The following is a 56,653-nucleotide window of genomic DNA, read 5'->3' on the forward strand; positions in this document are numbered from 1 at the left end:
AAGGCCATCATCATCAGCGAGGCGGTGGCGAGATTGCGGTCGCGCAACAGGTTGATCCTGAGGATCGCGTCATTGCGGCCGAGACTACGCAGGATAAACGCCGCGAGCCCGACGACCGCGACCACGAGCAGGGCGGTTATCAGGCCGGAATTGAACCAGTCGCGCTGGTTGCCCTGGTCGAGCATGGCCTGAAGCGCGCCGACTCCGACGGCCAGCAGCAGTGCGCCGAACCAGTCGGCGGGGACCTTGTTGCGTGTCGTCTCGCGCAGGAAGGCGCCGAGCAGGACGATATTCAACAGTCCTGTCGGCACATTGATGTAGAACACCCAACGCCAGGACAGATGTTGCGAAATATATCCGCCCAGCGTCGGACCGAGGATCGGGCCGAGCATGATGCCGATGCCCCAGATCGCCATGGCGCGGCCGCGCTTGTCGGGCGGGAACGTGTCCACCATGACGGATTGCGACACCGGCACGATGCTGGCGCCGAAGACGCCCTGCGCGAGGCGGAACAGCACCATCGCCGAAAGGGTGGTGGCCTGTCCGCAAAGCGCCGACGCGGCGACGAAACCGGTGACGCTTGCGAGCATCAGGCGTTTGCGGCCGAGACGCTGCGCAAGCACGCCGCCGAGCGGAATGACCACGGCCTCGGCGACGATATAGGAGGTCAGCACCCAGGTGATCTGGTCGCTGGTGGCGCCGAGCGCGCCCATCATCTCGTCCAGGTTCACATTGACCACCGTCATGTCGAGGATGACCATGATCGTGGCCAGCATGACGGCGATCGATACGAGCAGCGGATTGCCCGCATCGGGGCGGACGTCGGGAACGGCCGCGGTTCCCATGATCAGCCGCCGGCCGTGTCGACCGTCGCCGTGGCCGAACCGCCGACCCTGAGGGCGGCGAGGTCAGGCGAGGGATCGAGCCTGATGCGAACGGGGAAACGCTGCGTGACCTTCACCCAGTTGCCGGTGGCGTTTTCGGGCGGAAACAGCGAAAAGCTCGCGCCGCTTGCCGGGCTGACCGAGATGACAGTTCCGGAAAAGGTGACGCCGGGAACCATGTCGACCGAAACGCTTGCCTTCTGGCCGGGCTTTATTCTTGAGAGATTGCTTTCCTTGAAATTGGCATCGACCCACCAGTCGCCGGTTTCGATCAGCTGGAGCATTTCCACGCCCGACGCGGCCAGCGTGCCGGGGCGCGCCGATATCTTGCCGACAATACCGTCCGCAGGCGCGGCAATCTTCGTGTGGGCCAGATTCAATTCGGCAGCCTCGAGCTGCGCCTTCGCCGCGAGGATGAGAGGATTTTTCTCGCCGGAAACGCCGAGCTGGGCCCTGGCCGTTTCGAGTGCGCTGGCCGCAGCGTTCGCGCCGGCTTTCGCCTCGCGCAGCGCGGCCTTCTGGGTGTCGCCCTGGGCTTTCGGAACAGTTCCGTCGGCGACGAGCGGGCCGATCCTGTCCCAGGCGCTTTGCGCATCGGCGAGCACTGCCTTTTTTACCGCCAGTTGCGCCTTCGCTTCGTTGACCGCGCTTTGCAGCATTTGCACCTTCTGCCGTGCCTGCGCCAGGTTCGCCTGCGCGGCATCGACGGCGTTGCTGAAGGACGCGGGATCGATGCGGACCAGAAGGTCGCCCTTCTTCACCGGCGAGAAGGATCCGGCGCCCACCGTCTCGACCGTTCCCGTCACCTCGGGGGCGACGTGAACCACATGGGCGCCGACATAAGCGTCGTTCGTCGACGGATAGAGAGCCGCATAATGCGACCATGCCAGATAGGCCGCGATCGCGGCCGCCGCCAAAAGGACCGCGCCGGCGAGCTTGACGGCAGTTCCATGTTTCCGGCGGCCCGGACCGGCCGTTTCCGCCGGAGAGCGGGCGGGTTCGCCGCCCGCGTCATGCGCCTTCTCCGGCTGCCTGAACGCAGTCTGGGTGTCCATGGTGATAGTTCCGTTTGCGTTGTTGTCGCGTGATCGCGCGTGCCGCCTCAGTTCGCTCCGGCGACCAGCCGGTCGGCGCGGTCTGCGAAGTTCTTGATCCGGGTCCGGGCCCGGGCGCCGTCATAGCCCTCGGCCTTGAGTTCGGAGCAGTAGGCTGTGACGAGGAAATTGGTGATCTCCGCGTCGGTGACGCCGGGGTATTTTTTCCGCAGCTCCTGCGCGATGACGCCGACCGCATTGCCGGTGTCGTTCCCGGCCAGCGTGGCGCCATATTCGCGGATTTGCGGTTGCGTCTCGGTGATGATTCCGGGGCGCGGCAGCACGTGGGGAACCGGGCATTCGAGCGCCCGGGCGGGCAGCGCGGCGAAGAGGACGGGCAAGGCGATGGCCGTTGCCTTGATGAAGGAAGCGTTCATGGAAAAAGCTCCTTGTTCGCAATGGGGAAGGGGTGGCGGCCCGGCCAGCCCCAGGCCGGACCGCCTTTCGTGCCGGTCAGTTGCCGACCATGCCGCCGAGGTGAGGGAAGATGCCGATCAATCCGATGAGGATCAGATAGATCGCGACGACATAGTTCAGCACTTTCGGCACGAAGAGAATGATGAGGCCGGCAATCAGCGCCAGCAGCGGCGGGACGATGAGGATCGTGTCCATGATCTTGCCGTTCCGGCGCCGCTCAGGCGGCCTTCTTGCCCAGTTCGTGGCGCGAGCGCTCGAATGCATCGCGGACGCGCTGTTCCTGGGTGGTGTCGAGATTGGTGCGCATGATCCTGCCGCCGTTCGCGCCGAGCTTCTCGAGCACGCGGTCCGAGCTTGTCTGGCGGGCCATGATGAACAGGGCGGCCTGGCCCGGCTGCAGCGCCGCGGCGACCTCTTTCATGAAGGTGTCGTTGATGCCGTAGTCGCTCAGCGCGCCCATCACGGCGCCCGATGCCGCGCCGGCGGCCACTCCGAGCAGGGGATGCAGGAACAGGAGCCCCACCAGGATGCCCCAGAAAGCGCCGCCGCTGGCTCCGACGGTCCACAGATTGACCATCTGGTTGAGCTTGATGTGGCCGTTCTTGTCGGCCGTCGCGACAACGGCGTCGCCGACGTCGACGAGATATTCATGGGCCAGGTCGAGAAGCGTCGAGCGGGCCTTTTCTGCTTCTTCGGGTGTGTCGTACCCGATGACGATCAGTTCTGACATTGTCTTGTCTCCTTGGGTCGAGAACCATGGTCAACGATGTTGACCCCGGTCCGGGCGGCCGATTCACGGGCCGTTCGCTCTCCTCCCGATTGCCGCCCCGACCGGTTGCGCCGAGTCCGGAACGGTTTCTTCCGTGGTCGCATTCAGGGGAGCAAAGGGCATGCCATCGGATAAGGGTCTGAAAAATATGCGATAAAAGTCAGCGGCAGGGCGCGGGCGTCGCGAACTGGTTGATATCCACCGGATGCGTCGGCTTAAATCCACCACATATGGGCCACAAAGGATGGAATTGACGCCGAAACGCGCGTTTTACGGGCCTTTTGCTTGGCACAGGGCTTGCGTCGGCAACAGACAGAGACACAGGCAACGCAGAGGGGCCGCGGCAAGCGGCATCACATCGAACACCGGAATGTCGAAAAACAGAGCTCAATCGATGTCCAGCCGGATTCCGCCGTCGGACAGTATTCACCGCACGCTCCTGAAACCGTTCAGGCTGGCGTCGATCCTGGTCGCGGCGGCGCTTTTCGTGTCGCTTGGATTCTTGGCCTATACAGCGTGGTCATCGGCCAACCGCCTCGATCCGCTCGAGCGGCACCTGACGCATCTGCAGGGCCTGCAGAAGACGAGCCTCGGAATCCAGGAACTGCTGATCCGCCATCTCGAAGACAAGGCGCAGGCCGAACCCGGCGAATTCGCCGAACTGAGCGCCGGCCTCGAACAATTGTTGGAAGCCGGCGATAATCTTCATCCCGACACGCCGGACAGTTTGCGCCGGGCGCGCGACCTGCTGGATTCCGGCGGCGGGGATTCTCAGGCCAGCCTGCTTTCGGCACTGCAGGTGATCAGGCACGCGCTGAGCGAGGAAAACGACCTGCAGCGCCAGGCCGTCATGTCTACGCGCAGATCAGCCGAAACCGAATTCGCCGTCGCCGCGGTCGCGATGCTGCTGGTGCCGCTTTCCACCATGCTGCTGCTCGCCTATATCCGGCACCGGTCATTCCGCTCGATCGGCATGTTGTCGAACCTGCTCGACAATGTCGGCAATCTGGATTTCCGGACGATGGATGAGGTCGCGGCCGACGACCCGCTGGCCGGGGTGTTCGAGCGCTACAATCAGATGACGGCGAAGCTGCGCGAGGCGAATGACGCCGCCAGCCAACGGGCCGAGAACCTGGAAAACCAGGTTCGCACCGCCTCGGAGACCCTGCTGCGGCAGCAATCGGAGCTGGAAAACGGCGCCAGGCTTGCCGCCCTCGGCGAGTTCTCGGCGCGTGTCGCGCATGAATTGCGCAACCCTATTTCGGGCATCACGGTCGCGCTGCGCAATCTCGAAACGGAAATCGAGGAACCCGAACACGTCGAACGCGTGGCGCTGATCGCCGACGAGATGGATCGCGTGACCCGGCTGCTCAATTCCCTGCTGGAAAAGGCGCCGGGCAAGCCCGAAACCCCGGTCCGGGTCAATATGACGGCGCTGGTCGGCGACGTCGCACGGCTGTTCCGGTACCAGCTTCCGCCCGGGGTGGCGGTCGAAACGGATGTCGAGGACGCGTTCTGCATGCTGCCCCGCGATACCGTTCGCCAGGTCCTCATCAATCTCCTGAAGAATTCCGGCGAGGCGATCGGCGGCGATGCGGGTGTCATCGGCGTCGAGATGAAGCGGACGGGAAACACCTGCCGGCTCGTCGTGTCGGACAGCGGTCCGGGTTATCCCGACGATCTGCTGAAGCAGGGGGTACGGCCTTTCCAGACCGGCAAGACGAGCGGGACCGGGCTTGGCATGTCGGTGATCCAGCGGCTCGTGCAATCGGTTGGCGGGGGAATCGATCTCTCGCGCGGACCCAATGGCGGGGCGGTGACCACCGTGACCCTACCCTTCGAGGACTAGAACGATGCGCACCATGATGATCATCGAGGACGAGAGGCTGCTCGGCAGCGAACTGAAGCGCCGTTTCGAGCGGGAAGGCTGGCAGGTGACGCTGTCTTCGACGATCGGCGATGCGCGGCGGCTGGTCATCGAACTCGGCCACGAACCCTCGGTGGTGCTGTCGGACATGAGCCTGCCGGACGGCAACGGCCTGGATTTCCTGGAGGAGGTGCGCGACGCGGGTGCGGGCGGCGAATGGATCTTCCTGTCGGGCTACGGAACGCACAGCGACATTCAGCGGGCGCTCAAGCTCGGCGCGCTCGATTTCCTGGCCAAGCCGATCGACTATCACAAACTCGACCTGATCATCGCCGCGGCGACCCGCGGCGCCAAGGCGCGCCAGCAATTGAGTGACGCCGCGCGCTCGGCAGCGCAGCGCTTCACGCCCGGCAGCTTCCTGGGGAAGAGCCCGGCCGCTGCCCGGGTGCGCACCATGCTCGAACAATTGTCGGGGCTTCCCGCCTCCAGCATCCTGCTCGGTGGCGAAACCGGAACCGGCAAGGGGCTGGTCGCCAAGATCCTGCATTATGCGGGCATGCGCAGCGAGGGCCCGTTCATCGACGTCAATTGCGCGGCCTTTCCGCGCGAACTGCTGGAATCGGAATTGTTCGGTCACGAGCCGGGATCGTTCACCGGCGCCAAGGGCCGGCATCGCGGACTGTTCGAGCAGGCCGACGGCGGAACGCTTTTCCTCGACGAGATCGGCGAAATGGATTTCAACCTGCAATCGAAACTGCTGAAGGCGCTGGAGGACCAGAGTTTCCGCCGGGTCGGCGGCGAGCAGCAGATCAAGGTCGACGTCCAGCTGATCGCCGCGTCGAACCGCGACCTGAAAGAAGCGGCGGACAAGGGCAAGTTCCGCAGCGATCTCTATCACCGGATCTCGGTCTTCGAAATCATCCTCCCGAACCTGCGCGACCGTCCCGAGGACATTCCGGAACTGGTCGAGGCGATGATAGGCGAATTCGATCAGCGCGCCGGAAAGACCGTCACCAGCGTTCCCGACGCGGTGTGGTCCGCGCTTCGCGATTATCCCTGGCCGGGCAATGTGCGCGAATTGCGCAACGTGATCGAGAGATCGGTTCTTCTGTCGAAGGGAAGCGAGCTGTCGGGCGACTGGCTCGGCTTACCGGCCGCCGGCGGGGGTCCCAAACCGGCAGGGGGCGATAGCGGCCGGGATGGCGACTACTGGATCCGCCTGCCGCTCGACGGATCGATGGCGCTGGACGAGATGGACCGCTTCATCATCGCGACGGCGCTGGAACGGCACGACTACAATGTCATGGCCACGGCCCGGGCGCTCGGCACGACCCGCGAGACGCTGCGTTACAGAATGCAGAAATACGGCCTGTCGAAGACGCTGCTGGCGAGCGCCGGCGGCAGGCACGGTATTGGATGACCGGCTTGGTCGCGGCAATCGTGCAGTACGGCTATCCGGTGGTGGTGCTGGCCGTCGCGCTGGAATCGCTGGGACTGCCGCTGCCGGGCGAGGCGCTGATGATCGCGCTTGGCGCGTCGGCGGCCACGGAGCATCTGAATATCGCGGTGATCTTCCTTTCGGTGTGGGCCGGGTCGGTGATCGGGGACAATATCGGTTTCCTGATCGGGCGGCGATATGGCGGCAAGGCCGTGTCTGTCCTCGGCAGGCGCGCCGGCCTCACGGAGACGCGGTTTGCGGCCATCGAGGCATCGTTTCGCCGTTACGGTGTTTTCGTCGTCGTCTTTGCCCGTTTCTTCGTGCTGCTGCGGCAGTTGAACGGCGTCATGTCGGGCAGCCTCGGACTTCCGTGGTGGCGTTTCCTCCTGGCCAACGTGGTCGGCGCCGCCCTGTGGGCCGGCTTCTGGCTCTATGCGAGTTCGCGCCTGTCGGCCGGTTTCATCTCCGCGATCGAAGGGGCGCACCGGATCAAGGTGGTCCTATTCAGCATGCTGATTGTCGGCGGTCTCGTCATGATTGCCATCTGGCTGTTGCGCCGGCGGCGGACAAACCGATAGCGCTCGCTTACGGTTTAAGTGAACCATTTGCTGGCTGAAAACCACCCGAAGCAGCGGGTCTCGGATCGAAAATCAAGGTAAAACAGGTGCTTACAGTTCGGCATGGTTCTTGCGAGGTTGGCATGCAGTCAACCATGGGAGAGAGCCATGACAATGAAGGCACATACCGCAGTCACCGATGTATCGAATTCCGCGGACGGTTACGTCCTGCGCGAAGCTGTCGCCGTATTCGACAGCGAGGAGGCGTTCCTCGGGGCGGTCGACGATTTGCAGGAGCACGGCTTCGACCGTTCGGAACTCTCCGTTCTGGCGGATGGCCGGTATATCGGCAGCGGCGTCAGCCGGCTCTTTGCCGGCGCAAGGGCGCTTACCGATATCGACAGTCTCCCGCGCGCTGCGGTGGTCAGCCCCGACGCGCTCGCGGAAGCCGAGGCGGCGGCAGTCGGCCTTCCTGTCTATATCGGGACGCTGGGTGGATTCCTTGCCGCTGCCGCCACAGGCGGGGCCCTGGCAGCCACCATACCGCTGGCGCTTGCCGGCGGGCTTGCCGGCGGCGGCCTTGGCGCGCTCGGCGCGCGGATCATTTCGGATCGGCACCGTTCCGCCATCGAACGGCAACTGGATGTCGGAGGCATCGTCCTGTGGGTGCGGACCCGAACCCCGGATTTCGAGGAGCGCGCCCTGAGCATTCTCAAATCGGCCGGCGGAACCGACGCCCATGTTCATGAAGCGGTCGTGCGCTGGGGGGTCGACGATATCCCGCTTTCGCATGTCAATCCCGATCCGCTGCTCGAACGGAGCGCCGAATACGACTGACGGCGCGAGCCGGATTTCCGGCACCCCGGCCTGTCCCGCAAGAAAGGAAAACCGTGATGATCGTGAACAGCAAACGGCTGCTGCCGGCACTCGCCGCCGCCGCCATCGCCCTTTCCGCCATGCCGGCCCTTTCGGCAACCACGCAGGACGCGGCCGGGGCGCCGGACGCGCATCCCAAGGTCGACAGCCCCGTCCTGTTCGGCAGCATTGACACCATGCCGGCCAATCTTGTCAGCAACATCATCGGCCACGAAGTCTATACCGAGGACGAAAAGGATCTCGGCACGGTGTCGGACATCGTGCTGGACGACAGCAACCGGATGATCGCGCTGAAGGTCGGCGTCGGCGGCTTCCTCGGGGTCGACGAGACCTATCTGGCGGTGCCCATCGGGGATGTGCGGTTCAGCTATGTCGACGGGCACCTGCGGATCGGAACCGATCTCGTCGAACAGGACATTCGTGACGCGACCGGCCATTAGGCGCGGCGGTAACCGGACGCATCATATCCACCATTCGGGGCGGTTGAAATCCACCATCAGTCGTGCGGTTCGGAAAATAAACACAATGAAATCAATATATTATGCTTGGCACGATTGCTGCGTTTGTACTCGTAGAAAGCGAAAGGCAAACGGGCATGAACCAGATCGAGCAATTTCCTCCACACCACCTCTACCGCGAAACGGCATTCGTCCTGCAGGGCGGCGGCGCGCTCGGCGCCTACCAGGCGGGTGTCTACGAGGCGATGGCGGCGGCGAAGGTTCATCCACGCTGGTTTGCCGGTATCTCCATCGGCGCCATCAATGCGGCGATCATGGCCGGCAACAAGCCGGAAGAGCGCGTCGACAAGCTGAGGTCCTTCTGGACCAGGGTGACCACCGACCTGCCGCAATCGTTCTACGTGCTCGACGATACCTATTCGCGGCGCGCATTCGGTGCGCTGCACAGCATGAGCGCCGTGGCCGGGGGCATTTCCGGTTTCTTCAAACCGCGCGCGCATCCGGCGGTCCTGCAACTGCCCGGCGCCGCCGACGCGTTGAGCGTCTATGATACGGGACCGCTGCGCGAGACGCTCGAGGAGCATGTCGATTTCGAGCTGATCAACAGCGGGCACAACCGTCTCAGCCTTGGCGCGGTCAATGTGCGGACAGGCAATTTCACCTATTTCGATAACGAGCGGCTGAAGATCGGTCCCGAGCATGTGATGGCCAGCGGCGCGCTGCCGCCGGGATTTCCGCCGATCGAGATCGACGGGGAATATTACTGGGACGGCGGGCTCGTTTCCAATACGCCGCTCAGCTACGTGCTCGGCGATGCGCCGGCCGGAAGCATGCTGGTGTTCCAGGTCGATCTCTACAGCGCCTCCGGGCCTTTCCCGGAGACGATCGGGGACGTGGAAGAGCGCCGCAAGGACATCGTCTATTCCAGCCGCACCCGCATGAACACGGACATGTTCCGGGAAAAGCAGGCGTTGCGCCAGGCGGTCGCCGAACTGGCGGAGAGGCTGCCCGAGAACGTGCGTGAAGATCCCGAAGTCGCGTCGCTGACAGCGCTTGGATCGGAACACGCCATTTCCGTCATTCATCTCATCTACCGCCGCCGCGCCTATGACGGCCCGGCGAAGGATTTCGAGTTTTCCCGCCGCTCGATGAGGGAGCATTGGACGGCGGGACGTGCGGACGCAGTCCGCACGCTGCGTGCCGTCGACTGGCGGACCCCGCCCACGCCGGCCGACGGTATCGCGGTGTACGACATGAACCGCTCGGGCGTCGTCTGAGCAATGGAAAGCGGAACCGGACCCGCTGCAAATCCGGAAGACCAGAAGGAGTAGTTAGATGAATCTCATTGACAACATAGCCGTCGTGACCGGCGCCGGCTCGGGCATCGGCAGGCAGATCGCCCTGTCGTTAGCGAAAGAGGGTGCCACGGTCGCGGTGTGCGACATCAACATGGATGGCGCCAACGAGACCGTCGCGATGATCGAGAAAGGAAACGGCCCGAAGGCACAAGCGGTGCATATGGACGTGACCGACGAAGCCGAGGTCAATTCGGCCATGGACGAGGTCGCCGCCAAATACGGCCAGATCGACACGCTTGTCTCGAACGCCGGTATCCAGATCGTCCATCCGATCGAGGAATTTCCCTACGAGGCTTTCCGCAAGCTGGTCGCGATCCATCTCGACGGGGCGTTCCTGACGACGAAGGCCGCGGTCAGGCACATGTACAAGCAGGGTTCCGGTTCGCTGATCTACATGGGCTCAGTGCACAGCCACGAGGCATCGGCTTTGAAATCCGCCTATGTCGCGGCCAAGCACGGCATTCTCGGCCTGGCGCGGGTGATGGCGAAAGAGGGCGCCGGACACGGCGTGCGCTCCAACGTCATCTGTCCCGGATTCGTGAAGACACCGCTAGTCGAAAAGCAGATCCCGGAACAGGCCCACGACCTCGGGATCAGCGAACAGGAAGTCATCGACGACGTGATGCTCGGCGGCACCGTCGACAAGGAATTCACCACCATGCAGGACGTCGCGGATCTCGCGGTCTTCCTGGCGGGCTTCCCGACCAATGCGCTGACGGGGCAGTCGATTGTCGCCAGCCACGGCTGGTACATGAACTGACAGGAGAAGCTTGATGACAAGACATTTCATGGCCACCGTGAACAATGCCGCCTCGCTCGACGAAGCCATCGAGATCGTGTCCGACGCGCTCGGCACATTCGGTTTCGATGTCGTCTGGGACATCGACGCGGCGGCGCTCATCAAGGAGAAGACCGGCACCGAGATCGCGCCGCGCCGGATCCTCGGCGTCTTCCACTCCGCTGCGAACAAGAACGGCGGCGGAAACGAGCCGGCGCCGGACCAGCTCCTGCCGTTTACCTTCGTCATGCGCGACAATGGTCCGGCCGTGGAGGTCGTGCTTGCCGGTTCGTCCGGTCCCGCGCGGAACATGAAGGATGTCTTCCGGCAGATCGAGGTCGCGGCGCGGGCGCCGGTGCACAAGGCACATAACGGGCACGACGCAATCGGGCCGGTGCCAGTCGGCGAAAGCCAGCTCAGGCCGGATCAGGCGTTGAAACTGTTCGCCGACCGGCTTGACGCCATGACCGAACGCTTCCGGCAAACCGGCAGCCTTGTGGGTGCCGAATCCGCCACCGATCCGCAAAGCGCCGAACTGGGCGAACTGAAGCACGACATTCTGACGCTCAACAGCACGGTGCGCCACATCATGACCCTGCTCGATGACGCCGAACACAAATCCTACGCCACGCGCCATTTCGACTGAAATGCGAAGAGGATGCCGCCATGTATATGAACATCAACAAGCAACTCCTGATCCTTGCGGGTCTTGGCGCTCTCGCCGTCGGATATTTCGCCGGCCACGCGTCGGTCTTCAATCTGCAGCACTCGCCGGCGCATATCGAGGCGATCGCCGTCAAGGATTTCCAGGAAGGCTACGACACGCAGGCGTTCAGGCTGTTCACGAATCTTGCCGGGAAGGGCGACAAGACGGCGGCATTCTATCTCGGCCAGATGTACGAGTTTGGCGACGGTGTCGCGGTCGACAGGCAAAAGGCCGTGAAGTGGTTGTCGGTCGCCGCGAATGCGGGCAACTCCGGCGCGGCCCGGCAACTCGGCTTGCTTTATCTTGACGGAATCGCCGGCGTTCAGGATTTCGCGAAGGCCCGCAAATGGCTCCTTGCGGCAGCCGATACCGGCGACGGAACGGCGTTGCGCAGCCTTGGAGACATGAACAGGGAGGGGCTCGGCGCGCCCGCCGATCCCGTCACGGCCTATGCCTATTATTCGGTCGCCGCGATCAAGGGCAACGGCTACGGAACGACGATGCGCGACAAGCTCGCCTCGTCGCTGAGCGCGGACCAGCAGCGCAAGGGGCAGGACAAGGCCCGGTCGATCCAGGCCCGGATCGACGCGGCGCAGGCGACGGCAAAGCCGCCGGCCGCCACGACGAAAAACAAGACCGGAGCGGCCGCGCCGTCAGCAAAACCCGGCAACTGACCGGGACGGGATCCGGTTTACCCCGTCCCGGTCATCATGCGCATATCCAGATTGTGCATGATCCAGATCGTGCCGCCGACCATGATGCAGATCACGACGACGGCGAGGATCACGGCGAGATTGATATCGCGCTTTCCGGTCCTCCAACCCATGTGCAGGAAGTAGCGCAGATGCACCAGCATCTGGACCGCGGCGAGACCGGCAAGGACCGACAGTCCGGCGCCGCCAGTCACCGGCTTTACCCAGACGAACAGGAACGCGGCCAGCGTCAGGACAAGCGCGAGCGCGAGGCCGGTTACGAGGCGTCCGGCGCCGGAGGCATGCAATGATGTCCTGGGGTTCATGTCAAAGGCTCCCGGCGAGATAGACGAAGGTGAAGACCCCGATCCAGACGATATCGAGGAAATGCCAGAACAGGCCCAGCCGCTGCAACCGGGACAGAACCGGGCCGGTGAGCCCCTTCCAGGCAATCTGGCCGGTCATCACGGCGATCCATACGAGGCCGGCCGTCACGTGCAGGCCGTGGGTTCCGACGAGCGTGAAAAAGGCGGAAAGAAACCCGCTGCGCTGCGGGCCGGCGCCTTCGGCGATCATGCCGGAGAATTCCGTCAGTTCCATCGCGACGAAGCCAAGCCCCAGTACGAAGGTGATCACGAGCCAGGCGATCGCCGGTGTCGTCCTGCCGTCGTCGGCGGCAAGGCTCGCCAGCCCGAACGTGAAGCTGCTCGCCAGGAGCAGCATGGTTTCGGCGAAGACATGGGTGAGATCGAACAATCCGGCGGCGGAGGGACCGCCGGCGGTGCGTCCCGCCATCACGCCAAAGGTGGCGAACAGCAGCGAGAAGATCACGGCGTCGCTCAAGAGGTAGAGCCAGAACCCGGTCTGGCGCTCCTCGACGGCCTGCAGTTCCGCTGTCTGCACGGCGGTCCGCGCCTGCGCCGTATCCGCTGGGTCCGACATGTTCACCGGCTCTCTCCGGGCAGTCCGTCGGGCTGCACGAGGTGTTCGGTCCCGTCGCGGAACGAACGGTAAGTCAGCGTTGCGAAGATGCCCGCGAACGACAGGACCGCCAGCCACCAGATGAACCAGACCAGGGCGAAGCCGAACAGGAAGGAAAACGCGCCGATCAGGAGGCCGGCCGGGGTGTTGTCCGGCATCACGATGGGCGAGCGGCGGGACGGGGTTTTTGGCTTGTAGGCGTGGCGCTTGCGCCAGGCCAGTTCATCGAGATCATGGACCTCGGGGATGTCGTCGAAATTCCAGTGCGGCGGGGGCGACGCGGTCGCCCATTCGAGCGTGCGGCCGTCCCAGGGATCGCCGGTGCAGTCGCGCAAGGTTTCACGGTTGCGGATCGAGACGACAAGCTGGATGACGAGGAAGGCGATGCCGGCAAAGATGAGGACCGCACCGGCCTCCGCGACGATCAGCAGCGGCTGCCAGGCGGCGACGTCGTAGTGTTCCATGCGCCGCGGCATGCCCATGAAGCCGAGCACATAAAGCGGCATGAAGGCGAGATAGAAGCCGAGGATCCACGCCCAGAAGGCGCATTTGCCCCATGTCTCGTCGAGCCGGAATCCGAAGACCTTCGGGAACCAGTACATGTAGCCGGCGAGATATCCGAACAGCGCGCCGGGCACGAGCATGTTGTGGAAATGGGCGACCAGGAAGACAGAATTGTGCATCAGGAAATCGACCGGCGGGATAGCCAGCAAAACGCCGGTCGCGCCGCCGATCACGAAGGTGACGATGAAGCCGAGCGTCCAGTACATCGGGGATGTCAGGCGGATTTGGCCACGATACATGGTCAATAGCCAGTCGAAGATCTTCACGCCCGTCGGCACCGCGATGACCATCGTGGCGATCCCGAAGGCGGCGTTGACGTTCGGGCTCGCGCCCATGGTGAAGAAGTGATGCAGCCAGACGGTGAAGGACAGGATGCCGATGACGGCCGTCGCGTAGACCAGCGACCTGTAGCCGAACAGCGGCTTGCCGGAGAAGGTCGCGACGACTTCCGAGAACACGCCGAAGGCCGGCAGGATGAGGATATAGACCTCCGGATGGCCCCAGATCCAGAACAGGTTCAGGTAGTTCATCATGTTGCCACCGCCGCCATTGGTGAAGAAGTGCATGCCGAGGTAGCGGTCGAGCGCCAGCAGGGCGGTGCTCACGGTCAATGCCGGAAAGGCAAAGACCATCAGGATGCTGGTCACCAAGGTGGTCCAGACGAATAGCGACATGCGCATTAGCGTCATGCCGGGCGCGCGGCGTTTCAGGATCGTCACGACGAAATTGATCCCCGTCATCGTCGACCCGAAGCCGGCGATGAAGACCGACCATATCCAGTAGTCGACGCCGGTGCCCGGATTGTAGGCGACTTCCGAGAAGGGCGGGTAGGCGGTCCAGCCGGCGGTCGAAAAGGTTCCGAGGACGAGCGACGTCATCACGAGCGCGGCGCCCGCGGCGGTCAGCCAGAGGCTGACGGCATTCATGAACGGAAACGAGACATCGCGCGCGCCGATCTGCAGCGGCACCACGATGTTGAACAGGCCGGTCAGGAACGGCATCGCCATGAAGAAGATCATGATCGTGCCGTGGGCGGAAAAGATCTGGTTGAAATGCTCGGGCGGAAGATAGCCGCTGGAGCCGAAAGCCACCGCCTGCTGGGTGCGCATCATGAAGGCGTCGACGAAGCCACGCATCAGCATGACGAGCGCGAGGACGATATACATGACGCCGATCCGCTTGTGGTCGAGGCTCGTCAGCCATTCGCGCCACAGATAGCTCCACTTGCCGAGCCAAGTGACGACAAGGACGACGGCGACCAGGCCGCCAACCTCGACCAGCGCGCCGGTCAGCGCGACGGGGCTGTAGAACGGCAACGCATCGAAACCGAGTCTCCCAAGAAAGGTCATGGGCGGTTCACCGGGCCGAAGCGGCTGAGGCTTGCCGGCAGCCGCCGTCGCTGCAGTATTTGGCGATGATGCCGGCAAACAGGTTATCGTCGGCGAGCGCGAATTCCTTCACGCCGCTGGCCGACTTTCTTGAACTCAACGCGTCGTAGGCCGATTGGTTCAGCACCGAGCCCGATTTCGCGGCAGCCGCCGCCCAGCGGGCGAATTGCGGCTGTGTCTCGACATGGACGGCAAAGTGCTGGTCGGGGAACTGCCCGCCCGAATATTGCGTGTTTCGGCCACGATAGTCGCGGGGTTTTTCGGCGTCGAAATTGAGCCGCGTTTCCATGCCGGCCATCGCATAAATCTGGCCGGTCAGGCCGGGCACGAAAAGCGAGTTCATTACTGTGTCGGCGGTGATGTGCAACTGCACGGGACGGCCGGCGGGAACGACCAGCTCGTTGACGGTGGCGACCTTCTGGTCGGGATAGATGAACAGCCATTTCCAGTCGAGGGCGACGACCTGGACCTCGAGCGGAGGTCCGGTTCCCGTGGCCGGCCGGTAAGGATCGAGGCGGTGGGTGTAGATCCACACCATCGCTGCGATCACCATGACGAGGATCGCCGGCACGGCCCACACGATCGCGTCGATCAGCAGGGACTGCGACCAGTCAGGCCGGTAACCGGTTTCGTTGCCGCCGGCGCGGTATTTCCACGGAAACCACGCGGCCATCAACCAGACCGGGATCAGGACGATCAGCATCAGGCCGAAGACGACGATGACGAGATTGCGTTGGGAAAGCGCGACCGCGCTTCCCGGATGGATGATCGGCAGATCCGTCGCAGAGCAGCCGCCAAGCAGGACAATCGACGCCAGGGCCAGGAACCAGAGCGTCGAGCGGGTTTGAAGTCTGCCTTGCGGGTGAAGGTTCATGGCGTTGCGGGTTCGAACGGGTTTCACTTGCAGGGTCTGGCCAACAAGATGCGTGCCACAATTCAAGCGCCTGAATTGTCTGGCTAAATTTCCACAAGCCGGATGAACCGGCGCGGATATGGTTCAAATGCACCAGCGGCGGTTCAGTTCCACCGGGCACGGAGCGGCTTTCAACCATCGCCGTCCGGGCGGTGACGCAGGGGCACGGCGTGTTGCCCGCCGTTATTGTGCCGGCAAGCCTTTCGCATTGCACAAATCCGTGGCAAATGCTCCCGCGATCCGATGAAATTGGTATCTGGAGGAGTTGATATGAGCGCAACAGGCGCAGCGGATGCCACGACCGTCCCCGACATCATGGCACGCAAGGGCGGCACGCCGCTGGTGTGCCTGACGGCCTATACGACGCCGGTCGCGGCGCTGGCCGAAAAGCATTGCGACGTCGTTCTGGTCGGCGACAGCGTCGGCATGGTGCTGCACGGACTGCCGTCCACGCTCGGTGTCACGATGGAGATGATGATCCTGCACGGCCAGGCGGCGCGGCGCGGCGTCGAGAATGCGCTGCTGGTCGTCGACATGCCCTTCGGCTCCTACGAGGAAAGCCCAAGCCAAGCGTTTCGCAACGCGGCGCGGCTGATGGCGGAAACCGGATGCGCGGCCGTGAAACTGGAAGGCGGCGAGAGCATGCGCGAGACGATCGCCTTCCTGGCGGCGCGCGGCATTCCGGTGATGGGGCATGTCGGCCTGACGCCGCAGGCGGTCAACGCCTTCGGCGGCTACAAGGTGCAGGGCCGCGGCGAGGCGGCCGAACGGATCGGCCGCGACGCGTTGGCGGTCGCGGAGGCGGGCGCCTTTGCCGTGGTGCTCGAAAAGGTGCCGGACAGCCTGGCGCGCTCGATCACCGCCGAGATCCCCATTCCGACCATCGGCATCGGCGCGTCGCCGGCCTGTGACGGGCAGATCCTGGTTGTTGACGACATACTCGGCATGTTCACGGCGTTCCGGCCGAAATTCGTCAAGCGCTATGCCGAACTGGGCAGCGAGGCGGACGCGGCGATCGCGGTCTACGCCGAAGAGGTGCGCGCACGGCGGTTTCCCGATGAAAGCCATGTCTTCGCGGACGCGCCGAAAAGCGGCGGCAAGGAGACGGCATGAGCGTCCCGATCGTCAGAACCGTCGCGGAACTGCGCCGCATAGTCGGCACGTGGCGCGCAGAGGGGCACCGCGTGGCGGTGGTCCCCACCATGGGGGCACTGCATGAAGGCCATCTGAGCCTGGTGCGCGCGGCGCTCGCCGACGCGGAGCGGGTGATCGTGACGCTGTTCGTCAATCCGAAACAGTTCAACAGCGCCGCCGATCTGGCAGCTTATCCGCGCACCGAGAACGAGGACGCCGCCAAGCTGGCACCGCTCGGCGCGCATCTGCTTTTCTGCCCTGACGGTGACGAGATGTACCCGGCGGGATTTGCGACCACCGTCTCGGTGACCGGCGTCAGCGAAGGATTGTGCGGCGCGCATCGTCCCGGTCATTTCGACGGGGTGGCGACTGTCGTCAGCAAACTGTTCCTGCAGGCAGGCGCGGATGCCGCCTTTTTCGGAGAGAAGGATTTTCAGCAGTTGCAGGTCGTCCGCCGCATGGCCGCCGATTTGAACATCCCGATTGAGGTGACCGGCTGCCCGACGGTGCGCGAGGCTGACGGGCTTGCGCTGTCGTCGCGCAATGTGCGGCTCTCGGCGCAAGAACGCCGCATCGCGCCGGCTCTGGCGAAAGTCCTGTTCGAGACGGCGGAGCGGCTCGGCGCGGGTGAATCGGTCGAGCTGCTGCTGGCCGAGGCCCGGGCGCGTATCGAGGCGGCGGGCTTTCGCGAGGTCGAATATCTGGAGCTGCGGGCCGAGGACGATCTGGCCCCGCTGCCGGTGCTCGACCGGGCGGGGCGTCTGCTCGTCGCCGCGTGGCTCGGCGAGACGCGACTGATCGACAATGTGAGCGCGCCGGCGCGCCAGGCTATCCCGCAGTCCCCTCCGGGGCGGCTTGTTGATGGTCAGATATAGCCAAAACATGCAAAATAGTGCTTTACAGGCACCGCCTATCGTGTATTAAATTTCACTTATCCGGAAAGTGACCGTCGCGTGTGCATTAAAGTGCACTTTGATGGCCGGGTGACAGTTGCCTCAAGGGAGTGGGGCAATGCAACGGGAGGAGTTACCATGAAAAAATATGTGTGCGCGGCGCTTGGCGCTTGCGCGTCGATTGCGCTGATGGCTCATGCGGCGGCGGCCGAGACCAAGGTCGGTCTGCTGCTTCCCAAGAGTGGCAACTACGCCGCGCTCGGCCAGGAAATCGATGACGGTTTCGTCATGGCCCTCGAAGAGGCCGGCATGGCGGACGACTTCACGCTGGTGCGCGAAGACAGCGAAGCCAAGCCGCCGGTCGGCGTCGCAAAGGCGCGCAAGCTCGTTCTCCAGGACGAGGTGGACGCGATGGTCGGCATCGTGTCGTCGGCGGTTCTCGGCGCCGTGCGCGACTTCGTCGACGGCTCAAAAGTGCCGTTGATCGTGGCCAATGCGGGGAATGACGCCGCGACCGGCGCGAGCTGCAGCAAATATATCGTGCGCGTTTCCTTCTCTAACGGGCAGGTGAACCGTCCGATGGGATCGTGGATGGCCGAACAGGGCATCAAGAAGGTCTACACGCTGGCGCCGGACTACGCGGCAGGCCACCAGATGATCGACGCCTTCACCGAGAGCTTCACGGCTGCCGGCGGCGAGATCGTCGGATCGGAATATACGCCGTTCGGCAAGACGCAGGATTTCGGCCCTTATCTGACCACGGCCAAGGCAGCGTCGCCGGATGCGATTTTCGTGTTCTATGCCGGCGGTGAGGCGATCTCCTTCGTCAAGCAGTACGACTCGTTCGGCATCAAGAAGGACATCCCGCTTTACGGCTCGGGCTTCCTGACCTCGCCGCTCTACGTCAAGGCGGAAGGCCCGGCAGCGATCGGCGTGAAAACGTCGCTGCATTACGTGCCGACGCTCGACACCCCGGAAAACAAGGCGTTCGTCGCGGCGTTCAAGGCGAAATTCGACCGTCCGCCGTCTGAATATGCGGTTCAGGGCTATGACGCCGCCCGCGTTCTGGTCGAGGCCGTCAAGGCCGGTGCCAACGACCGCGAGTCGATCGCCGAGGGCCTGACGAAGGTTTCCTATACCGGGCCGCGCGGTCCACTGACGATCGACCCGGCGACCAACAATGTCGTCCAGAACATCTATATCTACGAGACGGTGGCCGACGGCGACGCGCTGACGCAGAAGATCATCGGCACGGTTCCCGAAGTTCGCGACCCGGCCAATGGCTGCTCGCTGAAATAAGACGTAGTATCAATACTCCCGGCGCGGGCAATCCCGCGCCGGGCAATTCGGGGCACCAGGGGAGGGCGTCATGGTCGCGGATGTCGATTTCTGGCTGACGCAGTTCCTCAACGGGCTGCAGCTTTCCATGTTGCTGTTCCTGCTTTCGATCGGCCTGACGATCATTTTCGGCCTCATGCATTTCGTCAATCTCGCCCACGGAGCGCTCTATATGGTCGGCGCCTATGCCGGGGTCAGCGCCGCCGCGGCGCTCGGCAATTTCTGGGCCGCGCTGCTCATCGCGCCCATCGCGGTGATGCTGGTCGGGATTTTCCTCTATGCGGCGATCATCAGGCATATGCGGCGTGCGGGGCCGATGAACCAGGTGCTGGTGACCTTCGGCCTGATCTTCGTGATCGTCGATCTGGTGCGCATTGTCTGGGGCGACATCGCGCTCGGCATGGCGCAGCCGGCGATCCTGTCCGGCCCGGCCGAGTTTCTCGGTGTCGTCTATCCGGCCTACAGGCTTTTCATTATCGCTGTCGGCCTCATCGTCATGGCGGCGTTGAGCCTGGTGCTGTCGCGCACGCAAATCGGCGCGATGGTGCGCGCCGGCGTCGAAAACGACGCGATGGCCGCGTGCCTCGGCATCAATGTCGAGCGGTTGTTCTTCGCGGTTTTCTGCGTCGGCTGCGCGCTGGCCGGCCTTGCGGGCGCAATCGCCGCGCCGGTCTTTTCGGCGACGCCGTCGATGGCGACCGACATCCTGATTCCGACCCTTATCGTCGTCGTGATCGGCGGGCTCGGCAGCCTGCGCGGCGCCATCGCCGGGTCTCTGATCGTCGGTTTCATCCAGACCTTCGGCGCGGTGGTGATGCCCGAATTCGCCTCGGTGCTGGTCTATGTGCTGCTCGCGGCAGTGCTGATCGTCAAACCGGCAGGCCTCCTGCCGGCGCGGAGCTGACGGATGTTCCACCAGACCCCTCTCAAGACGTTCACCGTGGCAGCGGTCATCGCCGCGCTGGCGCTTTATGCGATCCTCGGCGGTTATTTCCCGCGCGAGATCGTGATCGAGATCGCACTGTTGGCGATCCTCGCCGTCAGCCTCGATTTCGTCGCCGGATATGGCGGGATGGTGTCGCTGTGCCACGGCGCGATCTACGGGATCGGCGCCTATGCATTTGCCGGCATGACGGCGATCGGCGGCTACGACACGGTGACCGCGACGCTCGTCGCCTTGGCGGCGGCGGCGGCATTCGGCCTCTTCGTCGGCGCGGTCGCCGCCAATATCACCGGCATCTTCTTCATCATGGCGACGCTCGCCTTCGGGCAGATGGCCTATGTCGTGGTGTTCGAATCGCGGGCGCTCGGCGGCGACGACGGCCTGTCGGGCATCGCGCGCTACGATCTGTCCGCCATTGGCATCGACATGAACGACTCGCTGCAGTTCGCGCTGTTCTGCCTTGCAGTGGTGGTTATCGCCTACGCGGCGGCGGCCTACGTGCTGCGCAGTACATTCGGGCGGACTCTAAGCGGCATCCATTCCAACGAGGACCGGATGCGCGCGCTTGGCCTGACCGCTTGGCGGCACAAGGCGGTGGCGTTTTCCTTCTCGTCTATGCTGGCGGGCGCGGCCGGCATCCTCGCGGCGCAGCACACCCAGTTCGTCTCACCGGAACTGCTGGTCTGGACGGTCTCGGGCGAGGTGCTGATCGTGGTCATTCTCGGCGGGCTCGGCACACTTGCCGGGCCGATTGCCGGTGCGGCTCTGCTGGTCCTGCTGAAACACAAGATCGGCGCCTATACCGAGCATTGGCATCTGGTTATCGGCTTGTTCCTGGTCGCCGCCGTGATGGCCGGCGGACGAGGCGTCTATGGCCAGATCGAATACTGGCTGCGGCAGCGGGCCGGGAGGCGGGCCGATGCTTGACGTGCGTGATATTTGCAAGAATTTCGGCGGATTGCGCGTCTCGCGCGACATCTCCATGCATCTGGAAAGGGGCGAACGCCGGGTGGTGCTCGGTCCGAACGGGGCCGGGAAAACGACGCTGTTCAACCTGCTGGCCGGCACGCTGAAGCCGACATCCGGCGAAATCCTCCTCGACGGTGCGCGGATCACCAATCTCAATGTTGAACAGCGGGCGCGGCTCGGCCTGTCGCGCAGCTACCAGAAAAACAACCTGTTCGAGGGACTGACCGTGCGCGAGAACCTCGCGCTCGCGGCGGCGACGGGCGAGGGCAAGACATCGTCGTTCTTCTCGCGGGCGCACGAGAGCAGGTCCGTGCGCGAGACGGTCGAGGAAGTGGCGGAGATGGTGGGACTTGCCGACAGGCTCGACACCGGCGTCGCGCACGCCTCCTACGGCAACCGGCGGCAGCTGGAGGTCGGCCTGGCGCTTGCCACGAAACCGAAACTCCTCCTGATGGACGAACCGACATCCGGCGTCGGGCCGGGCATGATCGACGCGTTCCACAGGCTGATCGCCTCGCTGCCGCGCGAGATCACCATCGTGATCGTCGAACATGATCTCGATCTCGGCTTCGACGTCGCCGACCGGATCAGTGTGCTCAATTACGGCGAGGTCGTTTTCGAGGGCACGCCTGACGAGACCAAGGGCAGCGACGTGGTCAGGGAAATCTATCTCGGCGATTGGCAAGGCGATGCTTGAAGTCCGCGAACTGCTCGCCGGCTACGGCGAAACACAGGTGATCCACGGCGTCGACCTCGCCGTCCGGGAAGGCCAGTTCCATGCCATTCTCGGGCGCAACGGCGTCGGCAAGACGACGACGCTGAAAACTATCGTCGGGCTGTTGCCTGCCTTCGGCGGCGAGGTGGTCCTCCAGGGCAATTCGATCGCGCGCCGCCAGCCCTATGACATCGCGCGGCTGGGCATCGGTTACGTGCCGGAGACCCGCGACATCTTCGGGTCGCTTTCGGTGACGGAGAATCTGCAACTCGCCGCGCGTCTGGCGGCGCGGCGCGACCGAAAGTGGACGATCGAGCGGGTGTTCGAGTTCTTTCCCAATCTCGCCAACCGGCGCGAGAACGGCGGCAACCAATTGTCGGGCGGCGAGCAGCAAATGCTGGCGATCGGCCGGGCGCTGGTGATGAACCCGACACTGCTGATCCTCGACGAACCGACCGAGGGCCTGGCGCCGATCGTGGTCCGCCAGATCTTCGACAAGCTGACGGAGCTCAAGCGCGAGGGCATGACGATGCTGCTTGTCGAGCAGAATTTCCATTTCGCCACGCGGCTCGCCGACACTGTGAGCATTTTCGGGCGCGGGCAATGCGTCTGGACGGGGACATCGGAAGCGCTGCGCGCGGATGCTGAACTACATGAAAAGTGGCTCGGCGTCTGATGGCGGCGCGAAAAAACCGTATTTTTGCTTTATGTATTATATTGCGCATTTTTTGAGAAATATGTAGTATCTTGCATAAAGACGGAATCGAGGCCCCGCGCCTCATTCGAGCAAGACGGAGGAGCCCAGGATGTCGAAACAGCAGTTTCTCGAAACCGTCACCACGATCGCGGACCGTATCGGCGAAAGGCCGCTCGACGAGAAACTCGCCGCTTTCCTGAACACGGAATTTCCGGTCGACGGCGCCGTTTTCGGCGATCTCAAGACGCTATGCGCCGAGGGCGAGGCCGAAGGCTGGCTGATGGCGCGCGAGGCCGGCGGCATCAAGTTCGGCCGCGCGGTGAAACCGGGCGCGGAGGCGCGCAGTTTCAGCGTCGACGTGGTGCGCATGAAGGACGTCAAGGGCCCGCACCACGTCCACACCACCGGCGAGATCGGCGCGATCATGACGATTTCCGGCGAGCCCAAATTCGATGGCCTTGCCGAGGGCTGGTATGTTTACGGGCCGGGTTCGGATCATCATCCGACCGTCGAGGGCGGCGACGCTTACGTCCTTTACCTGCTTCCCGACGGCGCGATCGAGTTTACCGGCCGCTAGGCGGCATCGTGCGGCGCGGAAACGCGCCGCGGCTTCATCAGTCGAGTCTGCGTGCGGGAGGAGATCCGCGCGCAAGGGAGGATAAATGACAACTATCAACGAGAACGCCGCCGTCTATTTCGTGGACCGGCATGCCGGGGCCGATTACCGGCACAAGCCGGCTTTCATCGAGAGCGGGTCCGGCAAGGAAATCAGCTATGCGGAGCTCGCGCGCGAAACCGGGCGTCTCGCCGATCTCTACGAGCGCCACGGCATTCGCCGCGAGGAGCGCGCCGCGCTGCTTCTGCTCGATTGCATCGAGTTTCCGATCGTCTTCTGGGGCAGCCTGAAGGCCGGTGTCGTTCCCGTAGCGCTCAACACGCTGCTTGCCGGCGATGTCTACGCGACGATCCTGAAGGACAGCCGGGCACGCGCGCTGTTCGTTTCGGCCGAATTGCTGCCGGTTGTCGAGCCGATCCTGCCCGAATGCCCGTGTCTCGAGAAGGTTTTCGTCGTCGGCGATGCGGCGCCGGGCAATTATCTCTCCTTCCACGACGAAATCGCCGCCAGCAAGGTCCGCGATCCGCTCGACGTCAACGCCGACGAATGCGCCTTCTGGCTTTATTCGTCGGGCTCGACCGGCCAGCCGAAGGGTGTGCGCCATGTTCACGGCAATCTGAAATTTACCGCCGACACCTATGGCGAGCAGGTGCTCGGCATAGAGCATGACGACAAGGTTTTCTCGGCCGCGAAGCTGTTCTTCGCCTATGGTCTCGGCAACGGCATGACGTTTCCGATGTCGGTCGGGGCGACCACCGTGCTTCTCGCCGGGCGGCCGACGCCAGACTCGGTTTGCGACATTCTCGATCGCTTCGAGCCAACCGTCTTCTGCGGCGTGCCGACACTCTATGCGGCACTGGTCGCACATGTGGATCACGGGAATGCCCAAATTACCGCGCCGCTGCGCCGCTGCATTTCCGCTGGCGAGGCGTTGCCGGAGAAGATCGGCATGCGCTGGCACGAACTGACGGGGTGCGACATTCTCGATGGCGTCGGCTCGACGGAGATGCTGCACATCTTCCTGTCGAACCGCCCCGGCGACGTGGTCTACGGCACCTCGGGCGTCGCGGTTCCGGGTTACGAGATCCGGCTGGTCGACGAGCATGACCAGGACGTGGATACCGGCGGTGTCGGCGAATTGCTGGTCAAGGGCGCGTCGTCGGCCTCCGACTACTGGAACCAGCGCGCCAAGAGCCGCTCGACCTTCGAGGGCGAATGGACGCGCACCGGCGACAAATACGAAAAGACCGAAAGCGGCCGGCTGGTCTACTGCGGACGCACGGACGACATGTTCAAGGTCAGCGGCATCTGGGTCGCGCCGTTCGAGATCGAGCAGGCGCTGGTGGCTCATCCCTCCGTGCTCGAGGCGGCGGTCGTTGCCGCGCGCGACGAGGAAGGGCTGGAAAAGCCGAAGGCGTTCGTGGTCCTGAAGCAGGGCGCGGACGGCGGACATCTCGCCGAGGAGCTGAAGGAGATCGTCAAGGAGCGCATCGGCAAGTGGAAGTATCCGCGCTGGGTGGAGATCGTTCCGGACTTGCCGAAGACCGCGACCGGCAAGATCCAGCGCTTCAAACTGAGGGATAATCGCGATGGCTGACTTCGAATGGCGCGACGGCGCGGCAAGCGAAATCACGGTGAACGGGAAACGCCTCGAGGCGGTGAGCTACGGCCCGCCGCCCGGCGAGGCGCCGACCATCGTGATGCTGCATGAGGGACTTGGCTGTGTCGCGCTGTGGCGCGATTTCCCGAAGAAGCTCGCGGAAGCGACCGGCTTCGGCGTGTTCGCATGGTCGCGCGGCGGCTACGGTCAGTCCGACCCCGTCGACCTGCCGCGGCCGCTCGACTACATGACGCGCGAGGCGCTCGATGTTCTGCCGGGTGTGCTCGATGCTATCGGCTTCGAATACGGCATCCTGCTCGGACACAGCGACGGTGCGTCGATCGCAGCCATCTATGCCGGCAGCGTCGAGGATTTCCGGGTGCGCGGCCTGGTGCTGATGGCGCCGCATTTCTTCACCGAGGAAGGTGGGCTGAAGTCCATTGCCGAGGCGAAGGATGCCTATGACAATGGCGATCTTCGCGGCAAGCTGGCCAAATATCACAAGGACGTCGACAACGCATTTCGCGGCTGGAACGACGCGTGGCTCGATCCCGGCTTCAAGGCTTGGAATATCGGCGAGTCGATCGACTATCTGCGCGTCCCGGTCCTGGCGATTCAGGGCGCCGACGACCAATACGGCACGCTGGCGCAAATCCGCGAGATCGAGAACCGGATCTATTCGCCGGTGGATGTCGAGATCCTTTCCGATTGTCGGCATTCGCCGCATATCGAGCAGCCGGGAAAGACGCTCTCGGCCGTTGCCGAATTCTGCGCCCGGCTGGCGCGCATCGAAGCGGCCGAGGTCGAGGTGGCATGAAACCGGAAAGCGTCACGAGCCGGGGGCCGGCGCAGGCGCGGCGGGGTAGGGGTTGACGCGGGCCGCCGAGATGCCGTTGCCGCCCTACCGGCACATGCCGGGCGTCAATGCGCGGCCCGACGAGGCGTTCTTCGCGGCGGTCAAGGCATCCGTGCCCGCCGCGACGGCTGACGAGACCGGTGCGGAAAATGTCGCCTGGCGCTATGGGCTCCGGCTTGTGAATGCCGGTTTCTACTGGGAGGCGCACGAGGTGCTCGAGCCGGTCTGGCTCAATGCCGCGCCGAACAGCCGGGAACGGCATCTGGTCCAGGCCGTGATCCATCTGGCGAACGGCTTGCTGAAGCAGGCGATGGGTCGTCCGGGCGCAAGCCTGCGGCTGGCGGAACTGTGCCGCGGCGCGTTCGCCGGCGCCTTTCCGTCCGGGTCGGGAAGGCTGATGGGTATCGATTATGCCGATGCCGTTTCGGCTGTGGACGCATTGGCGCAGGGACGCACGGATATCCGGCTTTCAATGCGAGATGAAATATAATTCACGTTACCGAATTTAGCGGAAATCTCTCTAGACTACTGAAAATACGTGATAATATAAATCGATAAATGGTGGCTTTCGCATTTGCTTTTTAAGGGGTGCGCACTATAATGCATCAAACAGAAACATCACGACCGGGAGTGAGTGACGTGACCAAACGCATCGATTTCCAGACCGACCCTTCGCGCTATCGTCACTGGCGCGTCGACTATGACGGTCCGGTCGCGCATCTCTACATGGATGTGGACGAGAAAGGCGGTCTGTTCGAGGGATATGAGCTGAAGCTCAACTCCTACGATCTCGGCGTCGATATCGAGCTGGCCGACGTCGTCCAGCGCATGCGTTTCGAGCATCCGGAAGTCGGGGCCGTGATCTTGCGGTCCGGCAAGCCGAACGTGTTCTGCGCCGGCGCGAATATCCGCATGCTGGGTGGCGCGGCGCATGCCCACAAGGTGAATTTCTGCAAGTTCACCAACGAGACCCGCAATACTTTCGAGGCGGCAGGCGCGGAGTCGGGACAGCACTATATCGCAGCGGTGAAGGGTGCGTGCGCGGGCGGCGGCTACGAGCTGGCCCTTGCCTGCGACCATATCATCCTGACCGACGACGGCACGACGACGGTGGCGCTGCCGGAAGTGCCGCTGCTGGCGGTCCTGCCGGGTACCGGCGGCCTGACGCGCGTCACCGACAAGCGCAAGGTGCGGCGCGATCTCGCCGACGTGTTCTGCTCCATCGAGGAAGGCGTCAAGGGACGCCGCGCGGTGGATTGGCGGCTGGTCGACGAAATCGTTCCGAACTCGAAATTCGACGAGAAGGTCAAGGCGCGCGCGGACGAGTTCGCGGCGAAGGAATCCCGCAATGCCGGTGCCAAGGGCATCGCGCTCACCCCGCTGCAGCGCGACATCGGCGAGGACGGGTCGGTCACCTATTCGCTGGTCGAGGTGCAGGTCGAGCGCGAAAAGGGCATTGCGACGATATCCATCGCCGGACCGGAGGGCAACGCACCGGCCTCGGTCGAGGATCTGCACGCGCAGGGCGCCGATGCCTGGATCCTGCGGCTGGCGCGCGAACTGGACGACGCGATCCTGCATCTGCGCCTCAACGAGCTTGAACTCGGCGTCATCGTCTTCAAGTCGCATGGCGATCCGGAACTGGTCGCCGCCCATGAGAAGCTGCTTCTCGACAACAAGGACAGCGACTGGCTGTCGCGGGAAATCCTGCTCTACTGGAAGCGTGTCCTGAAACGGATCGACCTGACCTCGCGCTCGCTGGTGGCGCTGATCGAGAACGGCTCGTGCTTTGCCGGCTTCCTCGCCGAAATCCTGTTTGCCTGCGACCGCTCATACATGATGGAAGGCGACTTCGAGGGCGACAACCGTCCGGTCGCCACGATCATGCTGACGGACGCCAATTTCGGCCCGTTCCCGATGTCGAACGATCTCACCCGTCTGCAGACCAGGTTCCTCGGCGAGCCGGAGAAGGTCGACCAGGCGCATGAACGCATCGGCGAGGCGCTGGAAGCCTTCGACGCCAGCGATCTCGGGCTGGTGACATTTGCCTTCGACGATGTCGACTGGGAGGACGAGGTCCGCATCTTCCTGGAGGAGCGCGCAAGCTTCTCTCCCGATGCGATGACCGGCATGGAGGCCAATCTGCGGTTCCCCGGCCCGGAAACCATGGAAACGCGCATCTTCGGACGCCTGACGGCGTGGCAGAACTGGATCTTCCAGCGCCCGAATGCCGTCGGTGAATCCGGCGCCCTGCAACGCTACGGCACGGGCAAGCGCGGCGAATACGACATGCGCCGGGTCTGACCGACCGGCATTCACCCATTCCAGAGAGGAGACATCCCAAATGCTCGATCTTATCAATGTCAGCTACGACACGCTGATCCCGAACAATGTCGGCTTGTCCAACGACAAGCGCGTTCTCAAGGCGCTGGAGAAATGGCATCCGGGCTATATCAACTGGTGGAACGACCTGATCCCGGACAATTTCCAGAAAAGCCTCGTCTATCTGCGCACCGCCGTCAGTGTCGACCCGAAGGGCTGGGCGAAGTTCGACTACGTCAAGATGCCGGAATACCGCTGGGGCATCCTGCTGGCGCCGCAGGTCGAGGATCGCAAGATTCCCTGCGGCGAACATGCCGGCGAACCGGCATGGCAGGAAGTGCCGGGCGAGTACCGCGCCTTGATGCGCCGCCTGATCGTCATCCAGGGCGACACGGAACCGGCATCGGTCGAGCAGCAGCGCTTCCTCGGCAAGACGGCGCCGTCTCTCTACGACCTGCGAAACCTGTTCCAGGTCAATGTCGAGGAAGGCCGGCACCTCTGGGCGATGGTCTATCTGCTGCACAAGTATTTCGGCGCCGACGGCCGCGAAGAGGCCGACGACCTGCTGCGCCGTTCGTCCGGTTCGGAGGAAGCGCCGCGCATGCTGGGCGCCTTCAACGAGGAAACGCCGGACTGGCTGTCCTTCTTCATGTTCACCTATTTCACCGACCGCGACGGCAAGATGCAGCTCGAGGCGCTGGCGCAGTCGGGCTTCGATCCGCTGAGCCGGACCTGCCGCTTCATGCTGACCGAGGAAGCGCACCACATGTTCGTCGGCGAGACCGGCGTCGGCCGCGTCATCCAGCGCACCTGCGAGGCGATGAAGGAAGCCGGTATCGAAGACCCCTACGAGACCGACAAGATCCGCGCGCTCGGCGTAATCGACCTGCCGACGATCCAGAAGAAGCTTAACCTGCATTACACGCTGTCGCTGGACCTGTTCGGCCAGGAGGTCTCGACCAATGCGGCGAACGCCTTCAATTCCGGCATCAAGGGCCGTTACATGGAGCACCGATTGGAGGACGACCACAGGCTTACCGACGCCACCTATCCGGTCTGCCAGTTCGTCGACGGCGAGATTAAGATCGTCGACGTGCCGGCGCTCACCGCCATCAACATGCGGCTTCGCGACGACTATACGCGCGATGCGTCGGGCGGTGTCGTGCGCTGGAACAAGATCATCGAGAAGGCCGGCGTCGACTTCGAACTGAAGCTGCCGCATGAATCCTTCAACCGCAAGATCGGCGTGTTCGCGGACAAGCTGTTCGATCCGGAAGGCAAGCTGATCCACGGCCAGGAATATGACGACAACGTCAACAGCTGGCTGCCGACGCATGCGGACGGCGACTTCATCCAGTCGCTGATGGTGCCCTGCTACGAGCCCGGCAAATTCGCCGGCTGGATCGCTCCGCCGAAGGTCGGCATCGACAACAAGCCGGGCGACTTCGAATATGTGAAGCTCTACATGGCCTGAGGCCAACAATACCGGGAGGACGTGTCCGCATGTCCTCCCGGGCCAGTCAGTCGCCGACAGGGCGCGGCCGGGAGGAATGATGAACAAGCCGGTAAAACAACACCTGATCGACCCGGAAATCTGCATCCGCTGCTACACCTGCGAAATGACCTGCCCGATCGAGGCGATCACGCATGACGACAGCAATGTCGTGGTCGATTTCGAAAAATGCGAATTCTGCATGGCTTGCATCCCGGTCTGCCCGACGGGCTCCATCGACGAGTGGCGGGTGGTCGAAACTCCCTATTCGCTCGAAGACCAGTTCGGCTGGGAGGAATTGCCCGTACAGCAGGAATTCGAAAGCGCGGCATCCGAGGCCGACACCTCCATCGAGGCGCTCGACGATGCGATGGCTGCGCTGCTCGCCGAAGCGCATTCGGGGGCCGGCGGCAAGGCGAAGGCGCCGGCATCGGCCTCCAAGCCGTCGATCAACCTCTATACGCTCGGCAAACCGGCCGAGGCGACGGTGCAGGGCAATTACCGGTTGACAGCGGAGAACGCCGACACCGACGTCCGGCATATCATCCTGGATTTCGGAGGGCAGCCTTTCCCCGTCCTCGAAGGCCAGAGCATCGGCATCATCGCGCCGGGCGCCGACGCCGACGGCAAGCCGTATCTGCCGCGGCTCTATTCGATTTCCAGCCCGCGCGACGGCGAGCGGCCGAACTACAACAACCTGTCGCTGACGGTGAAGCGCGAGCCGAACGGGATCTGCTCGAATTATGTCTGCGATCTCAAGGTCGGCGACAAGGTGAAGGTGACCGGGCCGTTCGGCGCGACATTCCTGATGCCGAACGATGCGCAGGCGAACCTCCTGATGATCTGCACCGGCACCGGATCGGCGCCGTTCCGCGCCTTCACGATGCGGCGGCAGCGCAGCAACGCCGGTTCGTCCGGCGGCATGACGCTGGTGTTCGGCGCGCGCACGCCGGAATCGCTGCCCTATTTCGGGCCGCTGAAGAAGGTTCCCGAAACGATCCTCAGGAAGCATCTCGTCTTCAGCCGCATCGAGGGCGAACCGAAACACTATGTGCAGGACAAGCTGCGCGAGGAAGCCGGCGCGGTCGCGGAGATTCTCAAGGATCCGAACGCCCATATCTACATTTGCGGGCTTCGTTCGATGGAAGAAGGTGTGGAGAAGGCACTGTCCGACATATCGGACGGGATTGGCATCGAGTGGGCGGCCGTGCGAAACGCGATGCGGGACGAGGGCCGCTACCATGTCGAGACCTATTGATGAATGAGATTCCGAAAAATCCCGCGCAGTCGAACGTGTTCACACATGTCATCCAGGTGCGGTGGGCGGACTGCGATCCGGCGAGGATCGCCTATACGGGCCGCATTCCCTATTTCGCCCTGGAAGCGATCGACACCTGGTGGGACGTTCACATCGGATATGACTGGTTCCGGATCAATGTCGACCGCAATGTCGGCACGCCCTTCGTGCATTTGTCGGTCGATTTCCGCAGCCCCGTCACGCCGCGCCATCCGCTGATCTGCGAAGTGCGGCTGATCCGGCTCGGCGAGAGTTCCGTGCGGTTTGCGGTCCGCGGGCTGCAGGACGGCGTGCTGTGCTTCGAGGGAGAGTTCGTGGAAGTGTTCGTGGAGGCCGAAGCTCACAGCAAGATCCCGGTTCCCGCGGATATCAGGCTGAAACTGGAGGCGCTCGTCACCGACTGACCACGCCGAAATCGCTTGGGGGGAACGAGCGACGCTTCCGGAATTATATTGCACATCACGGCCACGCGGACTAGGTTGTGCCGGAGGAATCGCAATGGGCGCCGTGACGAACGAAATCACCAATTTTCGCGGAGAAGTGCTTCCGGATGGCCCGTTGACGCCGGATTCCGGAGATGTCGAGGCATTCGTCGCGGCCGTCGGCGAAAGGGTCCGCAAGGCGCGCCAGCGCAAGGGCATCGCCCGGCGGGTGCTATCCGAATTGTCGGGCGTTTCGCAGCGTTACCTGGCGCAGCTCGAAAACGGCGGCGGCAACATCTCTATCGCACTCCTGTTCAAGGTTGCCAATGCGCTCGACCATCGAGTCGAATGGCTGGTCGGCGAGGAGGATCCTTGGGGCTCCGAGACCGCGCAGGTCGCCGAACTCTATCGCTCCGCCACCACCGAACAGCGCCAGCGCGTGATGCAGATTCTCGATCCGGGCCGGCCGGCGCAATTGCGCCGCCAGCGCATTTGCCTGATCGGTCTGCGCGGCGCCGGGAAGTCGACACTCGGCCGGCTGCTCGGCAAGGAACTGTCGATCCCCTTCGTCGAATTGAACCGGGATATCGAGGAACAAAGCGGGATGCCGGTCGACGAGGTCATGGCGCTCTACGGGCTGGAAGGCTACCGGCGGCTGGAGCGACAGGCGCTCGAGCGGATCGTCGCGACTTCGGATTCGGTCGTCCTGGCGGTCGCGGGCGGGATCGTTTCAGAGCCCGAAACCTACGGCTTCCTGCTGCGGAATTTCCATACGATCTGGCTCAAGGCCAATCCGGAAGAGCACATGAACCGGGTGCGCGCGCAGGGCGACGAACGCCCGATGGCCGGCAATCCGAAAGCGATGGACGAATTGAAGTCCATCCTGACCAGCCGGGAAGTCCTCTACGCAAAGGCGGAGTGCATCGTGAACACGAGCGGAAAGACGCTCGAGGAGAGCCGTCACGATCTCGTCGAGGCGATCGAGAAACTCGGGATCCTCTAAATCACGACAGGTGCCGCAGCCGCAGACCCGCCATCGCGGATGCGCTGGATCGGTCTTTTCAGATTGCCGCCAGATGCGGCATGAGCTGCAATATAAATCATAAGTCGAGGAGGCATTTCGCATGGGGGAGACGATCGACGGAAAACCAGTAAACGCCCCGGTCCTGCCGGGCGCTGGCGACCGCATTCTTGCCCGTTACCGGGAAGCCGCCGACACCGTCCTGATGGACGGGTCGACGCCCTGGGACATCGACGAGGCAATGGTGGAGTTCGGTTTTGCAATGGGGCCGTATGAAGCCCAGGACCTGTCCGGCCTCGACGTCGATTATGCCAACCGCAAACGGCAAGCCGCGACGCGCGATCCCGACCGCCGATATATTCCGATCTCCGACCGGATGGTCGAGGAAGGCCGGCTCGGCCGCAAGGCGGGCGTCGGCTGGTACCGGTATCCCGGGGGCGGCGGCGCGGTGATCGATCCGCTTCTCGAGGATCTGGTGCGCGAGGAGGCGTATTTCGCCAAGGTCACCCGCTGCGAATACTCGCCCGAGGAAATCCGGACCAGGCTTGTCTTCGCGATGATCAACGAGGCGGCCGACCTCCTCGAAGAAGGTATCGTGGAGAGCGCCTGGGATATCGACATGGTCTCGATCCGTGACCTTGGCTTTCCGTCTTCGCGGGGCGGACTGTTGTCCTATGCCGACGCAGTCGGGCCGGAAAACGTCCTGCGGCAAATCGAGGAATTCGCAAGGGAAGATTCGGTCGTCTGGAAGGCGTCGCCGTTGCTTGAACGCCTCGCGGCAAGCGGCCAACTTTTCCACGACCTGTAATTTCCGGGATCGGGCGCGATCCGGCACAAATCCGGGGCGGTGTAACCCTGTTACTTTTGCTTTGCGCCCGCCAATGGATAAAGTCCGCTGCGAGGATAGAGGGAGGAGGAAGGATGGCGCACGCTTCACGGGTCGACGACGCTGTCGTTACGGAGCCCGAATTCGGGCCGTTGATGGCAAAGGCATCGATCCTCATCGTCGACGACGAACCGGGCATGCGCAATTTCCTGATGCGCACGCTCACGCCGCGATGCGGCCGTGTCGACGAGGCGAAGGATGTGCGCCAGGCGTCTGGTATGCTGGATGCGCATGTCTATGACATCGTGATCCTCGACAACATCATGCCGGGAAAGAACGGCGTCGACTGGCTGGCCGAACAACGTGGCGTCGGTTTCTATTCCGATGCGATCCTGATGACGGCCTTCGCCGATCTCGACACGGCGATTCAGGCGCTGCGCGCCGGCGCGATGGATTTCGTGCTGAAGCCGTTCCGGTCCAACCAGATCCTGAACGCCGTGTCGCGCTGTCTCGACCGGCGCCGCCTGCAGCGCGAGAACTACGTGCTGCGCCATGAGCTGCACGCGGCTTCCGACCATCTGCTGCTGCGCGACAAGCTGATTGGCCATTCCCCCGAAATCGCCACGATCCGCGAGATGATCACCCGGGTCGCGCCGCTGCCGACCTCGGTCCTGATCACCGGCGAATCCGGTACCGGCAAGGAGGTGACGGCGCGCTCCGTTCATGCGCTGTCCGACCGGGCCGACAAGCCGTTCGTGCCGGTCAATTGCGCGGCCATTCCGACCGACATGATCGAGGCGGAACTGTTCGGCCATGTGCGCGGCGCGTTCACCGGCGCGGATTCCAGCCGCGAAGGCTTGTTCATGCATGCCCAGGGCGGCACGCTGTTCCTCGACGAGATCGCCGAACTGCCGCTGCCGACCCAGAGCAAATTGCTGCGCGCCATCGAGGACCGACGCGTCCGCCCGGTCGGTTCGGAACGCGAAGTACCGGTCGACCTGCGTTTTATCTGCGCCACGAATGCCGATCTCGAAAAGGCGGTGGAGGAGGGGCGTTTCCGCTCCGATCTCTTCTACCGCATCAACGTGCTGCATATCGCGATGCCGCCGCTGCGTGACCGCGGCGACGATGTCATCGAACTGGCCGAACTGTTCCTGGAGAAACTCTCGGCGCAACTGGGCATGGCCCGCCTCGAACTCGATGACCGTGTCGCCGAAGCCTTCCGTGCCTATGACTGGCCGGGCAATGTGCGCGAATTGCGCAATCTGATGGAACGCTCGCTGATCCTTGGCCAGTTTCCGGCGGAACTCGCCGGTGGCCGCAGCGGCAAGCCGTCCGACGCCTCGACGCTGGAGGATGTCGAGCGCCGTCATATCCTGTCCGTGCTTGAAGAGGCGGGCGGCAATCGCTCGGAGGCGGCCCGCAGGCTCGGCATCTCGCGCAAAACCATCGACCGCAAGATCGCGGCCTGGGGCGACTGACCGGTCATGGCAGAGCACGCCGCCGGAAAAACGGCATCGGTGCGATACCGCCTGCTTGCGATCGCGCTTCTGCCGACACTGGTTATCCTGCCGCTTCTGCTCGGCGTGACGATGTTGCGCTGGAACGCCAAGTTCGATTCCGTGCTGATCTCCAAGGTCAACGGCGACCTGACGATCGCGCACCAATATTTCAGCCGAATCCTCGAAAACACCGGCGAGCATATCGGCGCGCTTGGCAGTTCGGCGAAGTTTCGCGACACGCTGGAGAGCGGTCAGGGGCGGCCGCTTTCGGCGTTGCTGGAGGAAAACCGGAGCCGGCTCGGGCTCGATTTCCTCGTGCTGGCCGATGCGTCCGGCACGATCCTTTCCGTGGCGCCGTCAGGCGCGCATCCGCATATCGACACCACGCGCCCGGTTGTCGCCGAGGCGCTCGCCGGCATGCCGCAGACGGCGATCGACATATTCGATGGCGACGAACTGAGCGCGATCTCGCCGGAGCTTGCCAGGCAAGCCTCGTTCGATCTGATCCCGACCCGCAACGCAGTGCCGACCGAGCGCGACCGCGAGACGCGCGGCATGGTTGTCCATTCGGCGACACCGGTCGATCTCGGCGGCCGTCCCGGGGTCCTGGTCGGCGGCATATTGCTCAATCGCAACCTGGAATTCATCGATACGATCAACGACCTCGTTTACCGCGAGGCGAGTCTGCCGGAAGGAAGCCAGGGCACCGCGACACTGTTTCTCGACGATGTGCGCGTGAGCACCAATGTCCGCCTGTTCGAAGGCCGCCGCGCGCTCGGCACGCGCGTCTCGGCGATCGTGCGCAAGACGGTGCTGGAGGAGGGCAAGGTCTGGCTGGCGCGCGCTTTCGTCGTCAATGACTGGTACATCTCGGCCTACGAACCGATCATCGATAGCGGCGGACAGCGTGTCGGCATGCTCTATGTCGGGTTCCTCGAGACGCCCTTCAAACGCACCAAGCAGATTACGCTTGGCACGGTGCTCGGCACCTTCATTCTGGCGGCGATGGCGAGCGTTCCGATCTTCCTGCGCTGGGCGCGCGGCATCTTCATGCCGCTGGAACGGATGAACAAGACCATCGCCCTTGTCGAGGACGGCGATCTGAGCGCCCGCTCGCATATCCGCGACGGCAAGGACGAGATTTCACGCGTCGCATTCCATCTCGACGATCTTCTCGACCGAATCCAGGAGCGCGACCGGCAGTTGCGCGAATGGAACGAGGAGCTGAATGCCCGCGTCGACCAGCGCACGCGCGAATTGCGGGACGCCAACCGGCAACTGGAGGCGACGACGAAACAGCTGGTCATGTCGGAAAAGCTCGCCGCAATCGGCGAAATCACCGCGGGCATCGCGCACGAGATCAACAATCCGATCGCGGTCATCCAGGGCAATCTCGAAGTCCTCCGCTCCATCGTCGGTGAAAAGGCAAAGGATGCCGCCACGGAATTCCGGCTGATCGACGAGCAGGCCAACCGCATGAACCAGATCGTCACCAAGTTGCTGCAATTCGCCAAGCCGGAGGAATATGCCGGCTTCATCGATCGCGACATGGCCCAAGCCGTCGTCTCGGACTGTCTTCCGCTGGTCGCCCATTTGCTCAGGAAGAACGAGATCGAGGTGGTGCGGGACGACCGGGCAACGCGTTTCGTCCTCGCCGACCGCACCGAATTGCAGCAGATCCTGATCAACCTGATCGTCAACGCAATTCACGCCATGCCGGAGGGCGGTACGCTGACGATTGCTTCGCAGGACCGGGACGACGACGGCAAGCCCGGTGTCGCCATCCGGATTTCCGATACGGGATCCGGGATTCCGCCCGACATCGTGGAGCGCATTTTCGATCCGTTCTTCACGACGAAGCGCAGCGAGGGAACCGGCCTCGGCCTGTCGATCACGCAGATGCTCGTGCAGCGAAACAATGGCAAAATCTCGGTGGAAACCGCAGAGAACAAGGGCACGACCTTCACCATCTGGCTGCCGCAGGCCGAGGAAGCCTAGACAGCTTCCGGTTGCGACATTCTGTCCTTCAGTGGACAGAATGTCGCAGTCCATCCGTCCATCCATCTTTCCTCCCCTTCCAGAAATCCCGGATTTCCGGCCATCGCCCGCAGTCTCGCGGTCTGGCACGGCCATTGCAGCGCATGCGTGCCGGCACGCGTGGAGGTGCGACCGGCCGGGGGCACGCCATCGGGCGTCACTCGCATATTGCAATCGCAACGCCGCGGCGTTGCCTGGGAGGGAAGCGAATGTTTGATAGCCTGAAAAAGGAACACATCGTCGCGCATGACGATTTCAACCGGTGGAAGGTGCCGCCGGCATCCATCGCCATCCATCTGTGTATCGGCTCCGTCTATGCGTGGAGCATCTTCAATCCGCGGCTGACCAAGGAGTTCGGCGTGGTGGCCGCCTCGTCGGGCGACTGGAGCCTTCAGTCGGTCGTCTGGATCTTCTCGGTTGCCATCGTGTTTCTCGGCCTTGCCGCGGCATTCGGCGGCAAGTGGCTGGAAGAAGTCGGCCCGCGCATGGTCGGCGTGGTCGCAGCTTTGTGCTGGGGCGGCGGCTTCATCATCGGCGGCGCTGGCATCGTCACCCATCAGCTCTGGCTTGTCTATCTCGGCTACGGCGTGATCGGCGGCTGTGGCCTCGGGCTTGGCTATGTCTCGCCCGTCTCGACCCTGATACGATGGTTCCCAGACCGGCGCGGCATGGCGACCGGCATGGCGATCATGGGCTTCGGCGGCGGTGCGATGATTGCCACGCCGATCAAGGAGACCTTGCTCGGCATCTTCTACAAGGCGCCGCAATACCTGGGCGCGGAAGGCGCGGTCAATCTCGTCACCGAGGGCGGCAAGCGCATGGCCGAGGTCAATGGCCACATGGTCGAAGTCGTCGTCGCGTCCGCCAAGCAGCTCGCGAGCGCTCCGGTCCCGCTGCAGGAAGGCGTCTATGTTGCCGGCACCGGCAATACCGGCGCGGCGATGACCTTCTTCACGCTCGGCATCGGCTATTTCATCGTGATGATGATCGCCTCGTTCTCCTACCGCGTTCCGCGCGAGGGCTGGGTGCCGGCCGGCTGGACACCGCCGACGGCGGAAGCCGCATCGCGCAAGATGATCACGCAAAACGACGTGCATATCGACCAGGCGCTCCGGACGCCGCAGTTCTATCTGCTGTGGATCGTGCTGTGCTTCAACGTCACCGCCGGCATCGGCGTGATCGGCGTCGCCAAGACGATGATGACGGAAATCTTCGGCACCACGCTGCCGCTGATCGTCAACTCCAGCTTCGCGGCGACCTATGTGTTCATGATCTCGGTCTTCAACATGGTCGGTCGTTTCTTCTGGGCGTCGACCTCGGACTTCATCGGGCGCAAGAACACCTATCACATCTTCTTCGTGCTCGGGATCGTCCTTTATTTGTCTATCCCGTATGCGGCGCAGCAGGTCAGCGTCAATCCGGTCGTCACCTGGCTGGTGATGTTCTACGCGGCGACGATGATCATCTTCACCATGTATGGCGGAGGCTTCGCCACGATTCCGGCATATCTCGCTGATATTTTCGGGACGAAATATGTCGGCGGCATCCATGGCCGCCTGCTGACGGCGTGGAGCACGGCCGGCGTCCTCGGACCGCTCGCCATCACCCGCCTGCGCGGAGTCTCGGTCGGCAACTCGATCCGCGACCTGGCGGCCAAGGTCGATCCGGCGGCGTTCCAGGCAAAGTTCGGCGCAGGCATGGATCAGCTCGACCAGCTGGTTGCGGCGAAGACCGTCACCATCGCCCGACTGATGGAGATCGCGCCGGCCGGCACGGTCGATCCGACGTCGAGCCTGTACAACACGACGATGTATGCGATGGCGGCGCTGCTGGCGATCGCTCTTGTCGCGAACTCGCTGGTCCGTCCGGTGCACGAAAAGCACCATATGGAAAAGGCCGTCAGTCCGGCGGCTGCCGAGTAGCGACAATCGCTCCGGGGCTTCGCGCCCCGGAGCGGGTTGCACGGGCTGGATCGCGATGACGATTGCAGACAGCGATCGCCGATGCCTGTTTTGCGCCGCTCGGGCGTCGTTTCGAAGCACGCCCGGAGCCCCGTACGCTCGATAGGCTTTCGCTATCAGCCAACGGAACACCGTTATTGACTGGCCCCGGCGAGCCTCTAGACAACAACGGCAATAGTGGAGGAAGAGCCATGACGCCCCCGCCGACCGAAAACGACATCCGGGAGCGCACGCAAGGCGTTCTCGACGATCATGCCGGCCTGGAAGGGCCGTTGCTTCCGATTCTGCACGGTTTGCAGGAGGAATTCGGATATCTTCCCGCCGACGCATTGCGGATCGTCGCCGACCGGCTGAACATCAGCCGCGCGGAAGTGCACGGCGTCGCCAGCTTCTATCACGATTTCCGCGAGCAACCGGCGGGCCGGCATGTCGTCAAGATCTGCCGGGCGGAAGCCTGCCAGTCGATGGGCGGCGACGCAATTGCGGAGCATGCGGAGGGACGCTTCAAGATCGGTTTCGGCGAGACCGCGCCGGACGGCTCGGTGACGCTGGAAGCGGTCTATTGTCTCGGCCTTTGCGCCTGCGCGCCGGCGGCGATGGTCGACGGCAAGGTTGTCGGCCGTCTTGACGAGGCGCGCATCGACGCGATTGCCGAGGAGGTGAGGGCATGACGGTCACGGTTTACGTTCCCGGTGATTCCGGCGCGCTGGCGCTCGGCGCCGACGATGTCGCAAGGGCCATCGCCGACGAGGCGGCCGACAACGGCGCCGAGATCACCATCGTGCGCAACGGCTCGCGCGGCCTGTACTGGCTGGAGCCGATGGTCGAGGTCGCAACCGGCAGCGGCCGTGTCGCCTATGGCCCGGTCACCGCAGGCGATGTCGCGTCGCTGTTCGATGCGGATTTCCTGTCCGGCGGCGAACATGCGCTTTCGCTCGGCAATCCGGAAGAGATTCCGTTCCTCAAGAACCAGACGCGGCTGACCTTTGCGCGCTGCGGTATCGTCGATCCGCTGTCGCTTGCGGATTACGAGGCGCATGACGGGCTGAAAGGCCTGCGCAAGGCCGTCGCGATGACGCCGCCGGATATCGTCCAGACGGTCACGGATTCCGGCCTGCGCGGTCGCGGCGGGGCGGGTTTCCCGACCGGCATCAAGTGGAAGACCGTGCTCGATGCGGCCGGGCCGCAGAAATACATCGTCTGCAATGCCGACGAGGGCGACAGCGGCACCTTCGCCGACCGGATGATCATGGAGGGCGATCCCTTCGTGCTGATCGAGGGCATGGCGATCGCCGGCCTCGCGACGGCGGCGACCAAGGGCTACATCTATCTGCGTTCGGAATATCCGGACGCGATCCGCATCATGAACTCAGCGATCGGCGTCGCCCGCGACAACGGCGTGCTCGGCGCATCGGTGCTGGGCTCCGGCAAGGCGTTCGATATCGAAGTGCGCGTCGGAGCGGGCGCCTATGTCTGCGGCGAGGAAACCTCGCTTCTCAACAGCCTGGAAGGCAAGCGCGGCGTGGTGCGCGCCAAGCCGCCATTGCCCGCCCACAAGGGCTTCCTCGGCAAGCCGACGGTGATCAACAACGTCATCTCGCTTGCTTCCGTCCCGGTCATCCTCGACAAGGGCGCGGAGAATTACCGCGATTTCGGCATGGGCCGGTCGCGCGGCACGATCCCGATCCAGATCGCCGGCAACGTCAAACATGGCGGGCTCTACGAGACCGCCTTCGGCCTGACCCTCGGGGAGATTGTCGACGAGATCGCCGGCGGCACGGCGACGGGCCGTCCCGTCAAGGCGGTGCAGGTCGGCGGTCCGCTTGGGGCTTATTTCCCGCGCGAATTGTTCGACACGCCGTTCGACTACGAGGCCTTCGCGGCCAGGGACGGGCTGATCGGCCATGCCGGCGTCGTTGTTTTCGACGAGACGGCGGACATGCTGAAACAGGCGCGCTTCGCCTTCGAATTCTGCGCCATCGAGAGTTGCGGCAAGTGCACGCCGTGCCGGATCGGCGCGGTGCGCGGCGCGGAGACGGCCGACAAGATCGCCAGGGGCATCGAGCCGGAGAAGAACCTCGAGGTCATTGCCGACCTCTGCAATACGATGAAATTCGGTTCGCTGTGCGCGCTCGGAGGCTTCACACCCTACCCGGTGATGAGCGCGCTGACCCATTTCCCGGACGACTTCCGGAAAAACCCCTTCCTGCAAGCTGCGGAGTGAAATCATGCGCCTGATTCAAGAGACGGATTTCGGAACCCCTGCTTCCCGGTCGGAAAAGACCGTCACGCTGACCATCGACGGCTTCGAGGTGACCGTGCCCGAAGGCACGTCGGTGATGCGCGCCTCGGCGGAGGCCGGCATCAAGGTGCCGAAACTGTGCGCCACCGACATGGTCGACGCATTCGGCTCGTGCCGGCTTTGCCTGGTCGAGATCGAGGGCCGCAACGGCACGCCGTCGTCCTGCACGACGCCGGTCGCCGACGGCATGGTCGTCCACACCCAGACGGGCAAGCTGAAGGACATCCGCCGCGGTGTGATGGAACTCTATATTTCCGACCATCCGCTCGACTGCCTGACCTGTGCCGCCAATGGCGACTGCGAGTTGCAGGACATGGCCGGTGCGGTCGGCCTGCGCGACGTACGCTATGGCTACGAGGGCGACAATCATGTCACGGCGCGCCAGAGCGACCAGCCGAACATGCGCTGGATGCCGAAGGACGAGTCCAATCCCTATTTCACCTACGATCCGTCCAAATGCATAGTCTGCTCGCGCTGCGTGCGCGCCTGCGAGGAAGTGCAGGGCACCTTCGCGCTGACGATCGAGGGCAGGGGATTCGACAGCCGCGTTTCGCCCGGCATGCATGAGGATTTCCTCGCTTCGGAATGCGTTTCCTGCGGCGCCTGCGTGCAGGCCTGCCCGACGGCGACGCTGACGGAAAAATCGATCATCGAGATCGGCCAGCCGGAACATTCCGTGGTGACGACCTGCGCCTATTGCGGCGTCGGCTGCTCTTTCAAGGCGGAAATGCGCGGCGAGGAACTGGTGCGGATGATGCCGTACAAGGACGGCAAGGCGAACCGCGGCCATAGTTGCGTCAAGGGCCGTTTCGCCTATGGCTATGCCAATCACAAGGACCGCATTCTCAATCCGATGATCCGCGAGACCATCGACCAGCCGTGGCGCGAGGTGTCGTGGGAAGAAGCGATGAGCTTCACGGCGACCAGGATGCGCGGGCTGCAGGAGACATACGGCAAGGACTCCATCGGCGTGATCACCTCGTCGCGCTGTACCAATGAGGAAACCTTCCTGGTGCAGAAGCTGGCGCGGGCGGTTTTCCGCAACAACAACACCGACACCTGCGCGCGAGTCTGTCACTCGCCGACCGGTTACGGTCTCGGCCAGGCCTTCGGCACTTCGGCCGGCACGCAGGATTTCGATTCTGTCGAACATACCGATGTGGTGATCGTGATCGGCGCCAACCCGACCGACGGGCATCCTGTGTTCGGATCGCGGCTGAAGAAACGGCTTCGCGAAGGCGCCAAGCTGATCGTCATCGACCCGCGCCGCATCGACCTGGTGCGCTCGCCGCATATCGCCGCCGCGCATCACCTGCCGCTGAAGCCCGGCACCAATGTCGCCGTTTTGACCTCGCTGGCACATGTGATCGTCACCGAAGGACTGATGGACGAGGCCTTCATCCGAGAGCGCTGCGACTGGGACGAGTTCCAGGACTACGCCGAATTCGTCGCAGATCCGCGCCATTCGCCGGAGGAGACCGAGGCGATCACCGGCGTGCCGGCGAAAGAACTGCGCGCCGCGGCGCGGCTGTTTGCGACCGGCGGCAATGGCGCGGTCTATTACGGCCTGGGGATCACCGAGCACAGCCAGGGCTCGACCGCGGTGATGGCGCTGGCCAACCTCGCGATGATGACGGGCAATATCGGACGCAATGGCGTCGGCGTGAACCCGCTGCGCGGCCAGAACAATGTGCAGGGCTCCTGCGACATGGGCTCCTTCCCGCATGAACTGCCGGGCTACCGGCACGTCAAGCTGCCGGAGGTGCGCGCGATCTTCGAGAGCCTGTGGGGCGTCGAGATCGATTCCGAGCCCGGCCTGCGCATCCCGAACATGCTGGACGCGGCCGTCGACGGCACGTTCAAGGGCATCTACATCCAGGGCGAGGACATCCTCCAGTCCGACCCGGACACGCATCATGTGTCGGCCGGGCTCGCGGCGATGGAATGCGTCATCGTGCACGATCTCTTCCTGAACGAGACTGCGAATTACGCGCATGTGTTCCTGCCGGGCTCGACCTTCCTCGAAAAGGACGGGACCTTCACCAATGCCGAGCGCCGCATCAACCGCGTGCGCAAGGTGATGAGCCCGAAGAACGGCTATGCCGACTGGGAGGTGACGCAGCTTCTCGCCAACGCAATGGGCGCGAACTGGAATTACACCCATCCGAGCCAAGTGATGGACGAGATCGCGGCGACGACGCCGAGCTTCGCCGGCGTGACCTACGATCTGCTGGAGGAAAAGGGTTCGGTGCAGTGGCCTTGCAACGAGGCGCATCCCGAGGGTTCGCCGATCATGCATGTCGACGGCTTCGTGCGGGGCAAGGGCAAGTTCATCGTCACCGAATATGTCGCGACGGACGAGCGGACCGGACCGCGCTTCCCGCTGCTGCTGACAACGGGGCGCATCCTCAGCCAGTACAATGTCGGCGCACAGACGCGACGGACCGCCAATGTCGCGTGGCATGACGAGGACCGCCTCGAGATCCACCCGCATGACGCCGAGCAGCGCGGCATCCGCGACGGCGACTATGTCCGGCTGGCGAGCCGTGCGGGCGAGACCTCGCTCAGAGCGCTGATCACCGACCGCGTCGCGCCGGGCGTCGTCTACACGACCTTCCACCATCCGGGCACGCAGGCGAACGTGATCACCACCGACTATTCCGACTGGGCAACCAATTGTCCGGAATACAAGGTGACCGCCGTACAGGTGACGCCGTCGAACGGGCCGACGGAGTGGCAGGTCGAATACGAGGAACAGGCGCGCCAAGCGCGCCGCATCCTCCAAGCGGAACCCGCCGAGTAGTCCGATGTCGCCGGAATCGCTGCGGCCCTTCGAGAGACGGTTCAGGCGCGCGGGACGTGCCGGAACCGGCACGCGCATGCTTGCCGAGGAAACACCGGTGGCGTTGAGCTACAACGGAGCGACCCTTGCGGTGATGATGGCGACGCCGTCGGATCTCGAGGATTTCGCGCTCGGTTTCTCGCTCAACGAGGGCATCGTGGCGTCGGCGGACGAGATCGAGCAAATCGATGCCGTCGCGGTCGATGACGGGATCGATCTGCAAATCCGCGTGCCGGAGGGCGTCTCCGAACGCTTGTCGAAGCGCCGCCGTGCGATGGCCGGACCGGTCGGCTGCGGGCTGTGCGGCGTCGAGAGCATCGAACAGGCGCTGAAATCGCACGCGCCGGTGACCAGCGACTTCGCCATCAAGGAAGGCGTCATCGGCGCGGCAATCGCCTCGCTGACCAAGGTGCAGCCGATGAACGCCGAAACCGGTGCGGTGCATGCCGCCGGTTTCTGGATGCCGGACGAGGGGCTCGTCATGGCGCGCGAGGATGTCGGCCGTCACAATGCGCTCGACAAGCTTGCCGGCGCGCTGGCGCGGGCAGGGGCTGACACGGCAAATGGCGCGACCTTGCTGACGAGCCGGGTGTCGGTCGAAATGATCCAGAAGATTGCGGCCATCGGCGCACCGATCACGCTTGCCATTTCCGCGCCAACGGCGCTCGCCGTGCGCACCGCGGAGCAGGCCAATATCACGCTCGTCGCCGTGGTGCGCGGCGAAGACCACGAAATCTTCACGCATCCGCGACGGATCACAAATGGGGAAATTGCCGATGTCGCCTGAAAAGCTCGCCCGAATGGCCAACCAGATCGCGACGTTCTTCCACTCCAAGCCGCATGACGAGGCGGTGACCGGCGTCGCCGAGCACATCAACAATTTCTGGGAGCCGCGCATGCGCGCGCAGCTGTTCGACATGCTTGCGAACGACAACGAGAAATTCGATCCGCTCGTACGCGAGGCCGAAAGCCGGATCCGTGCGGTGAACTGACTTCCGGGCCGTTGGGTTTTGCCGCATTCAGCGCGGCAGGGCGGATTCAGACTGCCAGAATTGTTCCAGGGCCTGCCGGTTCCGGCGCTAAACTGTTTCCGGGCCCTCGCTCGCGATCAGCAGGCAGTGCGTGTCCGGTCCGGGTTGCATGCGTTCAAGCGCGGCAAGCGGTGCGGCGCCGCTGGGCGTCGTCGAGATGCCATGGCGTCGAAATCTGCGCGCCGCCGCCCCGGCTTCCGCGTCCGAAACGGTCACGAAAGTGTCGGCATCCTGGCGGAGCGCCTCGAATGCGATCAGGGACGCGTCCTTGCAGTCGAGGCGGCCCATGTTCGATTCAGGACCGTCCGCGCGCGTCGGTTTTCCGGCCTCGACGCTTTTCAGGAGGCAGGGCGCGGCGTTCGGCTCCACCACGATGATACGCGGCTGGGAGGCCCAATGATCGCGGATATGCGCGGAGATCGCCGCAGCGAGCCCGCCGACTCCCGCCTGCAGAAAGACATGGGTCGGCCAGTTTCCGCTTTTCTCGAAGTCCGCGCGGCATTCCTCGGCGAGAACGGTATAGCCTTCCATGACCAGCGCCGGGCGTTCCGTGTAGCCTTCCCATGAGCCGTCGGCGAGAAGTAGCCAGCCGTTCTCGGCGGCCGCGTCGATCGCATGCCGAACGCTGTCCTCGTAGGCGCCGTCGATGCGCACGACCGCGGCTCCTGTCCTGCGAATGCGCTCGGCGAAGCCTTCCGGGACCGCGCTGCACAGGACGATGATTGCGCATGCGCCGAATATGCGCGCGCCAGCGGCGACCGAAAGGCCGTGATTGCCCGCGCTGGCGGTGATGAAGGTCATGCCCGCCGCGGTCCGGCGTGCGCGCTCGCTCGCCAGGTCCGCCGTTCCCGACGCGTCCTCGATCATCTGGGCCACCGCAAACACGCCGCCCAACGCCTTGAAGCTGCCGAGGCGCATCCGCCGGGTCTCGTCCTTGACCGCGAGAGCGCCGATGCCGAGCTCACCGGCGAGCGCGGGCAACGACTGCAGCGGCGTCGGCTGATAGACCGGGCACTGCCGCAACATCGCCATCGGGCGATCCGGTTCGGCCCTGAACCGGCGATGTCCGCGCGGCTGCGCCGATCGTAGGGTCTCGATTTTCATGGTGGCACGATATGCCGGTTAATCGACCATGATATATCAAAATTTCATCTGATCTGAGAAAATCAGGCAGAATTTTCGAATTCCATGATTTGTCCAGATCACACGAAAACAGCAGACTGCCAGTGCCTATTGTCGGTATTTCCGGCGTGTTTGGCACGGGGCGCATGCGCCCGGCCGGCGGGTCTGGCGGAGCGGCAGGTTAGGGCCTGCCTATGGGGAGCGGGCATGTCATGGCGCAGTCAGCAGCAGCGATATTCGGGGCGAAAAGCATCGACGCGAACAGCGCGCCGCTGCCGGCTTGCGACGATTTCGTGCAGCACAGGCCCGGCGCCTATTTCTTCCTCGGCAACGGAACGGACGGAGCGCACGGACGGGCGCTGCACAACCCCGCCTACGACTTCAATGATTGCATCCTCGCGAAAGGTGCAGAATTCTGGGCGCGTTTGGTGGAAACGCAATTGGCAGTTTGAATGCATACACCCATCGGAAATGATCTTCACACAATGCCTTCCGGCGAAAACGGTCCCCGGCGCGGGTTCGACGTTTCGGAATTCGAAGCCCGCGTCGCCAAGGCGCAAGTGCTGATGTCCGACGTCGGGCTGGACGGGCTTCTCCTGACAACCGAGCCTGAGATCCGCTACTTCACCGGATTCCTGACGCGGTTCTGGCTCAGCCCGACGCGGCCATGGTTTCTGCTGCTCCCGTCCACCGGCAAGCCGGTTGCCGTCGTGCCGTCGATCGGCCGCGATTGCCTCGTGGCCACTTGGCTAGACGACGTGCGCAGCTGGGATTCTCCGCAACCCGATGACGAGGGCGTATCCCTGCTTGCGGGCACCATTCGTGAAGTGATCGGGCACAAGATCCGTATCGGCATGCTCGAAGGGCCGGAGACGCATCTGCGGATGCCGCTCGGTGATTTTCGCCGGCTGCGCGCTCTTCTTCCGGACGCCGAATTCGTCGATGCCACGGGCATCGTCAGGAGCCTGCGCATGATCAAGTCGCCGGTGGAGGTGGAGAAGATCGCCCATGTCTGCGCGATCGTTTCCGATGTCTTCGGCGCCTTTCCCGGCCAATTGGCCGCAGGAATGAGCGAGGTCGAGATATTCCGGCGCTTCAAGATTGCCTGCCTCCAGGAAGGGATCGATGACGTCGACTATCTGGTGGGTGGGGCAGGTCCCGGCGGCTATAGGGATATCATCTCGCCGCCGTCGTCGCGCCGTGCCGTCGCGGGCGACATTTTGATGCTCGATACGGGCGCCGTCTTCGACGGATATTTCTGCGATTTCGACCGCAATTTCGCTTTCGGCCATGTGCCGAAGGACGCCGAGAAGGCCTATGCCGCGCTGCTCGAAGCCACCGATTCCGGCCTCGACGCCGTCCGGCCCGGTGCGACCTGTGCCGACATCTATCGCGCGATGCAGCATGTCCTCGAAAAGGATTTCGCCGGCAGCAGCGGCGTCGGGCGGATGGGACACGGTTTCGGCATGCAACTGACCGAATGGCCGTCCATCACGGCGACGGACGAAACGGTTCTGCAACCCGGCATGGTGCTGACGCTCGAGCCGTCAGTGAACCTTGCCGGCGGCAGAATGATGGTCCACGAGGAAAATCTGGTACTGACGCACGACGGGCCTGTGCTCCTGACCAGCGCGGCCCCGGAAACGCTGCCAGTCATCACGATGTAAAGTTCAGGTCGGTCAACCCAACGGGACATTCATGCCGACCTTGGTGCGGTCCATGACCACCGATGTGCGGAAGCGCTTGACGTTGGAATCCTGGAAAAACAGGCGGTGCGTCAGCTGCTCGTAATCCTCCATGTCCCTGGCAAGCGCAATCAGCGCGAAGTCGGCCTCTCCGGTGATGTAATAGCACTGCTGCACCTGCGCCTCGGCCTTCGCCTTCCTTCGGAACGCGTCGATCTGGTCGATGCGTTCATGCTCCAGTTCGACGAAGACAAGGAACGTCATCGCATAGCCGACAGCCTTCGGCGAGATGAGCGCGTTCTCCGACATGATCGCACCGTCGGCTTTCAGGTTGCGGATGCGCCGCTGCACCGTGGCGACCGACAATCCGGTTTCCGTCGCGATCGTTTCGAGCCGTTCACGCGCGTTTTCCTGCAGCATTCGCAGGATAATCAGGTCAGAGGGGGAAATATCCATGATGACAGGATCCGATCATCTTTTCGGTATTTCTTAGGCGCGTTTTTCAACTATTGGAAGATGAACGCATTTCCGGTTCAGGATCGCTTGCCAAAATTGACTTCAGCATCACGGCGGGCGTGGCTTTCAAAGCGTTCGTCTACCGCTCGGGCGCCGCTTTTTACGGGGTTGCGCCGGCCGCAATGTCCGAAAAGGGAGACGCGTACGAGCCTGTACCGGGGGCCTATCGGCGGCTCCGATCATCAGTGCCCCGCGGTTGAACGGCGGCCAATTCCCGCCCTTCCCGTGTCCGTTCGGCGCGTGATGTCTCTTCGTTCGTAAAAGGGGCAGCAGTGTATACACCGTTTGCCATGCCGAGTTGAACTGGTACGCAATTCGAGTTATAAGGCGATATCATGTATACATCACCTGCTGAACATCTCACCGCCTCGAAGCGATTTGTTGACGGAAACGCGTTGTGACGACGCTCGTACTCATCCCTGGCCTCATATCCGACGCCGTCGTCTGGCAGCCGGTCGCCGATGCCGCCGCCGGCTCCTTTGCGGTGTATCAAGCCGACGTGTCCGAAGGCACGTCGATCACGGGCATGGCGGAGACGATCCTCGCCGAGACGGACGGGCCCTTGATTGCTGTGGGCCATTCGATGGGCGGGCGCATCGCGATGGAAATGGCGCGGATCGCGCCCGAGCGCGTCAGGGGGGTGGTGCTGGCGAATACCGGCCATCACCCGAAGCGTGAAGGCGAAGAAACCAAGCGCCAGGCGATGATCGATCTCGGCCATGAAAGCATGGCGAAGCTCGCCGAAACCTGGTTGCCGCCGATGCTCGACCCGGCGCGCGCCGGCGACAAGGCGCTGATGGCGGACCTTACCGCGATGGTGCTGCGCGCCGACGCGGATCAGCACGAGCGCCAGATCCGGGCGCTGATCGGCCGTCCGAATGCCAGCGCCTATCTCAACGACATCACTTGCCCCGTGCTGCTGATCGCGGCGCGGCAAGACGGCTGGAGCCCGATCGCCCAGCACGAGGAAATCGGTGCGGCGGTGAAGGATTCCGAACTCGCGATCATCGAAAATGCCGGCCATTTCGCGCCGGTCGAGCGGCCGGCCGAAACGACGGCCGCTATCATGGAATGGCTGGACCGCAGATTTGGTGGTGGCAACGGCTAGTCAACCGGACCAAACGGCGCCGACCCACCAACGCATGGAAAGAAAATGACCGAATACGTTTTGACACTGCATTGCGAAGACCGGCCCGGGATCGTTGCCGCCGTTGCCTCACGGCTTGCCGGCGCCGGCGGCAACATCAACGAGGCGCAGCAATTCGATGATCAGGAAACCGGCAAGTTCTTCATGCGCGTTGCGTTCTCGATGAACGATCCGATCGAAAGATTCAGCGACGGCTTTGCCGCGGAAGTCGAGCGCTTCGGTCTCGAATGGACGCTCAGGCCCGCGAACCAGAGGCGGCGCGTCCTGATCCTGGTGTCGAAGTTCGATCACTGCATGGGCGACCTGCTCTACCGGATGCGTATCGGCGAGTTGAACATGGAGTGCGCCGGCATCGTTTCGAACCATCCGAGTTCGGCGCTCAACCTGACGCTGCATGAGGGCATTCCCTTTTTCCACCTGCCGATCACCAGGGACACGAAGGCGGAGCAGGAAGCACGGATCAAGGGCGTGATCGAGGAAACCGGCGCGGAACTGGTGGTTCTGGCGCGCTACATGCAGATCCTGTCGGATGACTTCTCGGCCTATCTCTCGGGCCGCTGCATCAACATCCACCATTCGTTCCTGCCCGGCTTCAAGGGCGCCAAGCCGTATCACCAGGCGCATGAGCGCGGGGTGAAGATGATCGGCGCGACGGCGCATTACGTCACCGAGGATCTCGACGAGGGACCGATCATCAGCCAGGACGTCGAACACGTCACCCATGCCGACCGGCCAAATGACCTCGTACGCAAGGGCCGCGACATCGAACGCCGCGTGTTGGCGCGTGCCGTGACCTATCACCTGCAAGACCGGGTTTTGCTGAACGGACGAAAGACCGTCGTCTTCTCCTGAAGACAGGCGGAGACGACATCTCGGGGAAGGAGACAACGACATGAACACGACAGAATTGAAACGGGACGGCGCACCGAAAAAGATCGGCGCCTCGATCGAGATTTCGCCCAAGCAGGCGCTCGAGTCGGCGGACCTTCCAGGCCTGTTTCCGGCGGGTGTGCGGGTCTACATCACCGATATCGGCACCGATCCGACGGCAACGCTCGTCAAGGCGGCCAAGCGCGTGCACGATCTCGGCTACAAGCCGGTTCCGCATTTTGCGTCGCGGCGACTGACGTCCCGGACCGCGCTGGAAGATCGGATCATTGCGTCGACGCAGGATGCCGGCGTGACCGATATCCTGGTCATCGGCGGCGGCCTTGAGCGGCCCGCCGGCGAATTCTCCTCCACGATGGAGGTGCTGGAGACCGGCTTCCTCGACAAATACGGCATCACCCATGTCGGAATCGCGGGCCATCCGGAAGGAAGCCCGGATTTCTCGGAAGAAGTGGCGGTCGAGGCACTGCGGCTGAAAAAGTCGTTCGGCGAGCGCACCGGAGCGCGGGTGCGCATCGTCACCCAGTTCGGTTTCGACGGCGAGAAATTCGTCGACTGGGCCGAGGGGCTGCGGACCCACGGCATTGACCTGCCGGTGCATCTGGGCGTCGCCGGCCCGGCCAAGATCACGACGCTGGTCAAATACGCGGCCATGTGCGGCGTCGGCAATTCGCTCGATTTCTTCAAGAAGAGAACCCGCTCGCTGGCCACGCTGGCAACCAGCCATTCGCCGGAAAGCGTTGTCGGACCGATCGAAAATCACGTGCTGGAAAATCCCGGCTCGGCGATCAAGCAGGTCCATGTCTTCCCGTTCGGCGGCATCAAGAACGCTTCCAGATGGCTGACGGAGCGCGGCTCCTGGGATGCCACCGCGGTGTCTCAGAGATCGACGGGCTGACGCGTTCCTAGATCCAGACCTGATCCGGATCCGGCAGGGGGATCGCGTCGAGAAGTTCGCGCGTATAGTCGGCTTGGGGCGCGCCAAACAACTCAGGCGTCAGAGCGTTTTCCACGATCTCGCCATGGCGCAGAACGATGATCCGGGTGCAGAGCCTGCGGATCACCGACAGGTCATGGCTGATGAATGCCAGCGTCAGGTTCAGGTCCGCGACCAGTTGCTCCAGCAGGTTCAGCACCTGCGCCTGCGAGGAGACGTCCAGCCCCGACACGATTTCGTCCGCCAGGATGAAATCCGGCCGTGTGGCGATGGCGCGGGCGATACCAACGCGCTGGCGCTGGCCGCCGGACAGTTCATGCGGATAACGGGTCGCGAAGGACCGGCTCAGGCCGACGTGATCCAGCGCCTCGGCGGCTCGTTCGCGGACGCGGTCGAAACCCTGCAGCTTGAGCGGCGCGGCGATGATCGCGCTGACGGTCCGGCGCGGATTGAGCGACGACATCGGGTCCTGGAAGATCATCTGGAACCGCCGGCGCATCGGCCGCAATGCATCCTCATGCAAGTGTGAGATGTCCGTGCCGTCGAAGATGACCTGTCCGCCCGAGGGGTCCAGAAGCCGGATCAGCGTGCGGCCGAGCGTCGATTTGCCGGAACCGGACCCGCCGACGATGCCGACGACCTCGCCTTTCGGAATATCGAAGCTCAGGCCCTTGAGTATCTCGATGCGCGGGCGCGGGCCGAACAGCGGCTTGCTCGTCATGTCGGGCAGTGAAAGCCTGAGGTCGCGGACCTGGTAGAGCGGGGCGTCAGCGGACATGGCGCCATTCTCCATCGGCTGCTTCCACTTCCGCCTGCACGGCGGCGATCACTTCCGCGGGCACCGGCGTGAGCGATGTGTCGGGATCGGTGTATTTCGGCGTCGCGGCCAGCAGCGCCGCCGAATAGGCATGTTTTGGGCCGCGGAAGAAGGCGCGCACCTCGGTTTCCTCGACCACCTTGCCGCCATAGAGCACTGACAGGCTGCGGCAGACCTTCGATACGACGCCAAGGTCATGCGTGACGAACAGGATCGCTGTGCCGTGCCGGCTCTGCATCTCGGCGATCAGGCGGAGGATCTGCTTCTGCACGGTCACGTCGAGGGCGGTGGTGGGCTCGTCGGCGACGATGAGTTTCGGCTCGGCGGCGAAGGCCGACGCGATGAGGATGCGCTGGCGCATGCCGCCCGACAGTTCATGCGGATAGGAACGCATGACGCGCGGCGCATCCGGGATATGCACTTCTGCCAGCAATTCGACCGCGCGGGCTTCGGCTTGTGCGCGCTTCCAGCCGAGGATGTCGACGAGGCGGTCAGTGATCTGCGGTCCGATCCGGCGCGAGGGATTGAGGGCGGTCAGCGGGTCCTGCGGGATCAGCGCGGCGGTCTTGCCGACCAGCCGGCGGCGTTCGGCCGGCGGCAGTTGCAGCAGATCCTGACCGTCGAGAAGTATCTCGCCCTCGGCGATCTCGATGGCGCGCGGCAGGATGCCGAGGATCGCCTTGCCGATCATGCTTTTTCCGGCGCCGCTCTCGCCGACCAGCCCGTGCACCTCGCCGGCGGGGAGATCGAGCGAAACGGACCGCAGCAGCCGGTGCGGCGTGCCGGCCAGGACGACGGAGAGGTTTCGGATCGACAGGAACCCGGTCATCGCAGCACCGGATCGAAGCGGTCCTTCAGCCCTTCGCCGAACTGGCTGAAGGACAGGACCGTGAGGAACAGGGTCAACAGCGGGAACACCAGCACCCACCAGGCCTGGTGGATCGATGTCCGGCCCTCGGCGATCATGCCGCCCCAGGTCGGGCTGTCGGTTGAGATCGACAGGTTGACGAAGGACAGGATCGCCTCGACGATGACCGCGATGCCCATTTCGAGCGACAGCAGCGCCACGATGGTCGGCAGGACGTTCGGCAGGATCTCGGCCCACATGGTACGCAGGCGCGACATGCCGGCGACTTGCGCCGAGGCCACGTAATCCATCTGACCCTGGTTCATCGCCTCGGCGCGCACGACGCGGCAGAAACGCGTCCAGTCGATCACGACGATGGCGATGATGATCGAGGTCAGGCCGGTGCCGAGAACCGCGATCAGCAGGATCGCGAAGAGGACTGGCGGAAAGGCCATCCAGATGTCGACGAGGCGCGAGACGATGCGATCCGCCCAGCCGCGGAAATAGCCCGCGATCAGGCCGAGCGCCGCGCCAACGGCGCATGTCAGCGTGCCGGCGACGAAGGCAACAATCAAGGCGATGCGGGCGCCGTACAGGATGCGGGTCAGCACGTCGCGGCCAAGCGAATCCGCGCCGAGCCAGAAGCCGGGTTCAGACCCCGCCTCCCAGAAGGGCGGCGTGCGCGCGGCGAAGAGGTCCTGCGCGAGCGGGTCCTGCGGACTGATCCAGGGCGCGAGAATGGCGGCCAGAACGATCAGCAGAAGCCATCCGCCCGACAGCCAGAGCCGGAGGCCGGCGCGGCGTTTGATTGCACTGCGGCCGTCAAGCATGGCGCAGCCTCGGGTTCAGCGCGGCATAGGTCATGTCGACGACGAGGTTCACCACGGTGAAGATGAGGGCGAACAGGATGACGATGCCCTGGATCAGCGGCAGGTCGCGATTGACCACGGCATCGATCGCCATGTTGCCGAGGCCTTCATAAGAGAACAGGCGCTCGATGATGACGGTGCCGCCGATCAGGAAGGTGAACTGGACGCCGATCAGCGTCAGCGTCGGCAGCACCGCATTGGGCAGCGCCTCCTTCACGATGACATGGTTCTCGCCGTAACCCTTGGTGCGCGACAGCGTCACGTAATCGAGATGCATGGTTTCCTTCAGCGACTGTTTCAGGAGCTGGCCGATGATCGCGGCGAGCGGGATCGCCAGCGCCAGCGCAGGCATGAACATGTGCGCCAGAAGATCGGCCCAGATGTCGAACCGTCCGCGCGCAACGCTTTCGAAGACGTAGAAATTGGTCATGAACGGGAAGTCGATGGAGGGCGAGATCCGGCCGGAAATATGGAAGATCGGTACGAGAACGCCGAACAGGAGGATCAGGATCAGCCCCCAGAGGAAGTCGGGCACCGACAGCGCCATGCCGTTGGCGACGTCGATCCCCGCCTCGACGCGGGTGCCGCGCAGCCTGGTACCGGTCAGCGCCATGAACCCGCCGATGACCACGGCGATCACAAGGGCGAAGATCGAGAGTTCCAGCGTGGCCGGCAAACGGCCGAGGACCAGGTCGAGGACCGGCTGCCGCAGCGAGATCGAGGTGCCGAAATCGCCATGCATCACGCCGGTAAGCCAGATCACGAATTGCTGCGGAATCGACTTGTCGAGGCCGTAAAGCGCCTGCAGGCGGGCGATGTCGGCATCGGTCGCGCCGGGCGGCAGCATCATGGCGATGGGGTTTCCGGGCACGACCCGGATCACGACAAAGACGATCACCGCTACGCCGAACAGCGTGATGGTGGTGGTCAGCAACCGCAGGAGAATTGTCCGAAACAGGGCCAAGGGGGTCGTTTTCCAATGGGACGGGCCGCCGAAGACAGCGGCCCGCCTTTTTGATTACGCGCGCTTCATCAGATGCGGCAACAAGGCGCCCGACGCGTGCGGGGTGACGACTACGCGCTTGTCGAACAGGATCGGCTGCACATATTGCAGCAGCGGGATCACTTCGCCTTCCTCGGCGATGTGCTTGTCCACTGCTTTCCAGCCGGCAATGCGCTTGGCTTCGTCCTTCTCGCCCCAGAGCGGCCCGATCATGTCGATCAGGTCCTGTCCGTCCCACACCGAGTGCGGCGAGGGGCCGAACATGGCAAAGCCCGTCGATGTCGTCGGATCGCCGACCGCGTTGCCCCAGTTGTAGAAGGCCGCGGGCGCCAGCTTGTCGGCCGCGCGCAGTTCGTAATGCTTGGCGATCTCGTAGACCTCGATCTCGGCCTCGATGCCGACCTTGCGCCAGAGGCCGACGATGGCCTGGATCATCTCGTAATCCTTGGGCTTGAAGCCCTTGGTGGTCTGGATCGTGAACTTCACCGGATTGTCGACCGAGTAACCCGAATCCGCCAGCAGCTTCTTGGAGAGTTCGGGATCGTAGGGCACCTTGATCGACGGATCATAGGCCTCGTATTCCGGGGTCTGCAGCGTATCGATCGGGACGCCGTAGCCCGAAAGCAGCTTGTCGATGATCAGCTGTTTGTCGATCGCATGGCAGCAGGCAAGACGCACGTTCCTGTCCAGCATCACGTCGATATCGTTGATGAAGATCATGCCTATGTCGGAGATCGGCTTGGCGACGCCGGCAAGCGCCGGGCCGCCCTTCAGGCGGTTATATTCCTCGTAAGGCATTTCCAGCGTGACGTGGGAATTGCCCGATTCGACCTCGGCGACGCGGCTGGCAGCGTCAGTCACGAACTTGATCGTCACCGTATCGAAGTCGGGCTTGCCGCCCCAGTAATTCGGGTTGGCCTTCAGGCGGACGAAGGCGTTGCGCTCGAATTTCTCGACCATGTAGGGGCCGGTGCCGATCGGTGCGGCCTCGAAGCCTTCCGCGCCGACCTTCTCGTAATATGCCTTGGGCATCACGTAGCCGGTCAGGAACGACATCCACTTGAAGATGGTCGGGTCGAAATTGATGACGTCGGCCGTGATCTTGTTTCCGTCGATCGAGAAGTTGCCGATATTGCCCCAGATGAACTGGATCGGGTTCCCGGTTTCGGGCTTGCCGGCGCGCTCCAGCGACCAGACCACGTCCTCGGCGCTGAACGGGCTGCCATCATGCCAGGTGACGCCGTCGCGGACCGTCATGTGGATTTTGGTACGGTCGTCGTTCCAGCCCCATTCTGTGATCAGGCCCGGCGAAAAGCTCAGATCCGTGTTCTGGGCGATGAACATGTCGAAGACGGACTGGTAGATGCCCTGGATCGTCGGATTCACTGCGGACGGGCCGACGGTCGGGTCCCAGGACGGCAGATTGACGTTGTAGGCGATTACCAGTTCGCCGATATCGGCGGCTGAACTGGGGATTGAGAGACCGCCAAGCGCAATGCTGGCGGTGGTCATTTGCAGTAGGCTTCGGCGGCTCAGTTTGGTCATTATACGGCTCCCTGTTTTGTCATTATCGGTCTCGTCGCGTCAGGCCCCGGCCAGCTTCTGGCCGAGGTGATAGCCGGATCCGGCGCCGACGCCAGCGCCTGGCCAGACACCTGCGCCGATAAGGTGCAGGTTCTTGATGGGGGTGGCGCCCGAGGCTCGGCCAAGGGCGGGCCGGAAAAGAAAATGCTGCGAAAGGTGGTGACTGCCGCAGACCTGGTCGCCGCCAACGAGATTCGGATTGTCCGTTTCCAGTTCCAGCGGCGTGACGATGCGGCGGGCGATGATGTTCGAGCGGACGCCGGGCGCGTAACGGTCGAGAATGTCGAGCGCGCGTTCGGTCATCGGTTCGGCGGCCTCGGCCCAGTCGCACGCCGCGATCTCGCCTTTCGCATCGCCGGTGATCGTAGCGGGCGCCATGCGGACCTGAAGCCAGAGGACATGCTTTCCCTCGGGTGCCCGGCTCGGATCGACCGCAGTCGGCTGGCCGACCACGATGACCGGTTCCGCCGGCAGAAGCCCCGCCTTGGCCTGCGCATAGGTGCGCGCCATCTGGTCCATCGAGGGGGCCAGATGCACATAGGCGAAGCGGGCAAGGTCTTCGCTTGCCGACCAGCCGGGCAGGGCGTCCATCGCAAGGTGGAGCATCATGGTGCCGGGCGCATGCGAAAACGCCCGCATTTTCCTGTCGTAGCCGGTATCGCCGGACTGGCCGGAGAGCAGC

56 protein-coding genes (2 of these 56 cut by a window edge) are annotated in these 56,653 nt (G+C 63.7%); 39 read left to right on the top strand and 17 right to left on the bottom strand.

What is annotated here, in order from left to right:
- The 5 genes from IG169_RS05020 to IG169_RS05040 all read right to left on the bottom strand — a co-directional run.
- A protein-coding gene (locus tag IG169_RS05020) for a DHA2 family efflux MFS transporter permease subunit (RefSeq protein WP_193175066.1) crosses the window boundary here: on the bottom strand, positions 1–845 show its 5' portion. The gene continues 712 nt to the left of window position 1, outside the view; the window shows 845 of its 1,557 coding nt (coding positions 1–845); its start codon is at positions 843–845; its stop codon lies beyond the left edge, outside the window.
- Positions 846–847: 2 nt separating this feature from the next.
- Entirely contained in the window at positions 848–1,939 is a 1,092-nt protein-coding gene (locus IG169_RS05025; protein ID WP_193175067.1) for an HlyD family secretion protein, read from the bottom strand.
- 47 nt (positions 1,940–1,986) lie between these two features.
- Positions 1,987–2,355 carry a hypothetical protein gene (locus IG169_RS05030; protein WP_193175068.1) on the bottom strand — a complete coding sequence of 123 codons (369 nt, stop codon included), beginning with the start codon at positions 2,353–2,355 and terminating at the stop codon, positions 1,987–1,989.
- A gap of 76 nt (positions 2,356–2,431) precedes the next feature.
- Positions 2,432–2,590 carry a DUF3096 domain-containing protein gene (locus IG169_RS05035; protein WP_193175069.1) on the bottom strand — a complete coding sequence of 53 codons (159 nt, stop codon included), beginning with the start codon at positions 2,588–2,590 and terminating at the stop codon, positions 2,432–2,434.
- Positions 2,591–2,612: 22 nt separating this feature from the next.
- Complete coding sequence (locus tag IG169_RS05040) at positions 2,613–3,125, bottom strand: DUF1269 domain-containing protein (RefSeq protein WP_193175070.1); 513 nt, start codon at positions 3,123–3,125, stop codon at positions 2,613–2,615.
- A gap of 433 nt (positions 3,126–3,558) precedes the next feature.
- Here IG169_RS05040 and IG169_RS05045 point away from each other — a divergent pair, with 433 nt between their 5' ends.
- The 9 genes from IG169_RS05045 to IG169_RS05085 all read left to right on the top strand — a co-directional run bounded on the left by IG169_RS05045 (position 3,559) and on the right by IG169_RS05085 (position 11,876).
- A complete protein-coding gene (locus tag IG169_RS05045; RefSeq protein WP_193175071.1) occupies positions 3,559–5,013 on the top strand; it encodes a sensor histidine kinase in 1,455 nt (484 codons plus the stop codon).
- 4 nt (positions 5,014–5,017) lie between these two features.
- Positions 5,018–6,451 (top strand): sigma-54-dependent transcriptional regulator, encoded by a 1,434-nt coding sequence (locus IG169_RS05050; protein WP_193175072.1) that lies wholly within the window; start codon positions 5,018–5,020, stop codon positions 6,449–6,451.
- A complete protein-coding gene (locus tag IG169_RS05055; protein WP_193175073.1) occupies positions 6,448–7,047 on the top strand; it encodes a DedA family protein in 600 nt (199 codons plus the stop codon). The genes IG169_RS05050 and IG169_RS05055 overlap by 4 nt, the downstream gene beginning before the upstream one ends.
- 147 nt (positions 7,048–7,194) lie before the next feature.
- A complete protein-coding gene (locus tag IG169_RS05060; RefSeq protein ID WP_193175074.1) occupies positions 7,195–7,863 on the top strand; it encodes a hypothetical protein in 669 nt (222 codons plus the stop codon).
- A 56-nt stretch (positions 7,864–7,919) separates the two neighbouring features.
- On the top strand, positions 7,920–8,342 hold the full coding sequence (locus tag IG169_RS05065; RefSeq protein ID WP_193175075.1) for a PRC-barrel domain-containing protein: 423 nt from the start codon (positions 7,920–7,922) through the stop codon (positions 8,340–8,342).
- Positions 8,343–8,497: 155 nt separating this feature from the next.
- Positions 8,498–9,637: a patatin-like phospholipase family protein gene (locus IG169_RS05070; RefSeq protein WP_193175076.1), complete on the top strand. Its 1,140-nt coding sequence runs from the start codon at positions 8,498–8,500 to the stop codon at positions 9,635–9,637.
- A 58-nt stretch (positions 9,638–9,695) separates the two neighbouring features.
- Entirely contained in the window at positions 9,696–10,478 is a 783-nt protein-coding gene (locus IG169_RS05075) for a 3-hydroxybutyrate dehydrogenase (RefSeq protein ID WP_193175077.1), read from the top strand.
- Positions 10,479–10,491: 13 nt separating this feature from the next.
- Positions 10,492–11,142 carry a DUF302 domain-containing protein gene (locus IG169_RS05080; protein ID WP_193175078.1) on the top strand — a complete coding sequence of 217 codons (651 nt, stop codon included), beginning with the start codon at positions 10,492–10,494 and terminating at the stop codon, positions 11,140–11,142.
- A 20-nt stretch (positions 11,143–11,162) separates the two neighbouring features.
- On the top strand, positions 11,163–11,876 hold the full coding sequence (locus IG169_RS05085; RefSeq protein WP_193175079.1) for a tetratricopeptide repeat protein: 714 nt from the start codon (positions 11,163–11,165) through the stop codon (positions 11,874–11,876).
- Positions 11,877–11,893: 17 nt separating this feature from the next.
- Here the strand turns inward: IG169_RS05085 and IG169_RS05090 are convergent, their stop codons facing one another.
- From IG169_RS05090 to IG169_RS05105, 4 genes are read right to left on the bottom strand one after another with little or no spacing between them, the layout of a single operon-like run.
- On the bottom strand, positions 11,894–12,220 hold the full coding sequence (locus IG169_RS05090) for a cytochrome o ubiquinol oxidase subunit IV (RefSeq protein WP_193175080.1): 327 nt from the start codon (positions 12,218–12,220) through the stop codon (positions 11,894–11,896).
- 1 nt (position 12,221) lies between these two features.
- Positions 12,222–12,836 carry a cytochrome o ubiquinol oxidase subunit III gene (cyoC, locus tag IG169_RS05095; protein WP_193175081.1) on the bottom strand — a complete coding sequence of 205 codons (615 nt, stop codon included), beginning with the start codon at positions 12,834–12,836 and terminating at the stop codon, positions 12,222–12,224.
- Between the two features lie 2 nt (positions 12,837–12,838).
- Positions 12,839–14,788 carry a cbb3-type cytochrome c oxidase subunit I gene (locus IG169_RS05100; RefSeq protein WP_193175082.1) on the bottom strand — a complete coding sequence of 650 codons (1,950 nt, stop codon included), beginning with the start codon at positions 14,786–14,788 and terminating at the stop codon, positions 12,839–12,841.
- Between the two features lie 7 nt (positions 14,789–14,795).
- Entirely contained in the window at positions 14,796–15,701 is a 906-nt protein-coding gene (locus IG169_RS05105) for a cytochrome ubiquinol oxidase subunit II (RefSeq protein WP_193175083.1), read from the bottom strand.
- 309 nt (positions 15,702–16,010) lie between these two features.
- Between IG169_RS05105 and panB the strand changes: the two genes are divergently transcribed.
- The 25 genes from panB (at position 16,011) to IG169_RS05230 (ending at position 44,517) form a co-directional block, all read left to right on the top strand.
- Entirely contained in the window at positions 16,011–16,853 is an 843-nt protein-coding gene (panB, locus tag IG169_RS05110; RefSeq protein WP_193175084.1) for a 3-methyl-2-oxobutanoate hydroxymethyltransferase, read from the top strand.
- Positions 16,850–17,749: a pantoate--beta-alanine ligase gene (gene panC / locus IG169_RS05115; protein ID WP_193175085.1), complete on the top strand. Its 900-nt coding sequence runs from the start codon at positions 16,850–16,852 to the stop codon at positions 17,747–17,749. The genes panB and panC overlap by 4 nt, the downstream gene beginning before the upstream one ends.
- Before the next feature lie 156 nt (positions 17,750–17,905).
- Positions 17,906–19,066 carry an ABC transporter substrate-binding protein gene (locus IG169_RS05120; RefSeq protein ID WP_193175086.1) on the top strand — a complete coding sequence of 387 codons (1,161 nt, stop codon included), beginning with the start codon at positions 17,906–17,908 and terminating at the stop codon, positions 19,064–19,066.
- Between the two features lie 70 nt (positions 19,067–19,136).
- Complete coding sequence (locus IG169_RS05125) at positions 19,137–20,009, top strand: branched-chain amino acid ABC transporter permease (protein ID WP_193175087.1); 873 nt, start codon at positions 19,137–19,139, stop codon at positions 20,007–20,009.
- A gap of 3 nt (positions 20,010–20,012) precedes the next feature.
- On the top strand, positions 20,013–20,975 hold the full coding sequence (locus tag IG169_RS05130; protein WP_193175088.1) for a branched-chain amino acid ABC transporter permease: 963 nt from the start codon (positions 20,013–20,015) through the stop codon (positions 20,973–20,975).
- The gene (locus IG169_RS05135; RefSeq protein ID WP_193175089.1) at positions 20,968–21,714 is read left to right on the top strand and encodes an ABC transporter ATP-binding protein; all 747 of its coding nucleotides are present in this window, start codon (positions 20,968–20,970) and stop codon (positions 21,712–21,714) included. The genes IG169_RS05130 and IG169_RS05135 overlap by 8 nt, the downstream gene beginning before the upstream one ends.
- On the top strand, positions 21,707–22,408 hold the full coding sequence (locus tag IG169_RS05140; RefSeq protein ID WP_193175090.1) for an ABC transporter ATP-binding protein: 702 nt from the start codon (positions 21,707–21,709) through the stop codon (positions 22,406–22,408). The genes IG169_RS05135 and IG169_RS05140 overlap by 8 nt, the downstream gene beginning before the upstream one ends.
- 130 nt (positions 22,409–22,538) lie before the next feature.
- Positions 22,539–23,006: a 4-hydroxylaminobenzoate lyase gene (locus IG169_RS05145; protein WP_193175091.1), complete on the top strand. Its 468-nt coding sequence runs from the start codon at positions 22,539–22,541 to the stop codon at positions 23,004–23,006.
- Positions 23,007–23,091: 85 nt separating this feature from the next.
- Positions 23,092–24,642 (top strand): benzoate-CoA ligase family protein, encoded by a 1,551-nt coding sequence (locus IG169_RS05150; RefSeq protein WP_193175092.1) that lies wholly within the window; start codon positions 23,092–23,094, stop codon positions 24,640–24,642.
- Positions 24,635–25,462 carry an alpha/beta fold hydrolase gene (locus tag IG169_RS05155; RefSeq protein WP_193175093.1) on the top strand — a complete coding sequence of 276 codons (828 nt, stop codon included), beginning with the start codon at positions 24,635–24,637 and terminating at the stop codon, positions 25,460–25,462. Before IG169_RS05150 ends, IG169_RS05155 begins: the two co-directional genes overlap by 8 nt.
- A gap of 52 nt (positions 25,463–25,514) precedes the next feature.
- The gene (locus IG169_RS05160; RefSeq protein ID WP_193175094.1) at positions 25,515–25,991 is read left to right on the top strand and encodes a DUF309 domain-containing protein; all 477 of its coding nucleotides are present in this window, start codon (positions 25,515–25,517) and stop codon (positions 25,989–25,991) included.
- A gap of 110 nt (positions 25,992–26,101) precedes the next feature.
- The gene (boxC, locus tag IG169_RS05165; RefSeq protein ID WP_193175095.1) at positions 26,102–27,805 is read left to right on the top strand and encodes a 2,3-epoxybenzoyl-CoA dihydrolase; all 1,704 of its coding nucleotides are present in this window, start codon (positions 26,102–26,104) and stop codon (positions 27,803–27,805) included.
- Between the two features lie 40 nt (positions 27,806–27,845).
- A complete protein-coding gene (boxB, locus tag IG169_RS05170) occupies positions 27,846–29,297 on the top strand; it encodes a benzoyl-CoA 2,3-epoxidase subunit BoxB (protein ID WP_193175096.1) in 1,452 nt (483 codons plus the stop codon).
- Positions 29,298–29,376: 79 nt separating this feature from the next.
- The gene (gene boxA / locus IG169_RS05175) at positions 29,377–30,573 is read left to right on the top strand and encodes a benzoyl-CoA 2,3-epoxidase subunit BoxA (protein ID WP_193175097.1); all 1,197 of its coding nucleotides are present in this window, start codon (positions 29,377–29,379) and stop codon (positions 30,571–30,573) included.
- A complete protein-coding gene (locus IG169_RS05180) occupies positions 30,573–31,016 on the top strand; it encodes an acyl-CoA thioesterase (protein WP_193175098.1) in 444 nt (147 codons plus the stop codon). The genes boxA and IG169_RS05180 overlap by 1 nt, the downstream gene beginning before the upstream one ends.
- Positions 31,017–31,110: 94 nt before the next feature.
- Complete coding sequence (locus tag IG169_RS05185; RefSeq protein ID WP_193175099.1) at positions 31,111–32,037, top strand: helix-turn-helix transcriptional regulator; 927 nt, start codon at positions 31,111–31,113, stop codon at positions 32,035–32,037.
- 121 nt (positions 32,038–32,158) lie between these two features.
- Positions 32,159–32,863 (top strand): 3-hydroxyacyl-CoA dehydrogenase family protein, encoded by a 705-nt coding sequence (locus tag IG169_RS05190; RefSeq protein WP_193175100.1) that lies wholly within the window; start codon positions 32,159–32,161, stop codon positions 32,861–32,863.
- 113 nt (positions 32,864–32,976) lie between these two features.
- The gene (locus IG169_RS05195; RefSeq protein WP_193175101.1) at positions 32,977–34,362 is read left to right on the top strand and encodes a sigma-54-dependent transcriptional regulator; all 1,386 of its coding nucleotides are present in this window, start codon (positions 32,977–32,979) and stop codon (positions 34,360–34,362) included.
- Positions 34,363–34,368: 6 nt separating this feature from the next.
- A complete protein-coding gene (locus tag IG169_RS05200) occupies positions 34,369–36,381 on the top strand; it encodes a sensor histidine kinase (protein ID WP_193175102.1) in 2,013 nt (670 codons plus the stop codon).
- Between the two features lie 248 nt (positions 36,382–36,629).
- Positions 36,630–38,342 carry an OFA family MFS transporter gene (locus IG169_RS05205; RefSeq protein WP_193175103.1) on the top strand — a complete coding sequence of 571 codons (1,713 nt, stop codon included), beginning with the start codon at positions 36,630–36,632 and terminating at the stop codon, positions 38,340–38,342.
- A gap of 230 nt (positions 38,343–38,572) precedes the next feature.
- On the top strand, positions 38,573–39,052 hold the full coding sequence (locus tag IG169_RS05210) for a formate dehydrogenase subunit gamma (RefSeq protein ID WP_193175104.1): 480 nt from the start codon (positions 38,573–38,575) through the stop codon (positions 39,050–39,052).
- Complete coding sequence (locus IG169_RS05215; protein ID WP_193175105.1) at positions 39,049–40,605, top strand: formate dehydrogenase beta subunit; 1,557 nt, start codon at positions 39,049–39,051, stop codon at positions 40,603–40,605. Before IG169_RS05210 ends, IG169_RS05215 begins: the two co-directional genes overlap by 4 nt.
- A 4-nt stretch (positions 40,606–40,609) precedes the next feature.
- Complete coding sequence (gene fdhF, locus IG169_RS05220; RefSeq protein ID WP_193175106.1) at positions 40,610–43,486, top strand: formate dehydrogenase subunit alpha; 2,877 nt, start codon at positions 40,610–40,612, stop codon at positions 43,484–43,486.
- Positions 43,487–43,490: 4 nt separating this feature from the next.
- Positions 43,491–44,312: a formate dehydrogenase accessory sulfurtransferase FdhD gene (gene fdhD / locus IG169_RS05225; RefSeq protein ID WP_193175107.1), complete on the top strand. Its 822-nt coding sequence runs from the start codon at positions 43,491–43,493 to the stop codon at positions 44,310–44,312.
- The gene (locus tag IG169_RS05230; RefSeq protein WP_193175108.1) at positions 44,302–44,517 is read left to right on the top strand and encodes a formate dehydrogenase subunit delta; all 216 of its coding nucleotides are present in this window, start codon (positions 44,302–44,304) and stop codon (positions 44,515–44,517) included. The genes fdhD and IG169_RS05230 overlap by 11 nt, the downstream gene beginning before the upstream one ends.
- Before the next feature lie 87 nt (positions 44,518–44,604).
- Here IG169_RS05230 and IG169_RS05235 read toward each other — a convergent pair whose 3' ends face one another.
- Positions 44,605–45,588 carry a diaminopropionate ammonia-lyase gene (locus tag IG169_RS05235; protein WP_246717130.1) on the bottom strand — a complete coding sequence of 328 codons (984 nt, stop codon included), beginning with the start codon at positions 45,586–45,588 and terminating at the stop codon, positions 44,605–44,607.
- 302 nt (positions 45,589–45,890) lie between these two features.
- Between IG169_RS05235 and IG169_RS05240 the strand changes: the two genes are divergently transcribed.
- On the top strand, positions 45,891–46,130 hold the full coding sequence (locus IG169_RS05240) for a hypothetical protein (protein WP_193175110.1): 240 nt from the start codon (positions 45,891–45,893) through the stop codon (positions 46,128–46,130).
- Positions 46,131–46,163: 33 nt separating this feature from the next.
- Positions 46,164–47,345: a M24 family metallopeptidase gene (locus IG169_RS05245; protein WP_193175111.1), complete on the top strand. Its 1,182-nt coding sequence runs from the start codon at positions 46,164–46,166 to the stop codon at positions 47,343–47,345.
- A 12-nt stretch (positions 47,346–47,357) separates the two neighbouring features.
- Here IG169_RS05245 and IG169_RS05250 read toward each other — a convergent pair whose 3' ends face one another.
- Positions 47,358–47,819: an Lrp/AsnC family transcriptional regulator gene (locus tag IG169_RS05250; RefSeq protein WP_193175112.1), complete on the bottom strand. Its 462-nt coding sequence runs from the start codon at positions 47,817–47,819 to the stop codon at positions 47,358–47,360.
- Positions 47,820–48,276: 457 nt separating this feature from the next.
- Between IG169_RS05250 and IG169_RS05255 the strand changes: the two genes are divergently transcribed.
- The 3 genes from IG169_RS05255 to IG169_RS05265 are packed head-to-tail and all read left to right on the top strand — an operon-like array spanning position 48,277 to position 50,812.
- Positions 48,277–48,987 (top strand): alpha/beta fold hydrolase, encoded by a 711-nt coding sequence (locus IG169_RS05255; RefSeq protein WP_193175113.1) that lies wholly within the window; start codon positions 48,277–48,279, stop codon positions 48,985–48,987.
- A gap of 45 nt (positions 48,988–49,032) precedes the next feature.
- On the top strand, positions 49,033–49,878 hold the full coding sequence (gene purU, locus IG169_RS05260) for a formyltetrahydrofolate deformylase (protein WP_193175114.1): 846 nt from the start codon (positions 49,033–49,035) through the stop codon (positions 49,876–49,878).
- Between the two features lie 40 nt (positions 49,879–49,918).
- Positions 49,919–50,812 carry a methylenetetrahydrofolate reductase gene (locus IG169_RS05265; protein WP_193175115.1) on the top strand — a complete coding sequence of 298 codons (894 nt, stop codon included), beginning with the start codon at positions 49,919–49,921 and terminating at the stop codon, positions 50,810–50,812.
- Between the two features lie 7 nt (positions 50,813–50,819).
- On the opposite strand, the gene IG169_RS05270 is transcribed toward IG169_RS05265, so the two are convergent.
- The 6 genes in view from IG169_RS05270 to IG169_RS05295 are tightly spaced (at most 60 nt apart) and all read right to left on the bottom strand, a layout consistent with a single transcriptional unit that may run on beyond the window.
- A complete protein-coding gene (locus tag IG169_RS05270) occupies positions 50,820–51,629 on the bottom strand; it encodes an ATP-binding cassette domain-containing protein (RefSeq protein WP_193175116.1) in 810 nt (269 codons plus the stop codon).
- Positions 51,619–52,497: an ABC transporter ATP-binding protein gene (locus IG169_RS05275; protein WP_193175117.1), complete on the bottom strand. Its 879-nt coding sequence runs from the start codon at positions 52,495–52,497 to the stop codon at positions 51,619–51,621. Before IG169_RS05275 ends, IG169_RS05270 begins: the two co-directional genes overlap by 11 nt.
- Positions 52,494–53,345: an ABC transporter permease gene (locus tag IG169_RS05280; protein WP_193175118.1), complete on the bottom strand. Its 852-nt coding sequence runs from the start codon at positions 53,343–53,345 to the stop codon at positions 52,494–52,496. The genes IG169_RS05275 and IG169_RS05280 overlap by 4 nt, the downstream gene beginning before the upstream one ends.
- Entirely contained in the window at positions 53,338–54,342 is a 1,005-nt protein-coding gene (locus tag IG169_RS05285) for an ABC transporter permease (RefSeq protein WP_210325873.1), read from the bottom strand. The genes IG169_RS05280 and IG169_RS05285 overlap by 8 nt, the downstream gene beginning before the upstream one ends.
- Before the next feature lie 60 nt (positions 54,343–54,402).
- Positions 54,403–55,932, bottom strand: coding sequence for an ABC transporter substrate-binding protein (locus tag IG169_RS05290; RefSeq protein ID WP_193175120.1), 1,530 nt, complete (start codon positions 55,930–55,932; stop codon positions 54,403–54,405).
- A 39-nt stretch (positions 55,933–55,971) separates the two neighbouring features.
- On the bottom strand, positions 55,972–56,653 hold the 3' portion of the coding sequence (locus IG169_RS05295) for a phytoene desaturase family protein (protein WP_343225581.1). It continues 896 nt past the right edge of the window; 682 of the gene's 1,578 nt are visible here — the last part of the coding sequence; its start codon lies beyond the right edge, outside the window; it ends in the stop codon at positions 55,972–55,974.

Source organism: Oricola nitratireducens (genome assembly GCF_014904745.1).
Classification (GTDB): domain Bacteria; phylum Pseudomonadota; class Alphaproteobacteria; order Rhizobiales; family Rhizobiaceae; genus Oricola; species Oricola nitratireducens.

Coding starts and splice junctions, on each gene's coding strand:
- IG169_RS05025 (WP_193175067.1), bottom strand. CDS start 1,939: ATGGACACCCAGACTGCGTTCAGGCAGCCGGAGAAGGCGCATGACGCG.
- IG169_RS05030 (WP_193175068.1), bottom strand. CDS start 2,355: ATGAACGCTTCCTTCATCAAGGCAACGGCCATCGCCTTGCCCGTCCTC.
- IG169_RS05035 (WP_193175069.1), bottom strand. CDS start 2,590: ATGGACACGATCCTCATCGTCCCGCCGCTGCTGGCGCTGATTGCCGGC.
- IG169_RS05040 (WP_193175070.1), bottom strand. CDS start 3,125: ATGTCAGAACTGATCGTCATCGGGTACGACACACCCGAAGAAGCAGAA.
- IG169_RS05045 (WP_193175071.1), top strand. CDS start 3,559: ATGTCCAGCCGGATTCCGCCGTCGGACAGTATTCACCGCACGCTCCTG.
- IG169_RS05050 (WP_193175072.1), top strand. CDS start 5,018: ATGCGCACCATGATGATCATCGAGGACGAGAGGCTGCTCGGCAGCGAA.
- IG169_RS05055 (WP_193175073.1), top strand. CDS start 6,448: ATGACCGGCTTGGTCGCGGCAATCGTGCAGTACGGCTATCCGGTGGTG.
- IG169_RS05060 (WP_193175074.1), top strand. CDS start 7,195: ATGACAATGAAGGCACATACCGCAGTCACCGATGTATCGAATTCCGCG.
- IG169_RS05065 (WP_193175075.1), top strand. CDS start 7,920: ATGATCGTGAACAGCAAACGGCTGCTGCCGGCACTCGCCGCCGCCGCC.
- IG169_RS05070 (WP_193175076.1), top strand. CDS start 8,498: ATGAACCAGATCGAGCAATTTCCTCCACACCACCTCTACCGCGAAACG.
- IG169_RS05075 (WP_193175077.1), top strand. CDS start 9,696: ATGAATCTCATTGACAACATAGCCGTCGTGACCGGCGCCGGCTCGGGC.
- IG169_RS05080 (WP_193175078.1), top strand. CDS start 10,492: ATGACAAGACATTTCATGGCCACCGTGAACAATGCCGCCTCGCTCGAC.
- IG169_RS05085 (WP_193175079.1), top strand. CDS start 11,163: ATGTATATGAACATCAACAAGCAACTCCTGATCCTTGCGGGTCTTGGC.
- IG169_RS05090 (WP_193175080.1), bottom strand. CDS start 12,220: ATGAACCCCAGGACATCATTGCATGCCTCCGGCGCCGGACGCCTCGTA.
- cyoC (WP_193175081.1), bottom strand. CDS start 12,836: ATGTCGGACCCAGCGGATACGGCGCAGGCGCGGACCGCCGTGCAGACA.
- IG169_RS05100 (WP_193175082.1), bottom strand. CDS start 14,788: ATGACCTTTCTTGGGAGACTCGGTTTCGATGCGTTGCCGTTCTACAGC.
- IG169_RS05105 (WP_193175083.1), bottom strand. CDS start 15,701: ATGAACCTTCACCCGCAAGGCAGACTTCAAACCCGCTCGACGCTCTGG.
- panB (WP_193175084.1), top strand. CDS start 16,011: ATGAGCGCAACAGGCGCAGCGGATGCCACGACCGTCCCCGACATCATG.
- panC (WP_193175085.1), top strand. CDS start 16,850: ATGAGCGTCCCGATCGTCAGAACCGTCGCGGAACTGCGCCGCATAGTC.
- IG169_RS05120 (WP_193175086.1), top strand. CDS start 17,906: ATGAAAAAATATGTGTGCGCGGCGCTTGGCGCTTGCGCGTCGATTGCG.
- IG169_RS05125 (WP_193175087.1), top strand. CDS start 19,137: ATGGTCGCGGATGTCGATTTCTGGCTGACGCAGTTCCTCAACGGGCTG.
- IG169_RS05130 (WP_193175088.1), top strand. CDS start 20,013: ATGTTCCACCAGACCCCTCTCAAGACGTTCACCGTGGCAGCGGTCATC.
- IG169_RS05135 (WP_193175089.1), top strand. CDS start 20,968: ATGCTTGACGTGCGTGATATTTGCAAGAATTTCGGCGGATTGCGCGTC.
- IG169_RS05140 (WP_193175090.1), top strand. CDS start 21,707: ATGCTTGAAGTCCGCGAACTGCTCGCCGGCTACGGCGAAACACAGGTG.
- IG169_RS05145 (WP_193175091.1), top strand. CDS start 22,539: ATGTCGAAACAGCAGTTTCTCGAAACCGTCACCACGATCGCGGACCGT.
- IG169_RS05150 (WP_193175092.1), top strand. CDS start 23,092: ATGACAACTATCAACGAGAACGCCGCCGTCTATTTCGTGGACCGGCAT.
- IG169_RS05155 (WP_193175093.1), top strand. CDS start 24,635: ATGGCTGACTTCGAATGGCGCGACGGCGCGGCAAGCGAAATCACGGTG.
- boxC (WP_193175095.1), top strand. CDS start 26,102: ATGCATCAAACAGAAACATCACGACCGGGAGTGAGTGACGTGACCAAA.
- boxB (WP_193175096.1), top strand. CDS start 27,846: ATGCTCGATCTTATCAATGTCAGCTACGACACGCTGATCCCGAACAAT.
- boxA (WP_193175097.1), top strand. CDS start 29,377: ATGAACAAGCCGGTAAAACAACACCTGATCGACCCGGAAATCTGCATC.
- IG169_RS05180 (WP_193175098.1), top strand. CDS start 30,573: ATGAATGAGATTCCGAAAAATCCCGCGCAGTCGAACGTGTTCACACAT.
- IG169_RS05185 (WP_193175099.1), top strand. CDS start 31,111: ATGGGCGCCGTGACGAACGAAATCACCAATTTTCGCGGAGAAGTGCTT.
- IG169_RS05190 (WP_193175100.1), top strand. CDS start 32,159: ATGGGGGAGACGATCGACGGAAAACCAGTAAACGCCCCGGTCCTGCCG.
- IG169_RS05195 (WP_193175101.1), top strand. CDS start 32,977: ATGGCGCACGCTTCACGGGTCGACGACGCTGTCGTTACGGAGCCCGAA.
- IG169_RS05200 (WP_193175102.1), top strand. CDS start 34,369: ATGGCAGAGCACGCCGCCGGAAAAACGGCATCGGTGCGATACCGCCTG.
- IG169_RS05205 (WP_193175103.1), top strand. CDS start 36,630: ATGTTTGATAGCCTGAAAAAGGAACACATCGTCGCGCATGACGATTTC.
- IG169_RS05210 (WP_193175104.1), top strand. CDS start 38,573: ATGACGCCCCCGCCGACCGAAAACGACATCCGGGAGCGCACGCAAGGC.
- IG169_RS05215 (WP_193175105.1), top strand. CDS start 39,049: ATGACGGTCACGGTTTACGTTCCCGGTGATTCCGGCGCGCTGGCGCTC.
- fdhF (WP_193175106.1), top strand. CDS start 40,610: ATGCGCCTGATTCAAGAGACGGATTTCGGAACCCCTGCTTCCCGGTCG.
- fdhD (WP_193175107.1), top strand. CDS start 43,491: ATGTCGCCGGAATCGCTGCGGCCCTTCGAGAGACGGTTCAGGCGCGCG.
- IG169_RS05230 (WP_193175108.1), top strand. CDS start 44,302: ATGTCGCCTGAAAAGCTCGCCCGAATGGCCAACCAGATCGCGACGTTC.
- IG169_RS05235 (WP_246717130.1), bottom strand. CDS start 45,588: ATGGCGATGTTGCGGCAGTGCCCGGTCTATCAGCCGACGCCGCTGCAG.
- IG169_RS05240 (WP_193175110.1), top strand. CDS start 45,891: ATGGCGCAGTCAGCAGCAGCGATATTCGGGGCGAAAAGCATCGACGCG.
- IG169_RS05245 (WP_193175111.1), top strand. CDS start 46,164: ATGCCTTCCGGCGAAAACGGTCCCCGGCGCGGGTTCGACGTTTCGGAA.
- IG169_RS05250 (WP_193175112.1), bottom strand. CDS start 47,819: ATGGATATTTCCCCCTCTGACCTGATTATCCTGCGAATGCTGCAGGAA.
- purU (WP_193175114.1), top strand. CDS start 49,033: ATGACCGAATACGTTTTGACACTGCATTGCGAAGACCGGCCCGGGATC.
- IG169_RS05265 (WP_193175115.1), top strand. CDS start 49,919: ATGAACACGACAGAATTGAAACGGGACGGCGCACCGAAAAAGATCGGC.
- IG169_RS05270 (WP_193175116.1), bottom strand. CDS start 51,629: ATGTCCGCTGACGCCCCGCTCTACCAGGTCCGCGACCTCAGGCTTTCA.
- IG169_RS05275 (WP_193175117.1), bottom strand. CDS start 52,497: ATGACCGGGTTCCTGTCGATCCGAAACCTCTCCGTCGTCCTGGCCGGC.
- IG169_RS05280 (WP_193175118.1), bottom strand. CDS start 53,345: ATGCTTGACGGCCGCAGTGCAATCAAACGCCGCGCCGGCCTCCGGCTC.
- IG169_RS05290 (WP_193175120.1), bottom strand. CDS start 55,932: ATGACCAAACTGAGCCGCCGAAGCCTACTGCAAATGACCACCGCCAGC.